Annotated in this window: 48 protein-coding genes; 24 read left to right on the plus strand and 24 right to left on the minus strand. The window is 66.0% G+C overall.

Annotation, left to right across the window (positions count from 1 at the left end):
* Positions 1 to 752 precede the first annotated feature (752 nt).
* The 8 genes from ACFUC1_RS05425 to ACFUC1_RS05460 form a co-directional block, all read right to left on the minus strand.
* Entirely contained in the window at positions 753 to 1,796 is a 1,044-nt protein-coding gene (locus ACFUC1_RS05425) for an SIS domain-containing protein (RefSeq protein ID WP_379117408.1), read from the minus strand.
* Positions 1,793 to 2,494 carry an N-acetylmannosamine-6-phosphate 2-epimerase gene (locus ACFUC1_RS05430; protein WP_379117410.1) on the minus strand — a complete coding sequence of 234 codons (702 nt, stop codon included), beginning with the start codon at positions 2,492 to 2,494 and terminating at the stop codon, positions 1,793 to 1,795. The genes ACFUC1_RS05425 and ACFUC1_RS05430 overlap by 4 nt, the downstream gene beginning before the upstream one ends.
* Complete coding sequence (locus ACFUC1_RS05435; protein ID WP_379117412.1) at positions 2,491 to 3,402, minus strand: ROK family protein; 912 nt, start codon at positions 3,400 to 3,402, stop codon at positions 2,491 to 2,493. Before ACFUC1_RS05435 ends, ACFUC1_RS05430 begins: the two co-directional genes overlap by 4 nt.
* A gap of 17 nt (positions 3,403 to 3,419) precedes the next feature.
* Complete coding sequence (locus ACFUC1_RS05440; RefSeq protein ID WP_379117414.1) at positions 3,420 to 4,358, minus strand: dihydrodipicolinate synthase family protein; 939 nt, start codon at positions 4,356 to 4,358, stop codon at positions 3,420 to 3,422.
* The gene (locus ACFUC1_RS05445) at positions 4,355 to 5,464 is read right to left on the minus strand and encodes an oligopeptide/dipeptide ABC transporter ATP-binding protein (RefSeq protein ID WP_379117416.1); all 1,110 of its coding nucleotides are present in this window, start codon (positions 5,462 to 5,464) and stop codon (positions 4,355 to 4,357) included. Before ACFUC1_RS05445 ends, ACFUC1_RS05440 begins: the two co-directional genes overlap by 4 nt.
* On the minus strand, positions 5,461 to 7,500 hold the full coding sequence (locus ACFUC1_RS05450) for a dipeptide/oligopeptide/nickel ABC transporter permease/ATP-binding protein (RefSeq protein WP_379117418.1): 2,040 nt from the start codon (positions 7,498 to 7,500) through the stop codon (positions 5,461 to 5,463). The genes ACFUC1_RS05445 and ACFUC1_RS05450 overlap by 4 nt, the downstream gene beginning before the upstream one ends.
* The gene (locus tag ACFUC1_RS05455; RefSeq protein ID WP_379117420.1) at positions 7,500 to 8,456 is read right to left on the minus strand and encodes an ABC transporter permease; all 957 of its coding nucleotides are present in this window, start codon (positions 8,454 to 8,456) and stop codon (positions 7,500 to 7,502) included. Before ACFUC1_RS05455 ends, ACFUC1_RS05450 begins: the two co-directional genes overlap by 1 nt.
* A 142-nt stretch (positions 8,457 to 8,598) precedes the next feature.
* A complete protein-coding gene (locus ACFUC1_RS05460) occupies positions 8,599 to 10,224 on the minus strand; it encodes an ABC transporter substrate-binding protein (RefSeq protein ID WP_379117422.1) in 1,626 nt (541 codons plus the stop codon).
* A 198-nt stretch (positions 10,225 to 10,422) separates the two neighbouring features.
* On the opposite strand from ACFUC1_RS05460, the gene ACFUC1_RS05465 reads away from it, so the two are divergent.
* The 6 genes from ACFUC1_RS05465 (at position 10,423) to ACFUC1_RS05490 (ending at position 18,413) form a co-directional block, all read left to right on the plus strand.
* Positions 10,423 to 11,091: a FadR/GntR family transcriptional regulator gene (locus ACFUC1_RS05465; protein WP_379117424.1), complete on the plus strand. Its 669-nt coding sequence runs from the start codon at positions 10,423 to 10,425 to the stop codon at positions 11,089 to 11,091.
* 24 nt (positions 11,092 to 11,115) lie between these two features.
* Entirely contained in the window at positions 11,116 to 12,084 is a 969-nt protein-coding gene (locus ACFUC1_RS05470) for an acetylxylan esterase (RefSeq protein WP_379117427.1), read from the plus strand.
* A gap of 851 nt (positions 12,085 to 12,935) precedes the next feature.
* Entirely contained in the window at positions 12,936 to 14,972 is a 2,037-nt protein-coding gene (locus ACFUC1_RS05475) for an exo-alpha-sialidase (protein ID WP_379117429.1), read from the plus strand.
* Positions 14,973 to 16,254: 1,282 nt separating this feature from the next.
* Positions 16,255 to 16,641 (plus strand): large conductance mechanosensitive channel protein MscL, encoded by a 387-nt coding sequence (mscL, locus tag ACFUC1_RS05480; RefSeq protein ID WP_379117431.1) that lies wholly within the window; start codon positions 16,255 to 16,257, stop codon positions 16,639 to 16,641.
* Between the two features lie 652 nt (positions 16,642 to 17,293).
* Positions 17,294 to 17,899: a hypothetical protein gene (locus ACFUC1_RS05485; RefSeq protein ID WP_379117433.1), complete on the plus strand. Its 606-nt coding sequence runs from the start codon at positions 17,294 to 17,296 to the stop codon at positions 17,897 to 17,899.
* 28 nt (positions 17,900 to 17,927) lie between these two features.
* The gene (locus ACFUC1_RS05490; protein WP_379117435.1) at positions 17,928 to 18,413 is read left to right on the plus strand and encodes a molybdopterin dinucleotide binding domain-containing protein; all 486 of its coding nucleotides are present in this window, start codon (positions 17,928 to 17,930) and stop codon (positions 18,411 to 18,413) included.
* 89 nt (positions 18,414 to 18,502) lie between these two features.
* Here ACFUC1_RS05490 and ACFUC1_RS05495 read toward each other — a convergent pair whose 3' ends face one another.
* On the minus strand, positions 18,503 to 19,819 hold the full coding sequence (locus tag ACFUC1_RS05495; protein ID WP_379117437.1) for a LuxR C-terminal-related transcriptional regulator: 1,317 nt from the start codon (positions 19,817 to 19,819) through the stop codon (positions 18,503 to 18,505).
* A 128-nt stretch (positions 19,820 to 19,947) separates the two neighbouring features.
* Here ACFUC1_RS05495 and fdhA point away from each other — a divergent pair, with 128 nt between their 5' ends.
* The 4 genes from fdhA (at position 19,948) to ACFUC1_RS05515 (ending at position 23,808) form a co-directional block, all read left to right on the plus strand.
* Positions 19,948 to 21,162 carry a formaldehyde dehydrogenase, glutathione-independent gene (fdhA, locus tag ACFUC1_RS05500; protein WP_379117439.1) on the plus strand — a complete coding sequence of 405 codons (1,215 nt, stop codon included), beginning with the start codon at positions 19,948 to 19,950 and terminating at the stop codon, positions 21,160 to 21,162.
* Positions 21,163 to 21,209: 47 nt separating this feature from the next.
* Positions 21,210 to 21,611, plus strand: a complete 402-nt coding sequence (locus ACFUC1_RS05505) for a heme-binding protein (RefSeq protein WP_379117441.1) — start codon at positions 21,210 to 21,212, stop codon at positions 21,609 to 21,611.
* A gap of 140 nt (positions 21,612 to 21,751) precedes the next feature.
* Complete coding sequence (locus ACFUC1_RS05510) at positions 21,752 to 22,618, plus strand: IS5 family transposase (RefSeq protein WP_379117443.1); 867 nt, start codon at positions 21,752 to 21,754, stop codon at positions 22,616 to 22,618.
* A gap of 38 nt (positions 22,619 to 22,656) precedes the next feature.
* On the plus strand, positions 22,657 to 23,808 hold the full coding sequence (locus ACFUC1_RS05515) for an IS30 family transposase (RefSeq protein ID WP_379117445.1): 1,152 nt from the start codon (positions 22,657 to 22,659) through the stop codon (positions 23,806 to 23,808).
* Positions 23,809 to 23,896: 88 nt separating this feature from the next.
* Here ACFUC1_RS05515 and ACFUC1_RS05520 read toward each other — a convergent pair whose 3' ends face one another.
* From ACFUC1_RS05520 to ACFUC1_RS05530, 3 genes are all read right to left on the minus strand, one after another.
* Complete coding sequence (locus ACFUC1_RS05520; RefSeq protein WP_379117447.1) at positions 23,897 to 24,211, minus strand: hypothetical protein; 315 nt, start codon at positions 24,209 to 24,211, stop codon at positions 23,897 to 23,899.
* Positions 24,165 to 25,265, minus strand: coding sequence for a hypothetical protein (locus ACFUC1_RS05525; RefSeq protein WP_379117449.1), 1,101 nt, complete (start codon positions 25,263 to 25,265; stop codon positions 24,165 to 24,167). Before ACFUC1_RS05525 ends, ACFUC1_RS05520 begins: the two co-directional genes overlap by 47 nt.
* Before the next feature lie 64 nt (positions 25,266 to 25,329).
* A complete protein-coding gene (locus tag ACFUC1_RS05530) occupies positions 25,330 to 26,484 on the minus strand; it encodes an XdhC family protein (RefSeq protein ID WP_379117451.1) in 1,155 nt (384 codons plus the stop codon).
* A gap of 135 nt (positions 26,485 to 26,619) precedes the next feature.
* Between ACFUC1_RS05530 and ACFUC1_RS05535 the strand changes: the two genes are divergently transcribed.
* Entirely contained in the window at positions 26,620 to 26,805 is a 186-nt protein-coding gene (locus ACFUC1_RS05535) for a hypothetical protein (protein WP_379117453.1), read from the plus strand.
* A 582-nt stretch (positions 26,806 to 27,387) separates the two neighbouring features.
* Here the strand turns inward: ACFUC1_RS05535 and ACFUC1_RS05540 are convergent.
* The 12 genes from ACFUC1_RS05540 to ACFUC1_RS05595 all read right to left on the minus strand — a co-directional run bounded on the left by ACFUC1_RS05540 (position 27,388) and on the right by ACFUC1_RS05595 (position 39,128).
* Positions 27,388 to 27,582 carry a hypothetical protein gene (locus ACFUC1_RS05540; RefSeq protein ID WP_379117455.1) on the minus strand — a complete coding sequence of 65 codons (195 nt, stop codon included), beginning with the start codon at positions 27,580 to 27,582 and terminating at the stop codon, positions 27,388 to 27,390.
* A gap of 76 nt (positions 27,583 to 27,658) precedes the next feature.
* On the minus strand, positions 27,659 to 28,693 hold the full coding sequence (locus ACFUC1_RS05545; RefSeq protein WP_379117457.1) for a BMP family protein: 1,035 nt from the start codon (positions 28,691 to 28,693) through the stop codon (positions 27,659 to 27,661).
* A gap of 105 nt (positions 28,694 to 28,798) precedes the next feature.
* Positions 28,799 to 29,491: a cysteine hydrolase family protein gene (locus ACFUC1_RS05550; protein WP_379117459.1), complete on the minus strand. Its 693-nt coding sequence runs from the start codon at positions 29,489 to 29,491 to the stop codon at positions 28,799 to 28,801.
* A 9-nt stretch (positions 29,492 to 29,500) separates the two neighbouring features.
* Positions 29,501 to 30,391, minus strand: a complete 891-nt coding sequence (locus ACFUC1_RS05555; RefSeq protein WP_379117461.1) for an ABC transporter permease — start codon at positions 30,389 to 30,391, stop codon at positions 29,501 to 29,503.
* Positions 30,367 to 31,386, minus strand: a complete 1,020-nt coding sequence (locus ACFUC1_RS05560; RefSeq protein ID WP_379117463.1) for an ABC transporter permease — start codon at positions 31,384 to 31,386, stop codon at positions 30,367 to 30,369. Before ACFUC1_RS05560 ends, ACFUC1_RS05555 begins: the two co-directional genes overlap by 25 nt.
* A gap of 86 nt (positions 31,387 to 31,472) precedes the next feature.
* On the minus strand, positions 31,473 to 32,990 hold the full coding sequence (locus tag ACFUC1_RS05565) for an ABC transporter ATP-binding protein (RefSeq protein ID WP_379117465.1): 1,518 nt from the start codon (positions 32,988 to 32,990) through the stop codon (positions 31,473 to 31,475).
* A gap of 320 nt (positions 32,991 to 33,310) precedes the next feature.
* A complete protein-coding gene (locus ACFUC1_RS05570) occupies positions 33,311 to 33,853 on the minus strand; it encodes a helix-turn-helix domain-containing protein (RefSeq protein ID WP_379117467.1) in 543 nt (180 codons plus the stop codon).
* A 787-nt stretch (positions 33,854 to 34,640) separates the two neighbouring features.
* Complete coding sequence (locus tag ACFUC1_RS05575; protein ID WP_379117469.1) at positions 34,641 to 35,285, minus strand: MFS transporter; 645 nt, start codon at positions 35,283 to 35,285, stop codon at positions 34,641 to 34,643.
* Between the two features lie 29 nt (positions 35,286 to 35,314).
* Positions 35,315 to 36,283 (minus strand): PDR/VanB family oxidoreductase, encoded by a 969-nt coding sequence (locus tag ACFUC1_RS05580; RefSeq protein WP_379117471.1) that lies wholly within the window; start codon positions 36,281 to 36,283, stop codon positions 35,315 to 35,317.
* Positions 36,284 to 36,291: 8 nt separating this feature from the next.
* The gene (locus tag ACFUC1_RS05585) at positions 36,292 to 37,284 is read right to left on the minus strand and encodes a Rieske 2Fe-2S domain-containing protein (RefSeq protein WP_379117473.1); all 993 of its coding nucleotides are present in this window, start codon (positions 37,282 to 37,284) and stop codon (positions 36,292 to 36,294) included.
* A 409-nt stretch (positions 37,285 to 37,693) separates the two neighbouring features.
* Positions 37,694 to 38,332, minus strand: a complete 639-nt coding sequence (locus tag ACFUC1_RS05590; protein ID WP_379117503.1) for a 3-oxoacid CoA-transferase subunit B — start codon at positions 38,330 to 38,332, stop codon at positions 37,694 to 37,696.
* A 1-nt stretch (position 38,333) separates the two neighbouring features.
* Positions 38,334 to 39,128 (minus strand): CoA transferase subunit A, encoded by a 795-nt coding sequence (locus ACFUC1_RS05595; RefSeq protein WP_379117475.1) that lies wholly within the window; start codon positions 39,126 to 39,128, stop codon positions 38,334 to 38,336.
* A 206-nt stretch (positions 39,129 to 39,334) separates the two neighbouring features.
* Here ACFUC1_RS05595 and ACFUC1_RS05600 point away from each other — a divergent pair, with 206 nt between their 5' ends.
* From ACFUC1_RS05600 to ACFUC1_RS05660, 13 genes are all read left to right on the plus strand, one after another.
* A complete protein-coding gene (locus ACFUC1_RS05600; protein ID WP_379117477.1) occupies positions 39,335 to 40,039 on the plus strand; it encodes a helix-turn-helix domain-containing protein in 705 nt (234 codons plus the stop codon).
* 76 nt (positions 40,040 to 40,115) lie between these two features.
* A complete protein-coding gene (locus ACFUC1_RS05605; RefSeq protein ID WP_379117479.1) occupies positions 40,116 to 40,940 on the plus strand; it encodes a cupin domain-containing protein in 825 nt (274 codons plus the stop codon).
* A gap of 15 nt (positions 40,941 to 40,955) precedes the next feature.
* A complete protein-coding gene (locus ACFUC1_RS05610) occupies positions 40,956 to 41,801 on the plus strand; it encodes a carbon-nitrogen hydrolase family protein (protein ID WP_379117481.1) in 846 nt (281 codons plus the stop codon).
* A complete protein-coding gene (locus ACFUC1_RS05615; protein ID WP_379117483.1) occupies positions 41,798 to 42,649 on the plus strand; it encodes an FAD binding domain-containing protein in 852 nt (283 codons plus the stop codon). The genes ACFUC1_RS05610 and ACFUC1_RS05615 overlap by 4 nt, the downstream gene beginning before the upstream one ends.
* The gene (locus ACFUC1_RS05620; protein WP_379117485.1) at positions 42,646 to 45,093 is read left to right on the plus strand and encodes a xanthine dehydrogenase family protein molybdopterin-binding subunit; all 2,448 of its coding nucleotides are present in this window, start codon (positions 42,646 to 42,648) and stop codon (positions 45,091 to 45,093) included. The genes ACFUC1_RS05615 and ACFUC1_RS05620 overlap by 4 nt, the downstream gene beginning before the upstream one ends.
* A complete protein-coding gene (locus tag ACFUC1_RS05625) occupies positions 45,090 to 45,605 on the plus strand; it encodes a (2Fe-2S)-binding protein (RefSeq protein ID WP_379117487.1) in 516 nt (171 codons plus the stop codon). Before ACFUC1_RS05620 ends, ACFUC1_RS05625 begins: the two co-directional genes overlap by 4 nt.
* 32 nt (positions 45,606 to 45,637) lie before the next feature.
* Positions 45,638 to 47,950: a xanthine dehydrogenase family protein molybdopterin-binding subunit gene (locus ACFUC1_RS05630; RefSeq protein WP_379117489.1), complete on the plus strand. Its 2,313-nt coding sequence runs from the start codon at positions 45,638 to 45,640 to the stop codon at positions 47,948 to 47,950.
* 91 nt (positions 47,951 to 48,041) lie between these two features.
* Positions 48,042 to 48,866 (plus strand): cyclase family protein, encoded by an 825-nt coding sequence (locus ACFUC1_RS05635; RefSeq protein WP_379117491.1) that lies wholly within the window; start codon positions 48,042 to 48,044, stop codon positions 48,864 to 48,866.
* A 1-nt stretch (position 48,867) separates the two neighbouring features.
* Positions 48,868 to 49,563 carry an SRPBCC family protein gene (locus ACFUC1_RS05640; protein ID WP_379117493.1) on the plus strand — a complete coding sequence of 232 codons (696 nt, stop codon included), beginning with the start codon at positions 48,868 to 48,870 and terminating at the stop codon, positions 49,561 to 49,563.
* The gene (locus ACFUC1_RS05645; RefSeq protein ID WP_379117495.1) at positions 49,560 to 50,165 is read left to right on the plus strand and encodes a carboxymuconolactone decarboxylase family protein; all 606 of its coding nucleotides are present in this window, start codon (positions 49,560 to 49,562) and stop codon (positions 50,163 to 50,165) included. Before ACFUC1_RS05640 ends, ACFUC1_RS05645 begins: the two co-directional genes overlap by 4 nt.
* Positions 50,166 to 50,251: 86 nt before the next feature.
* Positions 50,252 to 51,205, plus strand: coding sequence for a zinc-binding dehydrogenase (locus ACFUC1_RS05650; RefSeq protein WP_379117497.1), 954 nt, complete (start codon positions 50,252 to 50,254; stop codon positions 51,203 to 51,205).
* Between the two features lie 1,250 nt (positions 51,206 to 52,455).
* The gene (locus ACFUC1_RS05655; protein ID WP_379117499.1) at positions 52,456 to 52,788 is read left to right on the plus strand and encodes a hypothetical protein; all 333 of its coding nucleotides are present in this window, start codon (positions 52,456 to 52,458) and stop codon (positions 52,786 to 52,788) included.
* Positions 52,785 to 53,099 (plus strand): hypothetical protein, encoded by a 315-nt coding sequence (locus tag ACFUC1_RS05660; protein ID WP_379117501.1) that lies wholly within the window; start codon positions 52,785 to 52,787, stop codon positions 53,097 to 53,099. Before ACFUC1_RS05655 ends, ACFUC1_RS05660 begins: the two co-directional genes overlap by 4 nt.
* The last annotated feature ends 393 nt before the right edge of the window (positions 53,100 to 53,492 follow it).

Raw genomic sequence — 53,492 nt, forward strand, 5'->3', positions numbered from 1 at the left:
AGAGCCCAATCCTCCACAGAGATCACCCATCCAATCTGTCTGGGTGGCCTCGTTTTCGACCGTCGTTATGGCTTCGTTTTCAACCGTCGTCGACAGTGCCACACCGGGGGCACAAGCCAATGGGTCATATAGCGAGACACCGGGTCCATCCTGCGACGTTTCCGCAGGTCAGACACGGTGTCCTTTGGTGGAGCTGAGGGGATTCGAACCCCTGACCTTCTCATTGCGAAGGCCTCCGTGGCCCACCGCATCGCCTGCCCAGTGCTCGGCAGACACTCCGCCGGGTGCATCCAATGCACGGCGTAAACCTCCGGGAGCACAAGGGGGGCACAAGCAGGCGGCTCGCCAGGCGAGTCGCCGCACCGGCCTGTGAGGCGCAGAAGGGACGGCATCACAGGCCGCCGTATGCCGGCCGTTCCCAGCGGAGACACGGCTCACGCACGACCTTCGCCGCGGACTCCGGGACACCACCGGCGTCAACCGACCTTCGCCGGACCCACCGTAGGGATGCCATACAGCACAGAGGAGACGAGTCGCCTCGGCCTTCACGGAACCGTGGACATCGCCACTGAGGATGTCGAACGGGACGTCGCAACCTGGCCTCACACGCCCGTCGGACCTGCGCATTGGTCTCTGCCTGCGGATCGGACGATCGAGGAAGCTTGTACGACTGGGTCGAGCCGCTGACGGGCGCCGTCGTGGGCCAGCTCCGCGTTCGACTGCACTCGGGGGGCGTCGCTGTCGCGACCCGCTCAGAAAGTCTGCGTGACCTTGGCCAGCCCGCGGGGTGCGTCCGGGTCGTTGTGACGGGCGACTGCCATGGCGTGGGCGAGTCGCTGGAACGGGATGATCTGCAACAGCGGAGCGAGTTCATGGTCGTCCCCGGGTACCAGGACGCAGCGGTGGGACGGGCTCGACGATGCGACACCGATCACCGCCACGTCTCCCCCGCGTTCCGTGACGCGCGTCAAGACCGGGTCCATCGCCTCGCCGCCTGCACCGGGGGACACGATGGCGAGCACCGGCTGCCCCTGGTCGACCATCGCCAGTGGGCCGTGGAGCAAGTCAGCCCCCGAGAACGCCTGAGCGCCCACGTAGGAGGTCTCCATCAGCTTGAGCGCTGCTTCGCGGGCGGTCGGGTAGGAGAAGCCTCGCCCTGTGACGACCATGCGTTCGGCGAACCTGTACCGCGGCGCAAGAGCCAGCACCGAGTCGTCCGCCAAGACCGCCTCGGCCAGCGGCGGCAGCGACCGTGCCGCCGACCCGTCGCCTCCACGCCACGCATCGACCAGCAGCCACAGCGTCAGCAAAGTTGCGGTGTACGTCTTCGTCGCGGCCACCGCACGCTCGCGCCCCGCGCGGATGTCCAACCGCAGTTCAGCCGCATCCTCGAGCGCGGACCCGGGGGCGTTGGTGACCGCGAGGGTGAGGGCACCACCGTCTCGCGCCACCCGCGTGGACTCCACAAGGTCGGGTGAGCCACCGGACTGGCTGACGGCGACCCACAGGACGTCCCGCAGTAGCGGACGGGCGCCGTAGGTCGTCATCGTGGACGGAGAGGCCAGGCCTGCAGGCAGGCCGAGAACGACCTCCACCAGGTACTTCAGGTAGAGCGCGGCGTGGTCGCTGGTGCCGCGTGCCGCGATGAGCACGAACCGGGGCGACGCCTCCCGGATTCGCGCGGCCACTTTGGTGATGTGGCCTGAGCTCTCGAGCAGGATGCGGTCGAAGACCGCTGGCTGCTCCTCGATCTCGGCGGCCATCAGCTCGCCCGGCCTGGTGGTGGAGGTGGTCATGGGTGGGGCTCCTGAGCCTGCGCGGCGTTGTGGATGGCGGCTGCGAACCAGCCGGTGATGGTGGTGGGGTGGGTGATGGCGGTTCCGACGACGACGGCCCATGCTCCGGAGGCGAGAGCGTCTGCTGCCTGGCCAGGGGTGTGGATGCGTCCTTCTGCTACAACGGGCACCTGCACGGCGGCCACCAGGCGGGCGACCAGCTCGAGGTCGGGGCCGTCGGTCTTGGTCGTGTACTCGGTGTAGCCGGCAAGGGTGGTGCCGACGACGTCCGCGCCGGCTGCTGCCGCGGCGAGACCTTCCTCGAAGGTGGAGCAGTCCGCCATCACCAACGCGTCAGTTTTGTGGTGGACGGCCGCGATGGTCTCGGCGAGGCTGCGTCCGTCCGGTCGGGGCCGGGCGGTGCCGTCGAGGGCGACCACGTGGGCGCCCGCGTGCGCGACTGCCAAGGCGTGCTCGAGGGTCGGGGTGATGAAGACGTCGTCGTGACCGTCCTTCCACAACCCGATCAGGGGAACGTCGACGGCGCCGCGGATGGCCGTAATGTCGTCCAACCCCTGGGCGCGGATCCCGGCCGCGCCTCCTTGCTCTGCGGCTTGGGCGACTCGCCGCATCGTGTCAGGGAAGCGCATCGGCTCACCCGGGTACGCCTGGCACGAAACGACCAAGCGCCCGCGAATGGCGTCCAGCACGCCGCTCACGCGACCAGCTCCCACGCGGCGTGGGCCGCGCCCACGAGTGCGGCGTCGTCGCCAAGGGTCGCGGGGACAATGCCGACCCCGTCGAGGGCGGGAAGCAGCTCGGCGCGGAAGGCGGTGACGAGCGCCTCCCACCAGGCGCCGCCTAGGTTGGCGACCCCACCACCGACGACAACCAGGTGCGGGTCGAGGACGTTGACCAGACCACCGAGGCAGGAGCCGACAGCGGAACCGCCGAGGGCGATGACGTCAGCGGCGACCCGGTCCGCACCGGTGGCCGCACGGCTCGCGACCTCGCGCAGGTCGAGCACATCGGTGGCTGCTCGGCGGCGGTACTCCCGCGCCAGGGCGGGGCCGGAGGCGATGGCCTCCAAGTGGCCACGTCCACCGCACGTACAGGGCAACTTCGCCGCGAAGGGTGATGGCTGGTGCCCGGCGTGGCCGGCGACGCCTCGCGCTCCGCGAAGGACGATGCCGTCGATGACTTGGGACGCGCCGATGCCGGTGCCGACAGCCATGACCAGCACTGTGCGATGTCCGGCGCCGGCGCCGTGAATGGCTTCTCCAAGGCCGTGCGCGTGCACGTCGTTGATGGCGACGGTCCGAAGCCCGGTGCGTCGTTGGAGCTCGCCGACCAGGTCGGTCCCGGTCCAGTCGCGCAGGACGTTGGTGGCGCCCACCACGTGCCCTGTCATCGGGTCCAGGACGCCGGCGCTGCCGACGCCCAAGGCCGTCGGGGTGGTGGCGGCCGACCTCGTGGGCAGGGACGTCACGAGGTCGGCCGCGGCTTGGAGGACCGCGTCAGGGCCGCGGGAGCCCGGCGTGGGGGTGGTAGCACGGTGAAGCACTTCACCGGTCGGCGTGACCAGAGCGGCGGCGGTCTTGGTGCCGCCGATGTCGAGGGCTGCCACCACAGGAGTGTCCATGGTCAGAGCAGGCCAGCCTCGACCAGCTCAGCGCGCACCCGGCCGGTCTCAGTCTCGTCGAGGCGGCGCATCGGCAGTGACACCGCGTTGGAGTCGATGACTCCCAGCAGCGACAGGGCCGTCTTGAACGCGCCGACGCCGCGGGTGGCGCCAGCTGTGGTGGCAGGGTCGGCCGCACCGACGATGCGGAACAGCTGGGTCAACCTGTCCTGCTCGGCTCGCGCGGTCTCCCAGTGGCCGTTCACGCATGCGTTGTGCAGCCGCACGTACCCGTGCGGGTCGACGTTGCCCAGCCCGGGCACGGACCCGTGCGCGCCGGCCAGCATCATCGCGTCCACGACCACCTCGTGGCCGGTGAGTGCGGAGAACGCCGGCGCCGCACCGGACTCGCGCACCGCCAGGAGGAGCTGGCGGAAGGCGACGTCGTCGCCGCTGGAGTCCTTCACGCCAGCCAGGACCCCGTCGGCGGCCAGGCGGGTGAGCAGGTCGACGGACAGCTTGGTGTGCACGCACACGGGGATGTCGTAGGCCAGCAGCGGCAGGTCGGCCGCGGCCGCAACAGCGCGGAAATGCCGCTCGACCTCGTGCGGGCCGACCAGGGCGTAGAACGGTGCGGTCACGACGACTGCGTCGGCGCCGAGGTGTTGGCTGGCGTGCACGCGCTCCAAGACCCGGGGTGTGGTGGGTTCGATACACCCGGCGATGACCGGTGCGACGCCACCGACGGTCTTGACGATGACCTCCAGCGCCCGGTCTCGCTGCGGGTCGGTGAGGAACACCGTCTCTCCGGAGCTGCCCAGGGCGAAGATGCCGTGCACACCACCCTCCAGGAGTCGTTCCACCAGGCGCTCCAACGAGGCGACGTCGACGTCGCCGTCGTCGGTGAGCGGGGTGATGGCAGGGGGGATGACGCCCGTGAAGGACGGTCCGGGGGTGGTCACGCTGTCTCCTCGACATTCGATCGGGTGGGGTTCTCGGGCTGAGGGGTACTGCTCGCATCTCGGGCGAGCGCGACGAGGTCGGCGTCGCTGGTCCCAGCAGGAATGGGGTGGTAGCACCGCAGCTCGTGCAGCGTGCCGTTGTCGGCCGCACCCGTGTGTGGTTCCGGCATCTGGGTGGCGCACACGTCGGTGGCCTTCCAGCAGCGGGTACGGAACGGGCACCCGCTGGGAGGGCGAGTCGCTGACGGGACCGGGCCCACCAGGGGGATGGGGTCGATGGGTGAGAGCAGGCCGGGCGTGGCGGAGAACAGGGCCCGCGTGTACGGGTGTTGGCCGCCCATGGGCAGCGCCCGGGCAGGGGTCTGCTCCACGATGCGGCCCAGGTACATGGTGACCACCCGGTCGCTGACTCTCTTGACGGTCTGGATGTCGTGGGAGACGAACACCATGGCCAGGTCGAGCCTGTCCTTGAGGTCCAACAGCAGGTTGAGGATCTGGGCACGCACCGACACGTCGAGGGCGCTGGTGGGTTCGTCGGCGATGACCAGCCCCGGCTCGAGCGCGAGGGCGCGGGCGATGGACACGCGTTGCCGCTGCCCGCCCGACAGCTGGCTCGGCAGGACGTCAGCGACGGAGCGGGGCAGACCGACGAGCTCCATCAGCTCCTCGACCCGACGTTCCCGCTGGGCGCGGTTGCCGCGGCCGTGGACGTCGAGCGGGTCGCGCAGGATGTCACGCACCGGCATGCGACGGTTCAGCGAGCTGGACGGGTCCTGGAACACCATGCCCACGCCGGCGCCGATGTGCTGGCGCCGTTCAGCTGCGCTCATCGACCACACGTCGTGGTCGGCGATGCGAACGACACCGCTGGTGGGTTTCTGCAGCCCGACGAGCACCTTGGCCAGCGTGGACTTGCCGCACCCTGACTCGCCGACGACGCCGACGGTCTCACCGGGCCGGATGGACAGGTCGGCACCGGTCAGGGCGTAGACGCGTTCCCGGTCGAACAGGCCGCCGCCGCGGGTGCGGTGGACGACGTGGACGTCCTGGAGGGTGACGATGGGTGCCCGGCCGCTGAGGACTGGCGACGTGGTGGGGGTGGTCATCGGACCAGCTCCTTGTCCTGGGCGGGGACAGCTGGGTGGTGGCAGGCGTACCGGTGCCTGGCCTGCCCTTGCAGGGTGGGCGCCTGGTCGCGGCACACCGCGGTCGCCATGGGGCACCGGTCCGCGAACCGGCAGCCGGCCGGGAAGTCGGCCGGGGAGGGGACGACGCCGCGGATCTGGGTGAGCCGCTGCGCGCCGGTCTCCAAGGACAAGACCGACCCGAGCAGGCCGCGGGCGTAGTGGTGTGCCGGGGCTTCGATGACGTCGGCGGTGACGCCGGTCTCGACGATCTGGCCCCCGTACATCACGACCACCCTGTCTGCGACGTCGCTGACCAGGGCAAGGTCGTGGCTGACCAGGATGAGGGCGAACCCGAGCTCGGCTCGAAGGCGCAGCAGCAGCTCCATCACCTGGGCTTGCACGGTGACGTCCAGGGCCGTGGTCGGCTCGTCGGCGATGATGAGCTTGGGGTCACGGGACAGGGCCATGGCGATGACGACCCGCTGCCGCTGGCCGCCGGAGAGCTCGTGCGGGTAGGACGCGAGGGTGCGGTCGGGGTCGAGCCCGACCAGGTCCATCAGCTCCGACGCGGTGCGGGTGCCGCCGCGCCTCACGAGCTGCGCGAGCTGCGCGCCGACCTTCATCGACGGGTTCAGCGCGGACAGGGCGTCCTGGTAGACCATCGCGATGTCGCGACCCATGAGCGCCCGGCGCCGAGCCGCACTCATCGTCAGCAGGTTGGTGCCGGCGAACCGGATCTCCCCGCGCACACGTGCCCCCGTGGGCAGCAGCCCCATCACGGCCAATGAGGTCAGCGACTTGCCCGACCCGGATTCTCCGACAAGGCCGAGCACCTCACCGGGGCGGACCTCGAACGAGATGTGGTCGACGATGTCGACGCCGTCGTGGCGACCGGCGAACCCGACGCAGAGCCCTTCGACCTCGAGCACGGGCTTCCCGGTTGGCAGGGGCCGGGCGCGTCCACGCAATCGTTGCGCGGCCACATCCAGGCCGGGCAGCGCGATGACCTCCCCGCGCGCGGCGTCGTCCGAATTGAGGGTGACCGTGTCGACCGGTGCGGTGTCGCCTTCGGCGTGGTTCGGGTGCGTCGCCTCCTCGGCCACGGCGTCGGCGACCGGGGAGGTGACGCCGCCAGCGACCGCGGCTCGGCGGGCGGCCGGTGCGGCCCATGCGTCGGAGATGCCCTCGGAGAGGATGTTGAGGGCGAGCACGGTGAACAGGATGAGCAGGCCGGGGAACAGGGTGGCCCACCAGCCGCCGACCTGGACCATCTCCTTGCCGAACGCGATGACCGACCCCCATGAGGACTGGGCCTCCTGTGGAGCCAGGCCGCCACCGATGAACGACAGGGACGCTTCGAAGACGATGGCGTCGGCGACCATGACGGTGACGAAGACCAGGACGGGGGCGGCGCAGTTGCGGGCGATGTGGCGCCACAGGATGTGGGGCCGGCGGGCGCCGATGATCCGTTCCGCGGCGACGTAGTCCTCGCGGTACTGCGACAGGACGTTGGCGCGCACGATGCGGGCCACGGACGGCATGAACACGAACCCGATGGCGATGACCAGGACCAGCAGGCTGTTCTTGCCGAAGGAGATGATCAGCAGGGCTGACAGGACGATGGCGGGGAACGCCATGACGACGTCGAGGCAGCGCATGATGACCTCGTCGAGGACGGTGCGGCTGGTGGCTGCGATTGCGCCGAGGATGGTGCCGGCCACGAGGGCGATGGCTGCGGCGCCGAACCCGACGAGCATTGAGCGGCGGGTGCCGGCGACCAGGCGGGAGTAGATGTCTCGGCCGAGCTTGTCCAGACCGAACCAGAAGTCGCCGTTGGGTCCGGTTATCGCCGGGCCGAGGCCGGTCTGGGTGGGGTCGTGGCGGGTCAGCAGGGGGGCGAAGATGGCGACGAGCACGATCAGGCCGATGAAGGCGAGGGATGCTCGGGCGGGCCAGCCGAGGCGGGTGAAGGACACGCCGGGGCGGGACAGTCGTTCGGTGAGCTGGCGGCGCATCAGTGGCCTCCTCGCAGTCGCGGGTTGGCAAACAGGTAGAGGACGTCGACGACGAGGTTCACGACGACGAACCCGAGTGCGATGGTGAGCACGGTGCCCTGGGCCAGCGCGGTGTCGTTCTGCTGGACGGCGCTCATGATCTGGGTGCCCATGCCGGGCAGGGAGAAGATGGCTTCGATGATGACGGTGCCGCCGATCAGGTACCCGATGCGTAGGCCGAGGACGGTCAGCGGGTTCACCAGGGCGTTGCGCAGCACGTTGCGTCCGATGACGACGCGCGGTGGCAGACCGGCTCCGGTGGCGGTGCGCACGTAGTCCTTGTCGAGCTCCTCGACCATGGAGGTGCGCACGATGCGGGCCAGGGAGCAGCCGACCGGGATGGCCAATGCCAGTGCGGGCATGGTCAGCGACTGCAGCCATTGGGTGATGGAGTCGGCCGGGTTGACGTACCCGCCGGTGGGGAAGATGTTGCGGCGCACACCGAGCTCCTGGATCAGCAGCAGCGCCAGCCAGAAGGACGGGGTGGCGATGCCGGCCATGGACACGATGCGGATGGTCTGGTCGGGCCAGCGGTCGCGGTACAGGGCTGCGGTGATGCCCAGCGCGAGGGCGATGACGAGCGCGCCGAGGACGCCGAGGATGGTCAGCTGCACGGTCAGCGGCAGCGCCGTGGCGATCTTGTCAGCGACGGGCACCGACGGAGGGAACGTCATGCCCAGGTTGCCGTGGATCAGGTCGCCGAGGAAGTGCAGGTATCGCACGGGGAGGGGGTCGTTGAGGCCGTTGGCGGCCTTGAACGCGGCGACCTGTGCCGGGGTGGCCTGGTCACCCAGCACCGACAGGGCCGGATCGATGGGTGAGAACTGCATGATGACGAACACGAACAAGGTGATGCCCAGCACCAAGGGGATGAGGGTGAGCAGTCGTCGGGCAACCAGGCTGAGGACTGTCAGCATGGGTTTCTCCTCGTCGGCGCCGGTGCCGAAGGCCCGGTACCGGGTGGTTGGTGGCTGGGGGCTGGTCCCCGTCCGGGCCGCTGGTGGCGGCCCGGACGGGAACCGGGGTGGGGAGTTGGTGGTCCCCAGTGGTGTGCTGGGGTCAGCCCTTGCGGCTGGCGCCCAGGAAGTACAGGCCGGTGGTGGAAGCGCCAGAGAACCCGTCGAGCTTCTTGGGGTCGTAGGCGGTGACGACCTTGGTCTGCAGGACCGGGTAGAGCGCTGCAGAGTCGGCGGCGAGGTCGATCGCCTGCTTCCACAGTTCGGACCGCTTCGTCTCGTCGGTGGTCTGTGCGGCCTGGTCGAGCAGGTTGGCCATCTTGGTGCGGTCCGCGGCGTCCCAGCGGTACCGCTTGGTCGGCCAGGTTTCGCCGTAGTAGAACCAGCGCAGCAGCAGGTCGGGGTCGGTGCCGTAGACGCTGGGGTCACCGGACGCGGCCAGGACGCGGAAGCTGTCCTTGGGGACGACGTCGCCGTAGATGGCGGCGGACGGCTGGGTGTTCAAGGTGGCGTTGACGCCGATCTTCTTCCACGACTCCACGAACAGCGGGGCCACGTCCTTGACGATGGCGTTGTCGGTGGTGTCGAGCTCGAAGGACAGGTTGCTGACCCCTGCCTCCTTGAGCAGGGCCTTGGCCTTCTCCGGGTCGTAGGCGTAGACGGTCGACGCCTTCTGGTAGTTCTTGTTGCCCTCGTCCAAGTAGCTGGTGGCGGGGCTGCCGTACCCGTTGAGCGCGGTCTTGATGACGGCGTCGGTGTCGATGGCGTAGTGCAGCGCCTGCCGGACCCTCTTGTCGCTGAACGGCTTGGCCGAGCTGTTGAACATCAGGAAGACCTGGTTGAACGCCTGCTTGGTGTCGATGGTGAACTTGCCCTTGAGGGCGTCGACGTTCAGGTACGGCACCTGCTCGATGGCCTGGACGCGGCCGCTCTGCAGGTCGGCGATGCGGGCCGAGGCGTCGGTGGTGGTGTTCCACGTCATCGTGTCGGCCTTGGCCGGGCGCGGACCGTTGTAGTTCGGGTTCTTCGACAGCTTCAGGCCGGTCTCCTTGGACGCGCTGTCCAGCTTGTACGGGCCCGACCCGATGGGGGCGGTGTCGAACGCCTTGGCGGCCGCGTCGTCACCGGTCTTGGCCTTCGGGACGATCTTCACGACGGAGATCCGCTGGCTGAACAGCGGGAACGGGTACTTGAGCTTGAACTCGACCGTGCTCTGGTCCTTGGCGCTGACCGAGTCGATGAAGGGGATGAAGCCCTGCATCAGCGGCGGGGCAGCCGGGTCGGACGGCTTGATGATGCGCATGAACGACCACACAACGTCCTCGGCCGTGACAGCCGACCCGTCGGAGAACCGTGCCCCGTCCCGCAGGGTGACGGTGTACGACTTGCCGTCCGGGCCGGCTTGCGGCTGGGACTTCGCCAGCGCCAGGTACGGCTCGCGGGTGACCGGGTCCAGGTCGACCAGGCCCTCGAAAATGTGCTGGTTGGCAGCTGTTGCCACCGCCGAAGAGGCGTTTGCGGGGTCGAAACCGCCGGAGAGGCTGAAGGCGAGGGTCGCCTGGATGGAGTTGGCGTCCTTGCCACCGGCGACCGCGTTGGTCGAGGAGGGGCCACCGCTGCATGCAGCCAGGGCGAGCGCCGTCACGGTGGCCGCAGCCACCAGCGCTGCTCCGGAAGGGCGTGAGCGTCGCACGCGGTGGCGCGGACGCGGGTTGTCGATGCTGCTCACTTCGCCTCCAGGGGCGTCCAGGCGTTGGCCGCTCTGCCAACGCTTCTCAAACTAGTTGTCTCGGTCCTCTGACGTCTGATGTCTGATGCCGATAGAGTGAGAGTGACAGATCCGCCGTCGAAGGGCAAGAGGCCAACCATGACCGTGACCGATTCAGCGCTCGGAGGCACCCGCCCCGCCCTCCGTGGCCAGGAGGTGGTGGGCCAGATCAAGGAGTACATCCTTCGCAACCACCTCAAGCCCGGCGACCTCCTGCCCACCGAGGCCGAGCTCTGCGAAGCGATCGGCGCGAGCCGCTCCAGCGTGCGCGAGGCCGTCAAGACCCTCAGTGCGCTCGACATCGTCGAAGTGAGGCACGGTCACGGCACGTTCGTCGGCCGGATGTCACTTGCCGCTCTAGTGGAGAGCCTCGCCTTCCGGGGGCTCCTGACCAGCGAGGAGGACCAGCGCGTGCTCGGTCAGGTCGTCGACGTGCGCGAGACCCTCGAGCAGGGGCTTGCAGCCCAACTGCTCGCCGGCCTGGACGACGAGCACCGCGAGGACCTCGCCGCCCTCGCGGCGGAGATGGTCGAACGCGCCGAACGCGAGGAGGACTTCCTCGACCTCGACCGCGAGTTCCACCTCAAGCTGATGGAGCCGTTGGGCAACGACCTGGTGCTGCAGCTGACGGAGGCGTTCTGGCAGGTTCAGGCCATCGTCGCGCCCAGCCTGCGCCCCGTTGCCTCCCAGCAGCTGCTGACCGCTGAGCTGCACGTCGCCATCGTCGAAGCCGTGGTGGCCAACGACGAAGCGAGATTCCGCGACGCCATCGCCGCCCACTACGCCCCGGTGCGCGCGAGCTTGGCCCGCGTGAACCCTTCCGCCTGACCCACCCTCACGGAGTCCTTCGCCGTGCCACTGTTCGACCTGCCACCTGACGAGCTACGCGACTACCGCCCAGCCTTGACCGCGCCGGACGATGTGGACGCCTTTTGGGAATCCACCCTCGCCCAGACCCGCACCCACCCCTTGGACGTGCGTACGCACCCGCACGCGTTGGCGCTGCCGCTGGTCCACGTCTTCGAGGTGACGTTCGCGGGGTTCGCTGGGGACCGGGTCGGCGCCCTGTTTCTGCGCCCGCGCACTACCGAGCCGGCACCGGTCGTGGTGCAGTACCTCGGCTACGGCGACGGCACCGGCAGCCCCTTGGACTGGCTGGCCTGGCCGGCCGCCGGGTTCGCCACACTCGTCATGGACACACGCGGACAAGGTGCCCGAGCGCGCCGCGCAGGACGCACCCCCGACCCCCACGGAAGCAGCACCGGGCCCCACGTGGAGGGCTTCCTCACCCACGGCGTCCTCGACCGTCAGGACTACTACTACCGGCGGGTGTTCGCCGACGCCGTCCGCGCAGTCGACGCCGCACGCGAGCTGCCTGGCGTGGACCCCACCAGAGTCGCCGTCCAGGGAACCAGCCAGGGCGGTGGTATCGCCCTGGCGGCCAGCGCCCTTGCCGAGGGCGTCACCGCAGCCCTGGTCAACGTCCCGTTCCTCTGCGACATCCGCAGGGCCATCGACATCACCGACACTGCGCCCTATTCCGAGCTCCTGGCCTTCGTGCGGACTCACCGCCACGACGCCGAACGCGCGCTGACAGTCCTAGGCAACTTCGACGGGACCACCATGGCCGCCCGCGCCACAGCGCCGGCATTGTTCTCCGTCGCGCTCATGGATGACGTCTGCCCGCCTTCGACCGTGTATGCGGCCTACAACCACTACGCCGGACCAAAAGAGCTCGCCGTCTACCCGTACAACATGCACGAAGGCGGGGGCGTTCAACACCAGGAGTTGGAGCTCTCCTGGCTGCGTGAGCGGTGTTGACCGACCGCAACGGTTCGCCTGTCCGGCAGGGATGGCATGGCCGGAGACCGCATCAGGACATCGCTGGAACCGCGCGCTCCGAGCGATAGATTCGCCGTCGTCGCGGAAGGCCGACAGCGTGGACGCCGCCCGCCGGCCATGCGGTTCACCAACCACACCGACAAGCCTGTCGACACCAGCGCCACCGTGACCCCCGACCGGACGGTGCACGCGACCGGCCCGACAACCGCGGCCGCAGCCAAGGACGGCGACGTTCACCGCCACTTTCGCCCTCACGCCTAGGCTGGGTTGCCCGAGCTCGCTGCCGCCACGCCTAGCTCACCATGGCGGCCCCGACCAGCGACCCGAGCCAGAGGTGGGTGCTCACCCTCCAGGACCGCGGCACCTAGGCGATGAGGAACACGGTCAGCGGCCGGTGCATGGACGTCTACTAAGACTCGCAGACCAGCGGCGCGCTCGTGGGCCAGTACGCCTGCGGCGGCACAGACACCCAGCGCTGGACGATCACGAGCTCCGGTGGCGTGCTGACCATCAAGGCAAGCACAGCGGCCTGTCACTCACTGCCGGGGCCGACGGCAAGCTCGTCCAGGCCACCGACACAGGCGCTCCCGGCCAGCGTTGGACAGCCCAGCCGAATTGAAGTGACGCACTGGTGGGAGCGGGTCACGCCGATGCACGGAAGTGGCCCCGACCACCGGGGCCGCCACGATTGGGAAGAGCGCGCGTTCTCCGGTCACCTCCTCCTGGCAATCCAGTCTTGAACACACGCTTGACATTCATCTGACATCTGATGTCCGATGAAGAACCATTGCTCGAGACAACGCCGTCATGAAGCAGAAACGAGGACACGCATGGCCCTCCGTTCCATAGCCACACTCACCGTCGCGCTTAGCGCCCTAGGGGCGCCCGCGATAGCGAACGCCGCCGCAGCTCTGCCTGCCCCGTTGTCGAGTACATCTGAGACTCCTGGATCGATAACCACGCAGGACCTCGCTACCGCGGGCACAGGTTCCCCCTACTACCGGATTCCGGCCCTCGCCGTGTCAACCAAGGGCACCGTGCTCGCTTCCTACGACGCGCGCCCAACCTTGGGCGACCTACCGTCCAACATCCTCATCGTCCTCCGCCGCAGCACCGACAGCGGCAGGACGTGGCAGGCGCAGACTGTGGTGCGCCAGGACCCCGCACCCCACGGGTACGGCGACCCGAGCCTGATCGTGGACAAAGTCACCGGACGAATCTTCCTGTTCTACGCGGCGGGACAGAACCAAGGGTTCCAAGGAGGCGCAACCGGCGTAGACGAAGACGACCCCAACGTGCTCCAAGCCGACTACTCCTATTCCGACGACGACGGGCTGACGTGGGCCCACCGCCGCATCACGAGCCAGATCAAGGACCCCGCCTGGGCTGGCATGTTCGCAGCCAGCGGGGAAGGGATCCAGATCAAGCACGGTCCGTACGCGGGACGGCTGGTACAGCAATACACAGTCAAGTACCAGGGTCAGAACTGGGCCATGAGCGCATACAGCGACGACCACGGGGCGACGTGGCATCACGGCGCCCTCGTAGGGCCGGGGATGGACGAGAACAAGTCCGTGGAGCTGTCCGACGGCAGGCTGATGCTGAATGTCCGGGCAACGCCCAACCGCAAGGTGGCGTTCTCCTCCGACGGCGGGCAGACCTGGTCATCGCCACAGGCCGACCCCGAGCTGATTGATCCAGCCGACAACGGATCGATCACCCGCTACAACGCGGACGCGCCGGCCGGCACCCAGCAGGCCGACTGGTTGCTGTTCAGCAACAACGAGTCGACCTCGAGCCGATCGAACCTGGTGGTCAAGCAGTCTTGCGACAACGGAAGGACATGGCCGATCCGGAGGGTCGTGGAGCCCGGCTTCGCGGCGTACTCAACCTTGACAAAGCTGCCGGACGGCAGCCTCGGGCTGCTGTGGGAACGGAACGACTACAACAACATCGCCTTCTCGAAGTTCGACAGCCACTGGCTCGGAGGCGTGTGCGCTCCCCTAACCGTGACGCCACCCGCCCACGCACAGGCGGGTCGCACCAGTCAGCTGAAGGTCACCGTGACGAGCCAGCAGCAGGGCGTGCTGGAACACGGTTCGGTGACCATCTCTGAGCTGCCTCCAGGCTGGATAGCCGGCTCGGCCACAGTGCCGGCCCTACAGAAGGGGCAATCCGCGACCGTGGTTGTGCCGGTGACGATCCCGTCGGGGGCGCCAACGAACGCGTACCCCGTTCGGCCGGTCTACACAACCGACCGCGGGCGCGCCACCACGCCGGTTCCAACGCAGATCGTCGTCCACAAGGGCAACCTTGTCTGGCAGGACAACACTGAACGCGCCTACGACGGCACCCAGATCACCGACGAGTCACCATCGTTCCCAACGGTGAAGGACTTGGCAGGTGGCTCCGTCGCCGTACGGTTCCGGACCGCCGGCTCTGGCGCCGCCGCCACGCTGCTCTCCAGCGCCGATCCCATCAGCCAGGTACGGGACCTCGTCATCTCGCTGAACTCCGGACGTCCCTACGTCGAGTACCGGACGGCGACCAGCACCTATCCGGTCCGGATCACGACCAGCGTCCATGCCAACGACGGCCAGCCGCACGAACTCGTGTTCGCGAGCAACAACGGGCTGAGCAGCCTCATCCTCGACGGCGTCGTGGTGGGGCAGGCGCGCGGCCAGGCGTTCTTCAAGCAGGTCGACGACATCACTCCGGCACACCCGCTCAACCCCTCCGGCCAGCCAAATCTGACCATCGGCGCCAATCGTGCCTACGTCACGCCGCCCGGGGCGCTGACCAATCGGTGGCGCTTCACCGGAACCATCAGCAGCGTCCAGGTCTTTGATGACCGACCGACCCCCTGAGGCCGGCTGAGGGAGCGCTGGAGAAGCCGCCTTCAACGGGGGCGCGCTGTGCGCTCTCGGCCGCGCGGCGCGACCCCGTCAGGCGCTGTAGGTCTCTCCCGACACCTTGTCTTGCGATCCTCGATCAGACAGCCGACACGGGCTCGCCCAACGGCGCCTTGCGGAATGAAGACAGCGCAACTGACATTGAGAGTAGAACTGATGCACTTCGTGCAGATGCAAAGACTCGATCTAGAGTCGCGAGGGAGAGCTAGCTCCCGCTTGTCGTCCGCCTTCCAAGTTCACGAGGTGGCCCAGGACCTACCGGCAATGTGCCGGCATCGGCGTAACGGCAGCCAGGGCCCTGCACACCCCTAGACGGCCAATCGGGCCTTCCTCCATGCGCTGCAGCCGCGCGCTACGAGCACGACCAGGGCGGCAGCCGCTCCAGGGCTCAGGTGAGCCTGCCATGCAGCGGCTCGTAAGCATCATCACTAGTTCCCGACGGACCGCGGCGGTTCGGTTCAGGCAGACACGATGCCGGTGCTGCCGCTAGCCATTGAGCTTGCCCGCCGCTCTCGTACCGTCGGGCGCCGCCAAGCAGAGTGAGACGCACATGCCGCTGCATGCAGAGGCATGGAGTGCATCCACCGGCGTGTGCCACACCGGGGGCACAAGCCAGCGGGTCACATAACAAGGCATCGTGTCCATCCTGCGACGTTTCCGCAGTTCAGACACGGTGTCCTTTGGAGGATCGACACTGGAGGGCGTTACCCAGAGTTCCGCGCCTGCGCGCCCATTCAGCGACCCAAGGAGTCCCATCTCTCGGGCCGTGTCCGGGCTTGCCCCTATCTCGCCGCCGCGGGTGGCGGGCTGTGGTCGCGCTGCTCACCTCTCGCGGATCGTGAGCAGCAGTGATAACCATTGCCTTGTTGCATGCCCAACGAGCATGCCCGAACCCCTTAGGAGTAGTTCATGGGTGACATCGCAGGAAAGTTCGACAAGGCTTACGAATCGGCCAGCATCAGCGAACTCGCAGACGCCCCCGTGGATGCCCTTCAAGGGTCAGCGCAGGCGATGCGGAGCACCTCAAGGCCGCATTTAACATCAAGACGGTCCGCGACCTCGGCACGAACAAGTACTTCCTCTGGGCCCAGGCAGTCAGCAAGATGGCCGAGTGACAGCAACGCTTGACGTCGATACTCCCGTCCTGACGTGGCTTGACCCAGCGTCAGGATAGGGCGCTCGTGCGAGGGCCCGCGGTTTGCATTCATTCCGTCTTTGCATCGTCAAAGGAGTGGTCGTGAAGGGTTTCAAAGACTTCATCATGCGGGGCAATCTCGTGGAGCTGGCTGTCGCGTTCATCGTTGGCGCTGCCTTCGCGACGGTCGTTAAGGCGTTCACGGACGTGCTCCTGTCCCTGATCGGCAAGGTCGGGGGGAATCCGGACTTCAACAGCATCAAGCCCGGTGGCGTGCCGCTGGGTGCGTTCCTCACTGCCTTGGTCGCGTTCCTGATCGTCGCGGCCGTCGTGTACTTCTTCGTCGTGCAACCTTACGAGGCGGCGAAGCGGCGGTTCGCCCACGCGGAGGCCGATGCTGCGCCCAATGAGGACGTGGTTCTGCTGACGGAGATCCGCGACCTGCTGGCCCGCGCGGCTGGCGACACAGGCCGACACGCGAACCTGTAGGTCAGTGCTGCAGGGGCGACCCGTCATTCAGGGGGAATGACTGGCGGTTGCTTGTTGCGCCTCCAGTGAACCGGAGGGGTGCAACCTGCACATCGCAGGCGAACCGCTCCTTCTCGCGCCAAGACTGGAGGATGGCGAGAGCACACAGAACAATCCGGCGGACGACCTACGGGCCCGCGCAGGCCACGCTCGCACTACGGCGCGTGCTCGAGGAGCCGGCCGTAGCGGGAACGGAACCGCTTGGGCGGACCGATGTGCGAGTTGGCCTCGACCACGAAGTTGCGCACCCGGTCCGTCACCGGCCGGGACGACCCGGTGGATCGTCGCGCGCGAAATGATGACGTAGTCGCCGCCCTCCCCCACCGCGAGGTCTCCGAACAACGTCTCGACGACCGCGGCGCCCGACTCAATGTAGAGGACTCGTCACCAATGGCGTTGCGGTACAACGGACTGGCTGTGTCGGCGACGACATAGGCAAGTCGCACGTCACCCTTGCCGAGCAGCAGCCAGCGCCGGTCACCGCGCCCACGCCCGCCGCCCCCTCGGCGAATAGCGGGTGCGTCGAGAAGTCCCGCGGCGCCAATGGGTGGTGGGGCACCAGGCTCTGGTCGGGCAGTTCCCAGACCCGCACGTTGACAACATCCGAGGGGATGTGGGGATCTGGGAGAAGCCACCGACGGACTTCCTCGAATCGTTGCAGCGCGAGTTCGGGTTCGTACCTCCGCGACGGGATGGCTACGACACGGTCGAGACGATCGAAGCCATGCGCGCGGGCCGAGTCCACGTGTTCGTGGGACTCGGCGGCAACTTCCTGCACGCGGCACCGGACACTGGGGTCACCGCGGAGGCGCTTCGTCGAACAGCGCTGACGCTGCATGGCTCGACCAAACTGAATCGGTATCACCTTATGACCGGTGAGACCGCTCTGATCCTGCCCAACTTGGGGCTCGAGGGCGGAGCTCAGTTCGTGACAGTCGAGGGCTCAATGTCTGTGGTCCACGCGTCCCGCGGGCGACTCACCCCCGCCAGCAAGCACCTGCGCTCCGAGGTTGCCATCGTGTGCGGCATGGCCGAACCAACCCTCGGCGCGCGCGCAGGCGCCGCCTCCATCGACTGGGCTGGGCTACGGAGCGACTACAGCCGAATTCGCGCACACATTGAGCAGGTCATCCCAGGCTTCGACCACCACGAGGAACGGGTCCTCACCAAGACGCGTTTCGTACTACCCCACCCGCCCCCGCGACCGACTGGGCTTTGATACGCCCTCCGGTCGCGCCCAGTTCACGGTGTCCGAGCTGGACCTGCTCGAGGCACCACCGGGGCATCTTGTACTCCAGACCATGCGGAGCCACGACCAGTTCAACACCACCATCTATGGGCTCAGCGACCGCTACCGAGGCATCGAGGGTGGCCTGCACGCAATTCTCTTGAATTACCGGGACATGGAAGCCCTCAATCTGAGCGACGGCGACCACGCAGACATCGTGGCGCACTGGCCCGGCGACAATGTTGACCGTCGAGTGCAGAACTTCCGGGTGGCCGAGTACGAAACGCCGCGAGGATCGGTAGCTGCCTACTATCCGGAGACCAAACCCCTGGTGCCGCTGGGCTCGGTAGCCAAGGACAGCAACACGCCGACCTCGAAGTCGGTGGTCGTTCGACTGGAACGTAGTGAGGGCGGCAGGACCCCTCACGAATCGCCTCCCTGGCCTATGGACCCGACCATGCGTCCGGACCTAACGGACGTCCGCCGGCGTCTTCCAATACCTTAGTGCCGGACCGTTGTGCGTGAATGCCCTCGAGTTCGTCGAGCTTCGATCTAGCCTCGAGGAAATCGCGGTAGCCGCGCACGGCGTTATGCTCACCGGGTAGCGACGAACCGATCGACTGCCGGCAGCGCGGCACGCCTCCGGGAGACGACCGTCGCGGCTTGGGCTCGCGTACTGACGCCCAGCTTGCGATAGACGTTGGAAGCGTGGAACTTGACGGTGTTCTCGCTGATGCCCAGGTCCACAGCGATCTCCTTGTTGCGCAACCCCGTAGCGATCCGTTCTAGGACCTCCAACTCCCGCGGACCCAATCCCCACGGGGCAAACCCATCCACCCGCAGAGCGGGAGGATCCAACGGAAGCACGACCGACATCTCGGAGCCCCAGCCCTCCGTCGTCGAGATGCTCAACGAACCATTCAATGCCGCCACTCGCCGGCCAAGCGGTTGCACCTGCTCACTGTCGGCGGCGAGGCCAGATTTCCCGTCGTCCCGAACGTCAATGAGGAGGTTCTTGCCGTCGCAGTCCCACTGAACGCGGATCCTGGACACATCCGGCTGATCAATGAATGCCTGAATCGCCCCTCGGACAACTGCTCGAGCACCATGCGCCACCTCGCTCGGCAGCGCACGGCCATCTGCCGGGGGCTCGACGAACTGCACGTTCACGTCGCGGTACCGAAGGAGCGGGTTCAGATCGTTCTTGAGTCTGTTGAACGCACTGGTCACAGGCTCCTCCGCTGCCGTGCGAAGTCGATCAGTTGCAGTTCGCAACTCCACTGCAGCATTCGTGGCGAGATTGGCCGCCACCATACGAGCCGTGTGGTCATCAAGGGTGGGCGAGCGCAGGACGGCGAGGAGGGACTCCAAGACCGAGGAGTGCTGGTCCTCAAGTTCCGCAACGGCTTCAACGCGGACGCTTGCCACGGCACGGGACTCGATCAAGTAGGCAGGTGATGCTTGTCGCGCGAACTCCTGGATCCAGAAGGAAACGATCTGCCAAACCGGCACGACCATCTGGTCGAGCCCCGCATCCCCGGGGTCTGCGAGGACCAGCAGGGAACCCATGCTCGAGCGTGTGGCGAGAATCTCGCGCTGCGCGCCCAGCAGGGCGAGGGTGACCCGAACGGGCTGATTCGGTGGTAGCGCGGCACACGCGCTCTCCAGAATCTGGCCGTTCAACGCGGCTATGGTTCGGGCGTCACCGTGGGATTTGCAAGGCTGGCGGACGTCATCCTCCACCATCATAACCAGCGCGCTGTGCGGCACGTAGCGCGCAAGGAGATGCGACAGGTTCGCTGCGACATCTGGCTGCGGCAAGCCCAAGAGGCGAACGAGGCCGTCCAACTCCGGGCGCGCCAAGGCGCTCAGTAGCTCACCGGAGTCGTCGGTCCATTCGGGCAGTGGCATGGGCAGCATGCTATCCGTCGGCCACTACCCATTCGGGTAGAGAAGCCCACTCGAATCGGCAATGGTCCTTTGGGAAAGGGTGCCCGAAACTGATCGAGCCACTTCAAGCACCACGAAAGTGATACATCATGGCTGAAAACAGAGCGGTTGCCTACAGAGGACCGGGGGTAGTCGAGGTCATCGACATCGACTACCCCACGTTCGAACTAAAGGACGGCCCGGGGGTCAACCCCGCGAACGTCGGTCGCAAGGTTCCACACGGCGTCATCCTCAAGACTGTCGCCACCAACATTTGCGGGTCCGATCAGCACATGGTTCGGGGACGCACCACTGCCCCGGTTGACCTCGTGCTGGGACACGAGATCACCGGCGAGGTCGTTGAGGTAGGGCCGGACGTCGAATTCGTCAAGGTCGGCGACATCGTCTCGGTCCCCTTCAATATCGCTTGCGGGCGCTGTCGCAACTGCAAGGAAGGCAAGACCGGAATCTGCCTCAACGTCAACCCCGACCGGCCCGGAAGCGCCTACGGCTACGTTGACATGGGCGGCTGGGTCGGCGGCCAGGCCGAATACGTGCTGGTCCCCTATGCCGACTGGAACGTCCTGAAGTTCCCCGACCGCGACCAGGCGCTGGAGAAGATCCTCGACCTGACCATGCTGTCGGACATCTTCCCCACCGGCTTCCACGGCGCGGCAACCGCGGGTGTGGGTGTGGGCTCCACGGTCTACGTCGCGGGTGCAGGCCCGGTGGGGCTCGCGGCCGCAGCGAGTGCCCAGCTCCTCGGCGCGGCCGTCGTCATCGTCGGCGACCTCAACGCGGATCGTCTCGCTCAAGCTCGCAGTTTCGGCTGCGAGACCATCAACGTCGGGGAGGGCGCGATCGAAGATCAGCTGGCCCAGTTGCTCGGCCTCCCGGAGGTCGATGCAGCCGTCGACGCCGTCGGGTTCGAAGCCCGTGGCCAGGGTCATGGGGCCCAAGCAGCCGAAGCGCCTGCGACCGTGCTCAACTCCCTAATGGGCCTCACCGCTGCAGGTGGCTCCATCGGCATACCGGGCCTGTACGTCACCGGCGACCCCGGCGCCGTCGACGATGCGGCGAAGGTGGGCTCCCTGTCCATGAGCTTCGGCACGGGCTGGGCAAAGTCCCTCTCCTTCACGACCGGGCAGTGTCCGGTCATGAAGTACAACCGCCAGCTGATGATGGCGATCCTGCACGACAAGGTGCAGATCGCCAGGGCAGTCAACGCGCGCCCCATTCCCCTCACCCAGGCGCCCCAGGGTTACCAGGAGTTTGACGCTGGCGCCGCAACCAAGTTCGTCCTCAACCCCAACGGCTACCTCTGAGCCACGACAACCGCACCATCCAGCCGTTACACATAATAGGAGCACACATGTCTGCACTCACCTTGGCTAACGCCCGCACGATCATCGCAGCGGCGGAGAAGAAGGCCGACGAGATCGGCCAGCCCATGAACATCGCCGTTGTCGATGCCGGCGGCAACCTCATCGCCCACGTCCGTCAGGACGGGGCATGGATCGGCAGCGTCGACATCTCGATCAGCAAGGCTTGGACGTCGAGGGCCTTCGACATCCAGACCAAGGACCTCGGCGACAACGCGCAGCCCACCCAGCAGTTCTTCGGCATCCACACCACCAACGGTGGCAAGGTCGCCATCTTCGCTGGCGGCGTTCCGCTGTCCCGTGACGGCGTCGTTGTGGGCGGCCTGGGCGTTAGCGGCGGATCCGGCGAGCAGGACCAGGCCGTCGCCGAAGCAGGGCTTGCAGCACTCTGAGCCTTCGCCCGGCGGAGGGGCGACCGACCCTCGCGCCCTCCGCCGGGCAACCACCCGATCCTTAGCAACCCCCATTTCACTGGGTGTGTCCTATTTGAGGGTCGACTGCGCACGGCGGGTCCGCAAGCACCGTGCGTGGCATGTCGTACCCGAGTGACGTGACAAACGAGCCGTGGGCGCTGCTGGAGCCGGTGTGCAACCCTCCCGGCAAGCGCGGACCGAAGCACGGCGAGGGCATGCGCAAGGTCGTCAACGCGATGATCTACATCTCCCACACCGGGTGTCAGTGGCGGTATCTGCCCGCGACGTTCGGGCCCTGGACCCGGGTGTGGTCGCAGATCCGCCGCTGGTCGCGCAACGGCACCTGGGCGCGAGCGCTGGCGGTGCTGCACGAGGCCGCCAGAGAGGCCGACGGACGTGCCGAGGCGACTCCGTCGATGCTGGTCATCAACACCCATCTGGCCCCGGGGTCGTCCAACGGCGGGCTCACCTTCCACGACCGCGGCGGCCCCTACGGCCGCACCAAGGGCGCCAAGCGGGTGGTGGCAGTCAATGTGACCGGACCGCCGGTGGGTGCGCTTGTCGTTCCGGCCTTCACCCACGAGGACAAGACCACGCAGCTGATGCTGCAACACCTGACCGAGCAAGGTGTCAGCGGCCGGCTCGAACTGGTCCTGGTCGACCGCGGAGTCACCGCCGCCGCCGCCCGAGAGCTCGGCCGGGACCACTACCTGGAACTTCGCAGAGTGGGCTGGGATGACAAGCAGCCGGTCTTCCGCCCCATTCGACACGCCTGGCGGGTCGAGGTGGCCCACAGTCGACTCGGCCGCGCCCGCCGGCTCGCGAAGTCGTTCGAGAACACCACCGCCTCCGCAACCGGCTGGCTCCAGATCGCCTGCATCGCGACCACGCTGCGCCACCTGTCACGCCCGGGAACCCGCCGGCCCCCGCGCCTCTCGCGGCATGAGGCCCGGTCGACGTCCGCGCGGAATGCGGGTGCTTTCTAGGGGTCAGCGCAACACTTCTCTGAGTTGAGGAGGTTGCGATGGTCCGTGGCTATCAGAGGCTGTCTCCGGCGCAGATCGATGAGATCTGGGTTCGGCTGCGTGCTGGTCATGCGGCCAAGCCCACGGCACGGGCGTTGGGCCTACCAACAAGCACAGTGCGCACCTACCTGCTGCGCTGTGGTGGCATCCGCCCAGGACCACGACACCGCGCCGCGGGAAGGCTGAGGTTCGAAGAGCGGGAGGAGATCTCTCGCGGTCTGGCGGCCGGTCGGTCGCTGCGCTCGATCGCGGCAGGGCTGGGTCGGTCCGCGTCGACGGTCAGCCGGGAGGTCGCAGCCGGGGGTGGACGTCGCCGGTACCCGGCCGCGGCCGCCGACCAACGCGCCTGGGCACGAGCGACGCGACCCAAGGCGTGCAAGCTGGCAGCGAACCCGCACCTTGCCGGCGTCGTGGCCGACAAGCTTGCGCGACGATGGTCACCCCAGCAGATCGCCGGCTGGCTCAAGCTGGCCTACCCCGACAACCCGGAGATGCACGTGTCGCACGAGAGCATCTACCGCACCCTTTTCGTGCAGTCCCGCGGCGCGCTACGCCGGGAGCTGACCGCTCACCTACGCACCGGCCGGGTCATCCGTCACCCGCGTGGTGCGCGCCTACCCGACGGACGCGGTGGCCGTCCGGGAATCCTGCACATCAGTGAGCGACCAGCTGAGGCTCAGGACCGGGCGGTCCCGGGTCATTGGGAAGGAGACCTGGTCTTCGGCAAGCACATGAGCCCGGTCGCGACCTTGGTCGAACGTTCCACCCGCTATCTCTTGCTCGTGTCGCTGCCCGCTGGGAACCACAAGGCCGACGCCGTGGCCGACGCCCTCGCTGCCGCGGTCGCTCACCTCCCCGCCCAGCTGGCCAAGTCCTTGACCTGGGACCAGGGCCACGAGATGGCCGCACACGCGCGGTTCACCACCGCCACCGGCATCCAGGTCTACTTCTGCGACCCCAAATCGCCCTGGCAGCGCGGCAGCAACGAGAACACCAACGGGCTGCTGCGCCAATACCTGCCCCGCCGAATCGACTTCCGCACCCTGACCCAACAAGACCTCGACGCGATCGCTGTGGAGCTCAACGACCGCCCTCGACAGACCCTCGGATTCAAGACACCATCACAAGCACTAGCCGAAGCGTTGCGATGACCGCCTGAACCCGCAGGCATGAGCGGACCTTCTGCGCGTGGGTGTTCGCGCGCCAAGACGGGAGCTAAGAGGCGCGGGAGCTGGCTGGTCAGCCTTTGGAGACGCGCGCCTCATCGAAAGGTGGGACGTTGCCCTGGACGTCCGTGGCACGGGAGCCCGCCCCGGCGGCCTCGATGCCCCTGCCGAGCTCGAGGTTGGCGATGGTGGCGCCGTCAGCAACCTCGAATGTGACGACGTCCGGCCCCTCAGTGCGCAGGGCTCCCCCGATGGTCACTGACTGGATGGTTCCTCCCGCCTTGACGGAGAAGGCCACTGCTTTGAGCGTGACCTGGACGCCCTTGACCAGGCTGGCGCCCTCACCGCCGGTGGTGACGACGTCGTGGTGGACGGTGAGGCTGCCCATTGGCTTGCTGACCTGGATGCCGACGGAGCCGTCTCCGGTGGTCTTGATTGAGTGGAACGACGCCGACGTCAGCGACCCGTCGTACAGGTTGAACCCGCGGGCACCGCCGCCCGTGGTGACCACTGGTGCTTGCATGTCCAGGGTGTCGATGTCGCCGAAGTTGACGAACCCGATCCCTGAGGGCCCGGTCGACTTCACCTCGGCGTTGGAGACCCACTCCTTCACGGAGCCCCAGTTGTCCAGCACCATGTCGTTTCTGGCCGTGGGTGGTGACTTCGCCAGCGTTGAGCACCTTGTCCACCGTCGCTCCTGAGACGACGAACACGCCGCCGGAGATCTTGTCAGGGGTGCCGGGCGCGATCCCACCGTCGGTGACGACCTTGCCCGTCTCGATGAGGTCGGCGGTGAACGCGCCGCCGGCCAGTCGGCCTTCCCGGTCGCCGTACCCAGCGACGAAGACCCCGGAGCCGCGCACAGGAGTCTCCTCGGTGCCGACTGACACGTCCTTCAGAGTCGCGGTGAAGGAGCTGCCCGAGTCCTTCTGGCGGTTCCACAAGGTCAGACCGCCCTGAAGCACATCAACGCCGAATCCGTGCGGCTGCTCGACGCGACCTCGTACGTCGGCATCTTTGACGTGGAGCCCGTCGGCCTCAACCCGAATCCTCTTGGTGTCGCCGTCGGCAACCAAGTACACCTGGCCGACCGTGGTCACGTTCTTGAAGACGAAGGTGCCGGCGTCCGGGACGCTGGTGTCGTTGTAGACCGCGACCTCGTACGGGGTGGTCGTGATGGTCACGTCGTAAAGAGTGTTGTCCTTGGTCAGCCGGACGCCTTTGGCGAGGAAGGCCAGCTCCCCGCCGCGCAGCCTGACACCCTCGGGGAGGGTGACCGAGGGGGATCCGGTGATGCGGCCCTCGATGACGATCTCGCCCACGCCGCGCTTGAGCGCGTCGGCGAGTTCGGAGGCGGTGCGCACGGTTACAGAAGCGGTCATGCCTCGTTGTAGCACCCCAACCTGCAAGCCGCCTGCCCGCAGCCCGACGCCATAACGCACTCATCTCGGCATGTCCGGTAAACAGAGCCGGGTTCTGTTCTGATGGCAAATGGGACACACCCAGTCAGACCTGGGAGGCAACCTCTGGGCCAGTATGGTGGATAGGACCGTCCACCATGTGCAGCCGCTGACCTCCCCCACCCCATCGCAGCGCGATGATTTCGGCCGCGACGGAGACGGCCGTCTCCTCGGGCGTGCGGGCACCCAGATCGAGACCGATCGGGCTCGAGAGCCTCTCCATCTCGGCATCGGTAATGCCAGCGAGCCGGAGACGGGCGGCGCGGTCATCGTGGGTACGCCGTGACCCCATCGCGCCGACATAGGCGACCTGCGGAAGCCGCAGCGCGAGCTCGAGGACTGGGACGTCAAACTTCTGGTCGTGGGTGAGGACGCAGATGACGGTCCTTGCGTCCAGCCGCCCTGCCTCGGCCTCGGCCTCCAGGTATCGGTGAGGCCACTGAACGATGACTTCGTCGGCATCGGGGAATCGGCTGGATGTCGCAAAGACTGGCCGGGCGTCGCAGACCGTCACGCGGTACCCCAGGAACGAACCAATGTGGGCCACCGCAGCGGCGAAGTCGATCGCGCCGAATACGAGCATCCGAGGGCGCGGCGCGAGCGCCGATACGAAGACCCGCATGCCTTCACCGCGCCTCTCGCCATCTGGGCCATACGTGAGCGTCTCGGTACGACCGATGGCCAGCAGACCACGGGCGTCGTCGATCACCGCAGCGTCGGCCCGTGAGCTCCCCAGGCTGCCCCCGTCGGCAGCGACGACCCCCTCCGGACGTACGACAAGGCGACGTCCAATCCACGCCTTTTCGGGGTGGTCAATCACGGTCGCGACGGCTACCGGCCGCCCAGCGTCCACATCGTCGGCGATGTCCCCCAGCTGGGGAAAGCTCTCCGGCGACACCCGTTCAATGAAGACGTCTAAGATGCCACCGCACGTAAGCCCCACGGCGAGGGCCGTGTCGTCGGACACGCCATAACGGTGCAGCACGGGGGCCCCAGAACTCACGACCTCCTGACCGACCTCATAGACGGTGGACTCGACGCACCCTCCCGAGACCGAGCCGACGGCTTCACCACCCGGGCCCACAAGCATCGACGCGCCAGCCGGACGCGGCGCAGACCGGAAAGTGTGGACGACAGTCGCGACTGCCACCGTTTCGCCGGTGCGCCACCAGTCGATCAGCTTGGGCAGCACATCTCGCACAGCCGACCACCTCCGCAAGAATCTTGGACCATGTCTTCCCCAATCAGCATCAGTACAATGCATTCATTGTGATTGAATCTACCGGTGAGGTGAAGAATGTCCACGGCTGCTCACCACTCCTTCCGGACGGTCCGCGTGGCCGCCGTTCGGGCCGAATCCTCCTTCATCGACCTCGAGGAGTCCCTCGCCATCAGCATCGATCTGATCGAGAAGACAGCCGGCGGCTGTGCAGAGTTGAACGCGTTCCCGGAGACGTTCCTGCCCTGCTACCCCGAACTGCTGGGAGTCGCTGCCGGAGGGACCGCCCATCCGCTCCTTTGACGTCGGGCTGTTCAAGAACTCTGTGGAGATTCCTGGCCGGCACATCGACTCGCTTGCGGAGGCTTGTGGCCGCAGCAACATCTATGCGGTCATTGGCCTCAACGAGCGCCTTCCAGGTACAACGGGACCACTGGAACATCCAGGTGCACAGCACCCGCGAGGGCTCCATCGCAGGCGAGCATCAGAAGTACGTGACCGCGAGTGGGGAACGTCAGATCCAAGCGCCTGCCCGCACGGGCTACTACAACGCGGTCCAAACGGACTTCGGCACCGTGTCGCATCTCATCTGCGAAGAGAACTCAAACCCCTTGGCCCAGTAGACCGCGGCCACGCAGTACTCGGTGGACCAAACGCTTTCCAAATATCGGGTCATACTTCTGATGCAGGCATTGGACGGAGCCGTCCGCGCCGATGGGGACCTGGCTGTGTTGTACAGAGGCCCGGTCGTCCCGGGACGCCGTTCGCAGAGCCCCACAACCGCAGTCACGCTCGCAGCCTTGCAGGCATCTCGGATTGGGTCCAATGCCTTCGGGTTACCTCGACAGACTGTTGGAACAGGCGCTTGCCTGAATCCTGGCTTGTCTAGTCGAACGCCTGCATCTCCGCCCAACCCGGGTGTTCAGGCAGGAACCCCTCACGGAAGCCTATGACCTCCACCCTCAGTGAGCCGGCTTCGGCCACGAGGTCCGCGCCCCGCTCCACGCTGGCATCTCGGTCGAGGAAGATGGGTGCGGCCTGGACGGCCGCGACGCGCGCCCGGTCTGGCAACTTCGTCACGGCGGACCAGCTCCGGTCATGGGTTTGGCCCGGGCGCCCCATCAGGAGGCAGGACACCCGGGCAGGGATCGTTGGCTCAGCGGAAGCCCGGGTGGGCCTTGCTGTTCGGCAGCTTGATCTTCCCGCTCGCGAGGTCCGCCAAAACCTGCCTGTACTCCTGCTTCAGCGCGGGGCTCACCGCGGCGGACTTGTCGTAGTCCAGAGCCTCGAGGCCCCCCGACCCATAGGTCAGGTCGAAGGTCTGCGGGGCCTTAAGGCCGTTCTTGGCTTGGTTCATCAGTTCCTCGATGACACCCTTCCAGTTCAAGTTGACCGTCAGGACAGCGCCCGTCGGCGCCCACTGAGCGGCATCGCCTCCCCACGACGCGCACTGCGCCTTGGCTTCCTGGCACAGCCGGAGCCCGCCGACCCCGTCCTCGGTGCCCGAGACGAGATAGATCTGCTTGATGCCTTCGTCCAGCAGCGACTGGACCTGCTCACGGTTCGCCTGCACGTCGGTGAAGCTGTTCGAGCTGAGCTTGGTGATCTTGCCAGCCGAGTTGGCTGCCGCGGCTCCGAGGCCGCAGCCCTGCTCGATCTCCGTTTCGAAGGGTGCCCCCTGAGCGTCCACGACGCCGATACGGCCGTCGGGAGACAGCTTCGTGAGAAGCCAGCAGGTCGAGTACCCGATCTCCAGGTAGCTCGCCGTCACTGAGTTGAGGTTGGGCGCCTGCAATACGCCGAAGGAAGACACGACCATCGGGACCTTGGGATATTCCTTCGCCACAGACTTCGCGACGTCGGCCAGGACGAAGGTCGACAAGAGCATCACCTTCGCGCCACCGTCGAGCATCTGTCGGACGACCGGTTCGGCGCGCGTCGCGTCGTAGGCCTCATACGTCTCAGTGACCTCGACGTTCGAGTTGCCCTTCTTCACCGCCTCCGCAGCGTTGTGCCAGGCTGCACTCCACGGCTCGACCTCGGGGCGCGCCTCGAGAATGAGACCGATCTTGGTCTTGTCGCCGCCAGCACCTCCGCTGCTTGCGCCTTGGCTTCCGCCCCCGCAGGCCGCCAGCGACAGTGTGCCGACCAGCCCAAGGGCAAGTGCTGCAGCGACACCAGGTTTCCTCATGTTTTCCTACCTCTCAATGCGGGGACGTTCGAACGAATATTGGATGCTGTTGAAACTAGTTTACCCAATTTGAACATCGCGCGATAGCCTAGGAGAGGAAAATCTTCAACCGTGGCGAAGTTGCTTCCATGCCACCATAAGGTCGTCAGCATCCATCACGAGGCCCGTGTTGAGCGACATGATCTTGAGGGCGGCCTCCTCGAGCTCCTCATTCGTGCCGGCCACGCAGTCACGGACCGTGATAACCCGATAGCTCATGTTGGACGCGTCGAAGGCCGTGTTGAGGATGCAGCAATCGGTCATGCAACCAGTCAGGACCACGGTCGTGATTCCGGCCTGGCGCAGGAGGAAGTCGAGGTCCGTCGCATAGAAGGCGGAGAGCCGCTTCTTCGAGACAACCACCTCGTCCTCCCCCAGGACTTCAGTGGCGAACTCCGTCCAGCGACTACCCTCGAGGCCGTGAGCGGCCACGTTGGGGATGCCCCCGACATACTCCGCAAACGGCCGGCGCCAAGCGCTCGGGATGCCGTTCAGGTCGTCTGCACCGGACGGACGCAGTCCCGTACGCACGTGAATGACTCGGACTCCGAGCTCACGGCCGCGCGCGTGGACGTCGTCGACGGCCCCGATGATGGCCCGGCCCCGGGGTGCCGGGCAAGGACAGTCTTCGTCAGCCGAAAGATGGCCCTCATGCATGTCGACCGAGACGAACGCTGTGCGTTCGATGTCGAAGTAGTCCGCGTACTCACCTTCCGGCAACGGGCGCCGACGTCCGTAGAGATAGGAGTGCACCGTCATGTTCATCCTTTACTTCGTGAGGGTTCGGGGCGCGTTCGACCTCAGCCGGGTGCTAGCCAGCAGCATGAGGATCACAATGACCCAAGGCAGCGCGCCCAGTAGGTGCACGGGGATCTCCGACCCGCGAGACACACGCAAGGCCGACGCGTCGAGCACAGCGATGAGGAACGCCCCCGCAATGGCTCCCGAGACGCTCCACCGTCCGAGGATGACGATGGCGATGGCGATCAGGCCTCGACCGTCGACGATGTTGGGCTGGTATGACCCGACGGCGCCCAGGGAGAGTGAGGCGCCGGCAACGCCGGCGAGAAGGCCGCATGCGAGCAAGGCCCCCGTCTGGACCATGCGCGGCGATCGACCACGCTTGCGGATTGCCTCGGGTTCGTGGCCCGCCGCGCTCAGCACGATGCCAACCTGAGTCCTGGAGAACAGGAGGTAGACCGCGATCGCGGCGGCGATCGCCATCCAGTAGAAGACGTTGCCGGAGAAGAGCGGCGTCCCTACCACTGGAATGTCACTCAGCAACGGAACCGAGAACGAGCCCAGTTTTGGTGTGGCCGCGAGCGAGTTCTTCTGAACGTAGAGGAAGTTGGCCAGACCGGGCAGCAACACGAAGAGCGCGAAGCCGACAAGGATCATGTTGCCCCGGAGCCACACTGCGCCGGCAGCCATGATCGCGGCAACCGCCGCCGCGACGAGAGCGGCGATGAGAATTGCAGGGACGACCCCCCACCCCGCGACCGCGACCACAAAGGCTGCGAATGCCCCGGCCGTCATGTAGCCCTCGAGCCCGATGTTCATTACCCCGGCGCGTTCCGAGATCAGCTCTCCGAGCGCGGCGAGAAGCAGGGGCACCATCAGGCGGACGGCACTGCTCAGGACCGCTTCAAGAATGTCCACAGACGGCTCCTTGTCGGTGTGGTGGTGTCATGAGTCGCCGCCCAGCCGCGGAACGACGCGTAAGCCAAGAGGATCAGCCCGAGGATCACCTGGATGATCTCCGGCGAGAGGTTGGCTCCGACCTGGAGCCCGTCCCCGCCGTGCAACAGGGCTCCGAGGCCGAATGCGGCGACGACTGCACCAAACGGGTTCAGCCCGCCGAGGAGCGCCACGAAGAGTCCACCGAAGCCCACGGGCTCGGCCACAGTGGGATAGAGCCGGTGGTCGATGACGACGACCTGCATCCAACCGCTGAGGCCAGCGCCCACCCCACCCAGGGCCATGAGTCCCACTATGTAGCGGGTGCGGCTGATCGCCGCCTGGCGCGCGAGATGCGGGTTGGCGCTGAACAGCCTTAGCCGATAGCCGATCCGCGACCGATCCAGCGCCCACAGGAGGGGCACGAAGGCCAGGGCCAGCAGCAGTCCGGCGTGGGCGCGCGTGTCAGGGAGGATCACCGGCATCGTCGCGTTGTCCGGGACGGGATTGGACTGGGGCAGGTTTGCGTAGCCACCCTTGAAGGGTCCATTGAGCAGCCAGCCAAGGACCGATAGCACGATGAAGTTCACGGCGAGAGAAGTGATGATCTCGTTGACCCCGAATCGCGCCTTCAGCCAACCCGGGAGTACTGCCACCATTCCTCCGACGATTGCTGCGGCCAGGCCACAGACCGTCAGGCTCACGACTCGGGACGTCCCGTCCAAGTGGAGGGCCAGGAACGTTGCGACCAGCCCACCTGCCGCGATCTGACCAGGAGCCCCGAGGTTGTACAGGCCCGCGCGCAATGAAGGGATGAGCGTGACCGCGACCAGCAGGAGAGGCGTGGCTCGCACTAAGGTCTCGCCGAGATTCCGCTTGGTCCCGAATGTGGAACTGACCATCGAGAAGAACACCGTCGCCGGGTTCACCCCAACGGAGACGAGGACGACGACCAGAATGGCAAAGACTGCCGTCACCGCCCCAGCAAGGACCGCGAGTCGTCGCAGGGGTGGTGGACCGGTCTGAAGAGCGACAGGTGCCTCTACCGGGTCGTTTACAAGAGTCATGTCAAGCCTCCCATGAGCTGACCCAGATGCGCGGAGTCTGCCTCGTTGACGTCGACCTCGCCCACAACCCGACCGTTGAACATCACAACGATGCGATGCGCGATGAGGTGCAGCTCATCCAGGTCGGGGCTGATCAGCACCAGTCCAGCGCCACGGTGCGCTGCGTCGAGCATCGCGTCGCGCACCTCTTGTATGGCGCGCACGTCGAGGCCACGGAAAGGGTTGTGAGCCACGACGAGGTGGGGCGCGTCCTCGAGTTCACGAGCGACGACCGCCTTCTGCTGGTTGCCGCCCGACAAGGTGCGGATCGGTTGGTCCGCTCCCCCGTGGCGAACGCTCGAGCGGTCGAGGAGTTCGGTGACGTGGACGCGCACTGTGTCCTCTTTGAACCACGGACCGCGGGCGAACTGGCGTCGGCCATGGCTATGGACCAGGACGTTGTCGCTGATTGAAAGGTCGAGCGCCACCCCATCCCTGTGCCGGTTTTCCGGCACGTATGCCGCTCGTCCACCGGCGTTCGCGAAGGTGCCCGCCGTGGGCGGGATCAGGCCCGCGAGGACCTCCCCCAGCGTGGTCTGTCCACTACCGACGACGCCAGCGACACCCAGGACTTCACCACTGCGGACCTCGAGGTCGACGCCTCGCAACGGCGCCTCTCCGGGGAGCGGCGCATCCGCACAGACCCCTCGCAACGTGGCCACGATTCCCCGGCCTGTGGGCGTGTCGCCCTCGGTACGGACGCCCATGGCCAGCTCGACGAGCTCCTCGACGTGGTCACTCTGACTCTTGGAGGTCGCGACTTCGCCGACCATCTCGGCCGCCAGTCGCTCAACGGTAACCACGTCAGCTGAGTGCGTGGCGACGACGGCCCCGCGCCTCATCACGGTGATGCGATCGGCCAGCCTCACAACCTCGCCGAGCTTGTGGCTGATGTAGACGACCGAGCCGCCCTCCAATGCGAACTTGCGGATGATCTCGGCGAGCGCCGTTGACTCGTCCGTCCCCAGGGCCGCAGTTGGCTCGTCGAGAATGAGCACCTTGGCCCCGCGGGCCATGACAATGAGGATCTCAACACGCTGACGTTGGCCGACCGCAAGCTGCTGGACCGGCAAGTGCGTGTCAATCTGCCCGCCGAAGCGTTCCGCCAGCTGCGCGAGTTCGCGTCCGGCCTGTCCGCGGTGCGCAAGGAACCCGTCGGGCCGAACCAGCAAAAGGTTCTCCGCCCCGGTTAGCTCCGCAACCAGGCCACCCTCTTGCTCAACGAAGCCGACGCCATCACGGTGGCCCGTATTCTCGTGCCTGAGGTCGAGGTCTGAGTCGCCGAATCTAAGCGTTCCAGCGTCTGCCGCCATCTGCCCCGCAAGAACCCGCATGAGGGTCGACTTGCCGGCGCCGTTCTCACCGACGATCGCGTGGACCTCACCTGCAGCCAACTCGAAGTCCACGCCGCGCAAAGCGACGACTTGACCGAACGTCTTGGCGACGCCCCTCAGCTCCGCGATGTACTGCGACACAATGCCCGTCCTCGGAGTGGGTTCCTGATGCCAACGGTGGGTGGGATGCTGATGCTGATCCACCGGTGAACTTGATTCAATGATATTAAAGTCACTGAATCAAGATTGGAAGACCTACGGCTGAATTTCTCTAGTTTCGAGGTAGCCGCCGGCCACTCGATACCGAGCGATGCGCTCTCATGAGACGTCCACCAGGGCTCGCGATAAGCCAACGGGCGCAGCGCTTCTCGCCCATAACGGCCTGCGACGATCGACGCTTCATCGGTACCCACTGCCCACGCGGCGATGGTGATCTCACGACATCCCGTCGAGGTATCGAGTCACTGATCCAAGTTCACCCACACCGCAACGGCGCGCTCTTCACCCGAGTTGAGGATTCGGTGGGGCCTCGTGGACTGGTAGGCGATAACGTCGCCCGGCTCCAGGTGGTGGTTCTCCCCATCCAGCTCAACGGTCAGCCGGCCGGAGATGAGCAGTCCGAACTCCCTGCCACTGTGGTGCGTCGCCGTTGGGCCGCTTGCTCCCCCCGGTTCGTACTCATTGACCGCCATCTCCAGACCGGCGGTCGCGTCGTCATGCGCGACTCGCCGCGTCGTTCCGACACCCAGCGACACCACCGACTGGTCAGCGATCCGGGTGACGGGGGAACTGTTGCCAGAATCCGGATGATCGAACAGGTCGTACATGTGCACGTTGAGAGCCGACGCGACAGACACGAGCGTCCCGATGGACGCCGTTGCAACCCCGCGCTCCAACATGCTGAGCATGGAGACGCTGACACCGGTCCGCTCGCCGACGTCCTTAAGAGTCAGCCCTTGCCTCGCACGAAGCGCACGGATCCTGGAGCCCGCCAACGACATCATTTGGTCAGCCGTCGCGGTTCCCCGCGCCCCTCCCTGCTGCGGTTGTTCCAAGCTTTCGTCGCGTTGGGCCCCCCCATTCGTCCGCGCACCCTTAGCGCGAGTGGGCGGACGGGCGCCATCAGTGGGTGCGATGGAGCCCTGCTTTGCACGGCTGTTGGCGGCACGAGGAGGAGTCATGCGTTCCCTCCGAAAGGACGTCGGTCGTGGAGGTTTCAGCGTACGTGAATTGCGTCAATGGTGTTACCCGTGTCATGGCGTGTCGCGGAGCCGTTCACGGACGAGAGGGAACGCGCTCACGCTCCCCGGCGGCGATGGGAGTCCGCCGGGCTGCCCACAGGCTCAAGACCGTCTGTGCCATAGCCACGCTCGCAACCCCCAACGGGATAGCTCGCCATCCGAGGTCTCGCGTTAGCAATCCCGTGAGAACAGGTCCCGCCGCCGCGATGAGATACCCAACCGACTGGACCAATCCTGACAGCGCCGTGGTGTGCGAACTGGTGGTCGTCCGCTGCATGACCAGCGCGAGGGCTACCGCGAGCGAGCTGCCCGTGCGCGTCGAGCCCAGCACCACCACACGATGGCGAGCTTCGGCACGATCGCCAGACCCGCCATCGCGACAGCCACCGGGAGACTTACGGCGGCCGCAGCGATGCGGCGGTCCGGCCGATGTTCCATGAGGACTCCCACTGCGACCCCAGAAGGTAGGCAAGCTGGAAAACCAAGAGCTGTAGCCCGGCACCGGTCGTCGTTGTCCCCAAGGACCTCTCGACGGTCGGCAGCCGGGTGATCAGCGTGTAGAACGACACCGACTACGCCCGAAGAAGCCCGCGACCTGCCACGAGATCGGTGACCTCACAACTTGGAACAGTGCGGCTGGGTCGAGCGGTTCGATGGCCGTCTTTCCACGCAGACGACTTGACCGTGCCACCCAGACCGGCAGAACCAGGGCCGGGAGGACGGCCCAAACCACCAGTCCCTCACGCCACCCCCCGAACTGCTGCGACAGCGGTGCCGTAGTACCCGACGCAAGCGCCGCAGCCCCTGAGAGGCACGTGGTGAAGAGAGCCACACCCAACGCGGGCCGACCGAAGTCGCGCTTGACCAACGTCGGGCTGAGGACGTTGGCCACGGCGATTGCGGCACTGGCAACCGCCGTTCCAACGCACAGGCTCGCAGATCCGCCGAGCGATCGGATGACCGTCCCCAACGCGAGGCACACCAGCGCGACGGTCACCGCACTTTCGGGTCCACGAGCGCGCCCGAGGTGGCCAACGAACGGCGACACCGTGGCGAACATGAGGACCGGCAGCGCGCCGAGGAAACCGAGCTGGTCTTGGGTCATGCCGGTCTCTGCGCCAATCTCGGATATCAACGGCCCCACGCAGGTGATGGTTGGTCTGAGACACGCGGCGATCAGCAGGACTGAACCCACCGTGAGCACAGTCCGACCGATCGGCCGGTTCACGGAGCGTCTATGTCCAGCACCAGCGGCCCACGAAGGCATCGGGAAACGCAGATGAGCATTTGCCGGTCTGCGCGCTCCTCGTCGGTCAACAGCCCGTCGCGGTGGTCAACCTCTCCCGCGAGCACCGTCGTCTGACAGCTACCACAGGTTCCTTCTTCGCAGGAGAAGAGGACATCGGCGCCGGCATCGAGAACGGCTGCCAGGATCGACTGGTCTTTGGCGACGGGCACGAGTGGCCCTCCAACACCCAACTGCACATCGAACGCCGACTCATGGGCGGCAACCTCGCGGTCAACATGTTGGTGCACGGCCACGAATCGCTCGAAATGCAGCGGCAGGAGACCGGCAGCATCGACGGCGGCTTCCATCGCATCGATGAGCGGTGCGGGTCCGCACGTGTAAATGGCGACGCCCGGATCTCTGCTGACCGCCTCTGCGATGATGCCATGCACGTCGATCAGTCCGTCACGATCCTGCGGCACGAGGTCCACGTTCTCCTCGTACAGGGCGAGAAGATCGAGGAAAGCCATCGAGTCCAAGGACCGGCCGCCATACACCATGTGCCAGGGGATGCCGATCGCGTCAATCGCCTCGATCATGGGCAGAAGCGGCGTGATCCCGATCCCGCCTGCCACGAACAGGTAGGACGACGCTCGCTCGAGCGGAAAGCGGTTACGCGGTTCCCGGAATTTGACTTCGGTCCCGACGGGCAGGGCGTCATGAACTTCGACTGAGCCGCCCTTTCCTTCCGGCTCATATAGGACGGCGATCTCGTAGTCGCGACTGTTCAGGGGCCCGCACAGTGAGTACTGCCGACAGCGACCCGACGGAAGAACCAGGTCTATGTGTGCGCCGGGCTTCCACGGTGGGAGTTCACCATCGACGGCTTGGAGCGTCAGACCGACGACTCCTTGGGCACGGTCGACACGCCTGGCGACGCGCGCCAGGCGAAGGTCGGTGGTCACGGCCCGACCTAGGCGCCGTAGGGGCCGAAGACGTCGACCTTGGCGAGAGAAGCCAGTCGCTGTCGGTAGAGAAGACTCGCCGCGTCCGGAACCTTGATGTGCAGTTCCTCGCGGAGCGAGTCCGGCAGCTCCTCTGGGCGCTGGCTCTCAACGACGACACGATCCTGCTCCATGATGGTGTTGGTGAAGTCGCTGAACTTGCTGTCGGGTTGGTCGTGCGAGTGGTTCCGAACGATGAACACGAACACCTCGGTCGTCTTCGAGGTCCGGGGAAGCGTGAACTGGGTGATGAACGTCTCGCGGCCTGTGCCGAGCTCGATCTTCTTCAGGTGGATCGTGAAGGGCACCACCAGCGTGTACTCATAGCGAACCTTCTGCACCCCGCCAGCGCCATATAGATCGCTCGGCTCCTCCTGCTCCAGCCAGTAGTGGAGACCGTTCTCACGCTTCTCGACGGTGTAGGGCGCGATTTCAGCCTTGTCCTCCGTGCCCAGAAGACCCTCGTGCACGTACGGGAAGTGGGAGAAGTCCATGAAGTTCTCCACCGCCCTGGCAGCGGAGGTCTTCCACACCTCCCGGTAGGAGATGAAGGACTTCCAGGCAGCGTCCTCGAAGATGTCCCCCGGGAAGGGGGGGATCTCGTCTCGAGGCTCGTCGATGGCCACCCAGACCAGTCCATACTTCTCCTGGACGTTGTAGGCGAAGGCGCGCGCATTGCCGGGAATCGGGGCGTCGGCCGGGCGCGAGGGAATCTTCACGCAGGCGCCCGTGCGGTCGTACTGCCAGCCGTGATACGGACAAACCAGGTTTCCGTTGCGCACCCAGCCAAGGGAGAGCGCGGCACCGCGGTGGATGCAGAGATCGCGGAAGGCCGCGACACCGTTCTCATCCCGGAAGGCGACGACGTAGTCATCGAGAAGTTCGAAGCGTCTGGGCTGGTCGGTCACCTCGTCGGACGTCGCGAGCGGGTGCCAAAAGCCGGAAAGTGCTGTCAAGGTCATCGGTTACTCCGTTCAGGTCGTGCAGGGGTCAGGGATTGGGGATGGGGAGGGCTGCCTCGAAGGGCGCGCCCGGAACGTTGGCGATGAGCCCCCAGTCGCCACCGTCGATCAACCCACGGCGGAACCGGGGAAGCTGTGAGTCGCGTCGCTCCATGCTCGCCTCCTGACCTACACTCTCGAGTCCGTGGTGTGACGGACCTGCGACCTCATGCGTCGGAGAATTTCAGCGTCGTTGCTCTTTGGCGGGCTCCGCGCTGGGCCTCTCGCGTACGAACTTCAATGATCTTGAAGATTAGGAGAACTCCACCCGGATGGCAAGGTCCTTCCGGGGGAACTTCCGAGATTCCTTGTCTTACTTCGCCGAGGCAGGAGCCATGGGTCGGCTGGGCGATCGCGCCGGGTCCGGCTGTCAGAACTGACCAGCGTCGAGCGGGGGTTCGGTCTTCTCACGGACTTCGTCGACGCTGACACCTGGGGCCAACTCCACGAGTTTCAGCCCCTCAATCGTGATGTCGATGACCGCCAGGTCGGTGATGATCCGCTGAACGACCTTCTTCCCCGTGTAGGGGAGGTCGCACGTATTGAGGATCTTGAGGGACCCGTCCTTGGCCACGTGCTCCATCAGGACGATCACACGCTTGGCACCGTGGACCAGGTCCATCGCACCACCCATCCCCTTGACCATCTTGCCGGGGATCATCCAGTTGGCGATGTCACCGTCCTTCGAGACCTGCATGGCCCCCAGGATCGCGGCATCGATCTTTCCCCCGCGGATCATGCCGAACGACGTCGCGGAATCGAAGAACGAGGCCCCCCGTCGGACAGTCACCGTCTCCTTGCCGGCATTGACCAGGTCTGCATCCTCCTCCCCAACGTAGGGGTATGCCCCGACGCCGAGAATGCCGTTCTCACTCTGGAGCACGAGCTCGACGTCGTCCGCAACGAAGTTGGGCACAAGAGTCGGCAGACCAATGCCGAGGTTCACATAGGATCCGTTAGTCAGCTCGGAGGCAGCCCTCGCCGCCATCTGCTCGCGTGTCCAACCCATCTCAGCGACCGCCTTCACTGGTATCGGAACGGGGACGTGTGGTGACCTTCTCGATGCGCTTGTCTGCCGCCTGATCGGCTGTCAGCTCGACAACTCGCTGAACGAAGACGCCCGGCGTATGCACTTCATTGGGATCGAGCTCGCCTGGCTCGACAAGCCACTCAACCTCGGCGATGGTCACTCGCCCGCACATCGCAGCAAGCGGATTGAAGTTGCGGGCTGAGTCCCGGTACACGAGGTTGCCGTGGCGGTCGCCTTTCCATGCCCGCACCAAGCCGAAGTCTGCCTGGATCGCCTCCTCCAAGACGAAGTCACGCTCCTCGCCGTCGACGGAAAACCGACGGGTCTCCTTCGGCGGTGACGCCACGACGACGTTCCCGACGGAGTCATAACGCCAAGGGAGTCCGCCATCGGCCACCTGCGTCCCTCCGCCGGTTGCAGTGAAAAAGGCAGCGATTCCCGAACCCCCCGCGCGCATCTTCTCCGCCAGAGTCCCCTGGGGAGTCAGCTCGACTTCCAACTCTCCTGCCAGGTACTGGCGTGCGAACTCTCGGTTCTCGCCGACGTAGGAGGAGACCATGCGTCGGAGCCTCTTGGCCGCGAGCAGGCGGCCAAGCCCCCACTCGTCCACACCACAGTTGTTCGACACGGCTTCCAGGTCCGTGGTGCCGGCCGTGAGCAGCGCGTCGATCAGCACCGAGGGAATACCGCAGAGGCCGAACCCACCCACCGCCAACGTCGCTCCGTTAGGGATGTCAGCAACTGCCTCTGCAGCACTCGCCGCCACTTTGTCCATGACGCATCTCTCTCGTTCGGTGGTTCCAGGGGTGTTGCCCGCGCCGCTCGACGGCACATCGGTCACGTCTAGTCAGTGCGCGGCGCCGAAGGGACGCCGCGTGTCGGCCCCGTCTTCGAGCAGTACTTGCGCGTCGGTCGAGGGACACCAACACTGAAGCAGCGCTGAACTTCTTTTGAGTTCTGTCGAATATCGATCATGTTGAGATGTTGGTCAAGAGGTTCAACATGATTGATAATACCTGTGAGACATGTCACCGGCCGGCAGAGGAGCAGATCATGGACCCGGAGCACCTCGCGCTGTCGGATCAGGCTGAGCCCGAGGTTCATCCCGTGACGGTCGGACGTCACACGCCTTCCGACCAGACGATCGCCGAGATCGGCGCGCGTATCCGTGGGCTCCGAAATAGGCGCGGACAGACACTTAAGGACTTGGCCACCGAGACGGGCGTCAGCGTCTCTATGCTCAGCATGCTGGAGCGCGGGGTGGCGAGCGCCTCCATAGGCACCCTGGTGTCCGTGGCCTCTGCCTTGGGTGTCCATATGTATGACCTGTTCGATCGACCTGCACCGCTCGACGTCTCGCCGGTGACGCGACTTGAGGACCAAGCGGTCGGGGTCACCCGCGAGGGGGCCGCGCGACGAGTCGCTCTCTACGACGCGGTCTCTGGCGTGGAGCTGGCGATAAACACATATGCCGCGGGCAGCGCCTCGTCCCCGGCTCCAACACACCACCGCGGGCGCGAGTTCGGAGTCGTGATCGCCGGCCGCCTGGAAGTCGAGCTGGGAGGGGAAGTGCACCGGCTGGAACCTGGTGACGCAGTGGCATACCCGTCCACTAGTCCCCACCGGATCCACAACCCCAGCGTCGAGGAGAGCATCGCCGTATGGATCAATCTCGACGGAGGCTGACAGCACTGCGAGCCGCGTTCAATTTGTTCAGCGCTACTGAATGACTTTGATGCCTCTGAATGCTACGGTGCTTCTCGTGACCGAGAAACTCACTACCTCAACCGGACTGAAGGTCATCTCACCCGGCAGTTGGGGCAAAGATCTGGGCCTGGTGAAGCATGGCTCTTGGCGCGAGATCGTTGGCGCGTCGACTGGGGCTTCTCGCCGCGGCCTGTATGCCATCGACGTCCGCGAGCAGAGCCGCACAGTTCCGCTTCAGCATGTCGGCGAGGCCGTGTACTACGTGATCGAAGGCCGCGGGACAGTGCGTGAGGACCTGTCGACTGGCAGTCGGTCCCACACGCTTTCCCCCGGTTCAATGGTTCACGTCGCAGCCGGGGCCACGTATCACTTCGCTTCCCTCGAAGGGCTGAGGCTGATCGGCGGGCCGAGTCCGGTTGACCTGGACCTGGGCGTCGAGCCTCAGCCGGGCCGTTCCGAACCGGGTGTTCGCCTCTACCATCGCGACAAGCCCGGACTTCTGGTTCCGTTCATCTCTCAGGATGCCCGGCTCGTGGTGTGGCTTGGCGAGGGAGCCGTCACCGCCAACATGAACTACGTTGTGCTCGAGCCCGGCGAGCGAAACAAAGAGCACGCGCACGCTGTTTCAGAGGACACGATCCACATCCTGGAGGGACGCGGAACGGCGGAGAATGTAACCACGGGTGAGCGTTTCGACTTCGGACCAGGCGACACGATCCACATCGAGATCGGGTACTGGCATGCCGTCGCGGCTGACAAGGGGGAACGTGTCGTCAGCGTGGGCGGACCGTGCCCGGCAGATGTCGACATGTTGCGTGCTGCTGGTGTGAACGTCGATGCAATCACGCGTGACCTGCCCGACGTGCCGGGCACGGAGTGAGCCACGATGCCGAACGTGACCGTCGCACTGGAACAGATCGACGTCTCGTCGGGAGATCCTGAGGCGAATCGAGCCTTGGCCCTCTCGCGCGCCGCTACTGCTTTCGAAGCCGGCGCGGAGATCGTCGTCTTTCCGGAACTGGCCATCAGTGGCTACGTTGTGGAGCCTGCGACTGCGGCTGCGAGTTCCGAGGAGCTCCACGGCCCAAGCTTTGTGGCCTTCCGAAACCTCGCGGCCCGCCACAACGGCCTCGTCATATACGGCCTGTGCGAGCGGGCGGGCGATTCCCTTTACAACTCCGTAGTTGCAGTCAACGCCGATGGCGTCGCCCTCCATTACCGGAAGCTGCACTTGTTCGATCAGGAGCTGGGTGTCTACACACCGGGGAATTTGGGGTTGCCGGTTGTCAGCCTCGCCTGGGGCAATCTCGGGGTCTGCATCTGCTACGACCTGAGGTTTGTCGAGGTCCTGCGAACGCTGTCCTTGGGCGGCGCAGACCTGGTCGTTGCACCGGCCGCGTGGGTGGGCGGCTTCGATCGCGCCGTACCCCAAGCTGGCGCTACCCGTCATGTCGACTCCGTGTTGGCGCAGGCCAACCTCGACCAGGTCGCCGTCGTCGCGGTCTCGCAGGTCGCCGGGAGTTCGCACGGCGGACCCGCGACCCTGGGTGGATCGGTCGCTTGTGACGCGTACGGTGAACTCGTGGCCGGACCCCTGTCCCGTACCGATGCCGACTCGGCAGTGGTGTCCATCGACATCGACAAGGTGCGGGCTGCGCAACGGCGCAGCGAGAAGATTCGGCCCCGGGATGACCGACGCACCGACGTCTACTCCCTGAACTACGGAGGCGAGACCTGGTGAAGCCGAGTCCTTTCGAGTACAGCGCTCCAACTTCAATGGATGAGGCGCTGGCAGTTCTTGCCCTGGACCCGGATGAAACCAAGATTCTGGCGGGCGGACAAAGTCTCATACCCATGATGAACTTCCGTCTGGCAAGGCCGGAGCGACTCGTCGACATCAACCGGATTCCGGGAATCGACCAGCCCGAGGTGGAGGCCGACCGCTACCGCATCGCCACCCGGACACGGCACATCACGTTGCAGAACACCACGCTCGCGGGGCCACTTGGCCACCTGCTGCGCCAGGCGGCAGCGAGGGTCGGCCACCTTCCCATACGGACTCGCGGCACATTCGGCGGTTCTCTGGCCCACTGTGATGCCGCATCGGAGTGGTGTCTCGTCGCGTCTCTTCTGGACGCGGAGATCACCGCTCGAAGCGAAGCGCGCGGCGAACGAACCATCCCAGCCGCCGAGTTCTTCCAAGCCATCTTCACAACTGCCCTTGAGCCGGACGAGATCTTGACGAGCGTGTCATTGCCGCTCCTCGACGACACCTGGGTCACTGGTATCGCGGAGTTTGCCCGGCGGGCCGGCGACTTCGGAATCGTGACGGCGACAGCGGCCGTGAAGGTTGTCGAGGGTGCGGTGACCGAAGCCAGGGTCAGCATCGGCGGAGTTGACGAGGTTCCCTTCAGGAGTGCAGCCGCAGAGTCGACCATGCTTGGCGCGTCGTGGTCGGCCGAGGTCGTTACCGAGGCTGCCGAGGCGGCCGCCCGCGAGGTCCAGCCTCCGTCGGATACGCACGGCGATGCCGCATACCGGCGGGATCTCGTACGAGCGCTGCTTCCCCGGGCGCTAGGTCAGCCGTGACGAGGGTCTCGGAGGCGTCCAGCCCCAGTGAACCTGAGACCTGGTCCGGACGCGCGCTGCCGCGCCTCGAGGACCCCGCAATTCTGCGGGGTCTGGGGACCTACGTGGCCGACGTCGCTGCGCGCGACCCCGACTGCCTGCACGTGCGGTTCGTCCGTAGCGCCCATGCCTCAGGGCGGATCGTGTCAATAACCGCCCCTCACGACGTCACCGTGTTCACCGCAGCAGACCTGATCGGCGTCCGGCCGATCCGCGCGGTTCTCCACCGACCTGACTTCGTCGCCGTGGACACCCCAATTCTCGCGCACGATGTCGTGCGGTTCGTGGGCGAGCCGGTCGCCTTCGTGGTCGCGGCAACCGAGGCAGAGGCAGAAGATGCTGCCGATCGGGTCGACGTCCAGATCGAGGAGTGGCCTGCCGTGCTCTCGGCGGCTCACGCATTCTCCGCCGGCGCCCCGCTCGTTCACGACGTTGAGTATCCCGGCGACCCCAACACGGTGGTTGATGGGCGGATCGAGACGGAGGGCTTCTCGGAAGTCTTCGATGGGGCCGACCACGTTGTCCAGATCCAGGTCAGCTCGGCAAGGCAGAGTGCGATGCCCCTCGAGGCGCGGGCTGGCCACGCGGCATACGACCGCGCGACCGGCCGGAGCACCCTCCACGCCACCCTGCAGATGCCACACGTGACCCGGACCGGCATAGCCGACTGCCTCGGGATCGCCGAGGATGACCTGCGCGTCGTTGCACCCGACGTCGGCGGTGGGTTCGGCGCCAAGATGACGCTCGCGCGAGAGGACGTCGCGCTGGTGTGGGCGTCACGCCGTCTGCGTCGCAACATCGCGTGGATCGAGACTCGCGAAGAGAACTTCCTTGCCGCTTGGCACAGCCGCGAGCAGGTCTATGACATCGATGGCGCCTTCACCACATCCGGTGATCTTGTCGCGCTGCGTGGTGACCTTATCTGCGACGTTGGCGCTTACTGTTGCTACCCGGTCACGTGGGGCGTTGAACCGCTCATGGCGATGGCGGAGCTTACCGGCCCATACAAGGTGGGGCACTACTCAGTGCGCTCGCGCGGTGTCGCGACCAACAAGTGCCCCATCGCGCCGTATCGGGGGGTTTCGCGGCCGATGCAGGTTCTTGCGATGGAGCGTCTCTTTGATGTCGCGGCGTCCCAGCTCGGCGTTGACAGGGTCGAGATCCGGCACAGGAACCTCGTGTCCAAGTTCCCCCACAAGGCGCCTTCGGGCCTGGTGCTCGACCACGCCAGCCACCAGGAGACTCTGTCTGCTGCCGCGGCCCTGGCCGACGTGGATGGTTTTCGTGACCGTCAGCTCAAGGCCAGGACCGAGGGCCGCTACCTCGGCTTGGGGATCTCGTGCTTCGCCGAGCGCACGGGTTACGGGACCCCGGCGTTCGCGGCGAGGAATCGTCCGTATGGCCTCGCGAAGTCCGCCTCTCCCGAAGTCATCACGCCCGGCTACGAGCGCGTGGTACTGACCATGGACTCCTCAGGAGGAGTCCTCCTACGCATCGGCGCCTCACCCCACGGCCAGGGACTGCGGACGACCTTGGCACAGGTCGTGTGCGACGAACTCGGCCTTGGTCCCAACAACGTCCGGGTTATCCATAGCGACACCGATGCGACGCCCTACGGATGGGGTAGCTTCGCAAGCCGCGCCATGGTGATCTCTGGTGGCGCTTCGCTGATTGCGGCCCAAGAGCTGGCTGAGCGACTGCGCTCCTTGGCAGCGGAGCGACTGGGGGGACTACCCGAAGACATCGACTTGGCCGACGGCCACGCGCATCGCCGTGACACGGGAGAGTCGGTCGGCATTCCCGTCATCGCCCGCGACGTCTACCACTCGGCCCACCTGTTGCCCGACAAGGGACAGCCGGCACTTGAGTCGGTCGGGGTCTATGACCCGTCGGGGACATTCGCCAATGCGTGTCACATCGCCGAGGTCGAGGTGGACATCAACACTGGCGAAGTGGCGATCCGTCGATTCCTCGTCGCCGAAGACGCCGGGCGGCTCATCAACCCGGCGATAGTGGACGGGCAGATCCATGGCGGCATCGCGCAGGGCATCGCCAATGCACTGTATGAAGAACTCGTGTACGACGAGCGCGGTGTCCTCATCACGACCTCGCTGATGGACTATCTCCCGCCAACGGTTCAGGAGATGCCGAGCGTGGAGGTCGCGCACCTCGAGACGATTTCCGCGGCTTCGATCACCGGGGCCAAGGGCGTTGGGGAGGGTGGCACCATCGGCGCACCGGCGGCGATCGCAAACGCCATCAGCGACGCATTGGCCCCCTTCGGAGTCGGCGTTTTCCATCTGCCTGCTACGCCGCACCGCGTTCGCGAAGCCATTCGTAGCGGTCATGACCTCCATGTCATTCCGCGACCCATACCGAGCCCCGAGAGTGAGGCCATCCGATGAGCAAAGTGACCAAGGTTCCCCTGCGGCTGTATGTCAACGGCGATCGATATGAGGTCACGGTCGAACCGCGCCGCACCCTGGCGGATGCCCTCCGTGAGGACTGCGGCCTCACCGGCACCCACCTGGGTTGCGAACACGGAGTCTGCGGGGCCTGCACAGTCCTCGTTGACGGCCAGCCCATGCGTTCTTGCCTGATGTTTGCCGTGCAGGCCGGGGGATCTTCGGTCAGAACAGTCGAGGGGCTGGCACCCGATGACGAAACCCTTCACCCAGTGCAGCAGGCCTTCTGGGAGAACCACGGCCTTCAATGCGGCTTCTGCACCCCGGGCTTCCTCACCCTCACAGCCGGCTACCTCGAAGAGCACCCGGACGCGGAAGAAGAGGAGCTTCGGGACGTCCTTTCGTCGAACCTCTGCCGCTGCACGGGTTACCAGAACATCGTCAAGGCAACTCTCGCAGCTCAGCGAGTCATGCGTGGTGACGACGAGGTCAGCTCCGGGGAGTCAACGTGATTGGTGCCCGAGCCCTACGCATCGAGGACCCGGTGCTGCTGCGCGGCGCCGGTCGGTTCGCTGCTGACACGGTCCGGGCCGGCGAACTGCACATGCGCGTGGTGCGATCGCCAATCGCCCACGGCCGCATCACTTCGGTGGACGTCTCGCAGGCCCTGCTCATGGACGGCGTGGTCGGAGCGTGGACGCATGAGGACATCGCGGAACTGCCCGCGATAGGTTTTCGGCTGACACCCCGAGAAGACCTGCTTCCTTACCGGCAGCCGGTTCTTGCCCGGAAGGTCGTGCGGTACGTAGGAGAACCCATCGCCGTGGTCTTCGCACGGTCGCCCTACATCGCCGAGGACGCCGCCGAGCTCGTGCAAGTCGACATCGAGCCTTTGCAAGCCCACATCGACTGCGATGCCGAACCGGTCACCTGGGTGGACAGCGAGCAAGCCACCTGGGCAGCTGGCAGTGGTGGCGGCCTGCAGGACCAGGATTCCCAAGCCACCACGTTCACGACCCAGTACGGCGACGTCGACGAGGCGTTCCGGAAGGGCAAGCGACAGGTCGCCAGTGGGGCCTATCGCATATTCGAAATGGACGCCCGGATCGGTCGGCACTCCGGCGTACCGATGGAGTGCCGAGGACTGTGCGCCTTTTACGACGAGGCAGAACAGCTCCTTCTCATTGACGGAGCCGCTAAGGTCCCCTTTTGGAATCGGGAGGCCGTCGCAGCCATGGTCGGCCTGCCGCCGCACCGAGTGGTCATGCGAGAAACGCATGTCGGGGGCGGCTTCGGACCACGGGGTGAGCTCTACCCCGAAGACGTTCTCGTCGCCCTGGCGGCCATGCGCCTACGATCACCCGTCAAGTGGACCGAAGATCGGCAAGAACACCTGATGGCCACCAACCACTCGCGCGACCAGCATCACCGGTTGCGGGCGTTGGTCCGGGTGCGGGACGGGTGGATCGAAGCGCTTGACGCGGAGTTCATCTTGGACCAAGGCGCCTACGTGCGCACCCACGGCGCGACGGTTGCCTCGCTGACCGCGTCAATGTTGCCCGGGCCATACGTTATCCCGCACTTCCGCGTGGAAGCGAAGGTGCGCCTCACACACAAGACCCCGGCAGGCACGTATCGCTCACCGGGACGATACGAAGGAACATTCGCCCGCGAGCGGCTTGTCGACAAGATCGCGGACGGGCTGGGGCTGGACCGCGCGCACGTGCGGCGGACGAACTTCATCCCTGCCTCCGCTATGCCGTTTGAACGGCCGATTGAGGCAATGGGCACCCACTTGGTCCACGACTCGGGCGACTACGAGCTGCTCCTCGACAAGGTGAGCAATCAGTTCGACTTTGGCGGCATCCGCGCTCAAGTGGAGCAACGGCGAGAAGCCGGCGAAGTCGTCGGCTTCGGCTTCGGCTTCTTCGTCGAGAAGAGTGGGATCGGTCCATTCGAAGGCGCACGCGTCACGGTCGATGCTACTGGCCAGGTGACCGTTACCTGCGGGGCCTCGTCCGTTGGGCAGGGCGTCGACACTGTGCTGGCCCAGATTGTGGGTGAGGGATTGGACGTGCCATACGACGCGATCCGCATCGTCCGTGGTCGGACTGACCAGTTCGAATACGGGCGCGGCGCCTTCGCAACCAGGCTCGCGGTGATGGCGGGCTCTGCCGCGGCCAATGCAGCGGAAGCGCTCGTCGACAAGGCAAAACGTGTAGCGGCATACACGTTCAAGGTAAGCGTGGAGGAACTGACGTTGCGCGGCGGGAGTGTCGCTGTGACGGAGGACCCACAACGAGTCCTCACGCTCGGCGAAATCGCTGCACTGTTGGAGCCCATGGGTGCCGATTCCATGAAGGAAGCGCCCGGCCTGTCGGCGGACGGATGGTTCCGAACCGACCACATGACATATCCGTATGGGATTCACGCGGCCTTGGTGAGCATTGACAAGGGGACGGGTCAAGTGGTCATCGAGCGCTTCATCGTCGGCTACGACGTGGGCCGGGCCCTGAACCCAACGCTGGTGGAGGGTCAGATTGCCGGCGGCGTGGCCCAAGGCATTGGTGGTGCCATCTACGAAGAGTTTCTCTACTCCGCAGACGGTACGCCCCTCTGCACAACGTTCATGGACTACCTCATCCCCACACTCCTCGAGGTGCCGGACGTGGAAACGCTGGTCACTGAGGATGCCCCAAGCCCCATCAACCCCCTAGGGGTCAAGGGAGCAGGCGAGGGCGGCACGACCGCGGTCGCCGCCGCAGTGGCCTCCGCTGTCGACGACGCACTGCGGATCCCTGGCGCAATCACCAGCGTGCCCATCAGGCCCGGCCACTTGCGAAGCCTGCTGGCCTGAGGTGGTACGCAACCGGTTTTGGTAACCCTGCCTTGTCCCTACGTTTCAAACATATTAAAATCAACTCACTACTGCTGAGACGGAGAAATCAATGCGCATCGTCGACATGACTCACCCCTGGGGCATCCACACGCCCGGCTGGGTTGGCTACCCCGGTGGCAAGATGTACTACACGCAGAACCTGCAGACGAACCAGATCGTGTCGCAGAGGATCGAGAGCTCCCTTCACTCCGGAACCCACCTCGACGGCCCCATGCACGGCACCGATGGCGGTCTCGACATGGCCTCCCTGCCACTGGACAAGCTGATCCACCCGGGGGCCATCGTCGACGTGTCCGACGTCGTCAGTGACTGGGATCTGATCGAGCCCGAGCACATCACGCGCAACGTGGAGATCAAGAAGGGCGACATCTTGATCATCCACACCGGGTTCATCGACTACTACCAGGGCAGGGAGAAGCAGGATCTCGTGCGGTACTTCACCATGCACCCGGGCGGTAGCGCTCGACTCGCCGAGTGGATGGCAGACATGGAGATCCGCTGGTGGGGCATCGATGCCGGCTCTGGCGACCACCCGATGAACACGACGATCCGCAACATGCGCCCAGACCTGCTCAAGAAGTTTGAAGAGCACGCCGGGAAGAGCTACCAGGACTTCTTCGGCACGTACACCTACACGCATCACATGTCTGGCCGCGAGATCACTTCGGACATCTTCCCCATGCACCACCTCGCCTTCCAGGACGGATGTATCCACGCGGAGAACGTCGGTGGCGATCTCAAGTCGGTTCTGAACCAGCGCGCCATCATTGGCGCATTCCCGTGGAAGATCGAGGGCGGCGAGGCCTGCCCTTGCCGCATCATGGCCTTCTTCGACTGCGGTGAAGACGAAGTCATCGAGGGATTCGGAGGCTGACATGCTCTTGAACAACGAATTCGAGATCGAGGCGGACCTCGACCGCACATGGGCGCTGCTCACCGATCTCGAGCGCATCATGCCCTGCATGCCGGGCGCGGCCCTGGACGGCCGCGAAGGGGATTCCTACCTTGGCAACGTCAAGATCAAGGTCGGGCCGATCGGCGCGCACTTCAAGGGGACCGCGCACTTTTCCCATAAGGATGACGCAGCCCGCACCGCCGTCATCGCTGCGGCCGGAAAGGACCCCAAGGGGCAAGCAGCGGTCAACGCCCAGATCCACGCACGGCTGGAGCCGGTGACCGGCACCCGTACGCGGGTCATCATCGACACGGATCTCGACATCTCAGGGCGCATGGCCCAGTTCGGGCGAGGCGCCATCGCGGACGTTTCGAACCGCCTCATGGGCCAGTTCGTGTCCAACATCGGTTCACTGCTGGACGAGCCGACCAACTCCCCGGCCACCTTCGGGTCCCCCGTTGCGCCCGCGCCTGCTGGATCGCCGACGCTTAACGGTGTCGGCGCGGCTGCAACCGCGCCGGCACCCAGCCGCGTCGCCGACAACGGTCCGAGCATGGACGTCATGTCCATCGTTCTCCCCATGGTGAAGGAGCGCTACGGCCAGGCAATCTCTGGGGCCTTGGTCGGCTTCCTGCTGAGTTGGTTGGTCTTCGGCCGCAAGGTGCCCAGGTCATGAGCGATCGCCTCCCTAGGCTCACGCCGGACCAACTCGATGAGTCTCAGCGAGCCGTGTATGAAGGCATCGCCGGAGGTGACCGCGCCAAGGGCGTCCAGCATTTCCCACTGACCGCAGAGGACGGATCGCTGAACGGGCCGTTCGGCATCATGCTGCACTCACCCGGCGTCGGCGCAGCTCTTCAGGAACTGGGCTCGACCATTCGCTTCCGGACGGACCTGAGTGCTCGGATTCGCGAGATAGCGATCCTCCAGGTGGCGCAGGCCGTCGGGAGTGAATTCGAATGGTGGGCCCACGAACGAGTGGGAAGGGCCGCCGGTCTGACTGACGAGGAGCTCATGCTTCTCTCACTCGGCAGCTTCTCCAGCCAGGACCCCGTCGAAGATGAGTGCGCTGCATTCTGCGCCAACCTGCTGCGTTCCTCCGTCATCACGGACCAGGAGTACGAGGAAGCAGGAGCGGTCCTCAGCCGGGCGCAGATGATCGACCTGACCGTCTTGGTGGGCTACTACAGGACCTTGGCTCAACTCATGGCTGTCTTCGACGTCGGTGTTCCCGGCAACGAGCAGACGCCAGTTGGCGTCCCTCGCCACGCGCACTGACGCCAACATTTCCGGTCGTTTCCGCGCGCACGCGCCCTTGACCGACAACTCTGTCCATCACACGCTTCACAGAAAGAACCAACGCAATGCCCACTCGCGTCGTCGTCGACGAGCACTTCCGTCCGCAGATCGCCTACAGCTCTGATGAGCCGCTTGCAGCGGGACAGGTGCGTGTCCGGGTCACGCGCACCGGGGTGAACTTCTGGGAGATCATGCAACGTCGTGGACGGGTTCCCCACCCTGTGTCTGGAGTCCCAGGGTCCGAGGGCGCAGGGGTGGTGACCGAGGTGGCTCCAGGGGTTGAAGGACTCGTCCCGGGAAGCCGCGTCGCCTGGTCCAGGGTCCCCGGAAGTTACAGCGACTCCGTCGTGGCCCCCGCCACCGCGCTGACCACCGTGCCGGACAACGTGGATGACGACACGGCCGCCAGCCTGCTCTTCCAAGGTACGACGGCCGCCTACCTCGTCGAGGAGACCTGGCCGGTAAGTGACGGCGACCCGGTCGTCGTGACGGCTGCCTCGGGAGGAGTAGGGCTGCTCCTCACGCAGTTGCTTGTCGCACGCGGAGCTCGAGTCATTGGTGTCGTGTCCAGGCGGGCCAAGGCTGAAGCCGTTCGCGAGGCTGGTTCGGAACTGGTGTTGACCTACAGCGACACCGTCGCAAGCCAGATCCTGGATGCATTTCCTGAGGGCGTCGCGGCCGTGTTCGACGCCGTAGGCGGCGCCACGGCGGAGTCCCTGCTCAGCGCACTCCGACCGCGCGGCGCCATGGTCCTCTACGGTTCGGCGAGCGGCCGGGAGGCCGCCATCACCGCGCAGGAGCTGGCTGCGGGATCGTACTTCTTGACTCGTGCCGCCGGGCGCGACTACTTGCCCAACTCGGCTGCGGTCCAGGAGTATTCGAGGAAGTTGCTGGACCTCGCGTCTGCGGGCTCATTGGCTGCACGGATCCAGGCAGTCTTTCGCCTGCATGACGCCCAAGACGCATGGGCAGCTCTCGAGAGCCGCAGCACTGTCGGAAAGGTGCTTCTGGCACCCTGACCGACCAGCTGTCGGTCAGGTGAGCTTGCACTCAAGCGGAGGGCACAAGGTGAGGGATCAGATCAGGCTTCAGCTCGGCGAGTTGATCCCTTGCTGCGCGAAAGCACCTTGCCACGGTCGATGCTTCCATTCGTGGCAGTGCGGCCGCAGTGGGAATCGACCCCCTGCTCCTCGAGCTTGTTCGGATCCGCGCATCGCAGCTCAACGGCTGCGTCTACTGAATGGACCTTCATTCGCGTGATGCCCGCGCATCGGGTGCAACCGATCAGCTGCCCTTCTTGTTGCCGGCCTGGCGGAAGGTCGCGACGTACTCCGACACGCAACGAGCAGCTCTGGAACTGACTGAGGCGCTGACTCAGATGCCGCCAGGGGGAGTCGCACAGGGGATCTACATCCGAGTACTCAGGGTGCTCGCCCCCGAGCAGTTCGGTGGCAGAGCAGTCGACCCTGTTCGACGTCCCGCGAGTAGCAAATGCCCCCTTGCTCGGGAACCTGCCCAGCGGTGCGGGCGCCCTGCCCGTCAACGACTTCGCCCGGCCGGCGCCCGACTTGCTGTTCCGGACATAACTCGGCCCCGACTGTTTCGCGTTGCGGTGATGAACTGGCGAGATGCTGCACGAAATGTCGCACGCCGCATCGAAAATAGCCGCTGACCTGCCCCTTCATCTCTGTCTGAAAAGCGGACTGTCAAGGCACCCGCGGCACGCCCTCACAGTCCAGGAAGGGTGGCCAATCGGGCCTTCCTCCATGCGCTGCAAGCCGCGGGCTACGAGTACGACCAAGGCGCCAGCCCCTCCTGGACTCAGTTGAGCTCGCCATGCAGCGGCTCGCAATCATCATCCTTAGTTCGCCGACGGACCGCGGCTGTCCGGGTCAGGCAGAGTGAGACGCGCATGTCGCTGCATGCAGAGGCATGGAGTGCATCCAACAGCGTGTGTCACACCGGGGGCACAAGCCAATGGGTCACATAGCAAGACACCGGGTCCATTCTGCGTCGTTTCCGCAGGTCAGACACGGTGTCCTTCGGTGGAGCTGAGGGGATTCGAACCCCTGACCTTCTCATTGCGAAGGCCTCAGTGGGCCGCCGCATCGCCTGCCCCTGTGCTCGGGAGACAGTCCGCCGGGTGCATCCAATGCAGGGCGTCAACCTCCGGGGGCACAAAGGGGGCACAAGCAGCCGGCTCGCCAAGCGGGTCGCGCGGTTTCGCCGATGAGTGGTAGCCGCTTGACCGCGGAGCCACCATGGTGGTGTGGACGTTCAGTTGCTCGTCATCCCGGACTGCCCCGGTGCCGACGAGGCCGCGAGCCTGCTCCGGACGGCGTTGGATGACATCGGGCTGGCAGAGGCGCGGTTTACCGTCAGCGTGATCGACAGCGACGAGAAGGCCCGGACCCGTCGATTCGCCGGTTCGCCAGCGTTCCTCGTGGACGGTGTCGATCTGTTCGCCAGCGGTGGGGGCCACGGCTCGAGGGCCTGCCGGGTCTACCCGACACTAGACGGTCCACGTAATGTCCCCGCTCTCCCAGACCTCCGTAGGGCCCTGAAGGAACACGCAGCCCGCGCCGCAGGCGTCCGATCGTGAGCGCGCCCGTCGTCCCGGCTCAAGGCCGGCGGGTCGAGCAACCGCCAGGGCAGTGCTGGTGCTGCGGATCGATCGACGACCCCGATCGAATGGTGCAGCTTGGCAACCACCCCGAAGTTGCACTCTGCCGCCCGTGCGCGCGCTGGGCCGCCAAGGAAGCGTGGGAGATCGAGGATCGCGACAGGACCGGGTTCCTTGTCAGCATGCGCGATCGGTTTCGCCAGCTGCGCCGAGGCGTGATCCACCGCAACTGGCACCAGCATTCTGTGTTCGGGCGACCGCTGCGCTGGCTGGGCAGGCGCTTGCCCTAGCACGGCTTCGCCGCAGACAGCGATCGACTCTTGCCGCGCGGCGGACGCCGCCGGACCTCCATCAGCGCCCCGCGCAGGGCTCTCGAGCGGCGTCCGCGTGCCTGCGTTCCAGTCGAGGGGCCCATGGCGCGCGGGACGGTTCAGTAACAGCCGCTGCCCGGGGTCTCATAGATCACCTATCCGAACCCACCAGCCCGAGTCGGACTGCTCTTTTCGTAGCCATTTCTCGCTGGGCGGCCAAGTCGCATCTGCGGGCCGCGCATACGGGACATTGATGTCGCGCCACCGTACGCGTCGCGGAGTGGCGTCCGCCAGAGTGGTGTACGGATCCCGGTGAGCGTGTCGCTGCCGATGTAGGCGACGGCCACCGGGTGATCCTTCGAGCGAACCTCT

The organism is Pedococcus sp. NPDC057267 (assembly GCF_042668795.1).
Lineage (GTDB): Bacteria > Actinomycetota > Actinomycetes > Actinomycetales > Dermatophilaceae > Pedococcus.

What these genes read in the sequence shown, in the direction of transcription:
- ACFUC1_RS05425 (WP_379117408.1), bottom strand. Translation starts at nt 1,796, where the DNA reads ATGACCACCTCCACCACCAGGCCGGGCGAGCTGATGGCCGCCGAGATC.
- ACFUC1_RS05445 (WP_379117416.1), bottom strand. Translation starts at nt 5,464, where the DNA reads ATGACCACCCCCACCACGTCGCCAGTCCTCAGCGGCCGGGCACCCATC.
- ACFUC1_RS05450 (WP_379117418.1), bottom strand. Translation starts at nt 7,500, where the DNA reads ATGCGCCGCCAGCTCACCGAACGACTGTCCCGCCCCGGCGTGTCCTTC.
- ACFUC1_RS05455 (WP_379117420.1), bottom strand. Translation starts at nt 8,456, where the DNA reads ATGCTGACAGTCCTCAGCCTGGTTGCCCGACGACTGCTCACCCTCATC.
- ACFUC1_RS05475 (WP_379117429.1), top strand. Translation starts at nt 12,936, where the DNA reads ATGGCCCTCCGTTCCATAGCCACACTCACCGTCGCGCTTAGCGCCCTA.
- ACFUC1_RS05495 (WP_379117437.1), bottom strand. Translation starts at nt 19,819, where the DNA reads ATGCCACTGCCCGAATGGACCGACGACTCCGGTGAGCTACTGAGCGCC.
- fdhA (WP_379117439.1), top strand. Translation starts at nt 19,948, where the DNA reads ATGGCTGAAAACAGAGCGGTTGCCTACAGAGGACCGGGGGTAGTCGAG.
- ACFUC1_RS05505 (WP_379117441.1), top strand. Translation starts at nt 21,210, where the DNA reads ATGTCTGCACTCACCTTGGCTAACGCCCGCACGATCATCGCAGCGGCG.
- ACFUC1_RS05510 (WP_379117443.1), top strand. Translation starts at nt 21,752, where the DNA reads ATGTCGTACCCGAGTGACGTGACAAACGAGCCGTGGGCGCTGCTGGAG.
- ACFUC1_RS05515 (WP_379117445.1), top strand. Translation starts at nt 22,657, where the DNA reads ATGGTCCGTGGCTATCAGAGGCTGTCTCCGGCGCAGATCGATGAGATC.
- ACFUC1_RS05520 (WP_379117447.1), bottom strand. Translation starts at nt 24,211, where the DNA reads ATGGGCAGCCTCACCGTCCACCACGACGTCGTCACCACCGGCGGTGAG.
- ACFUC1_RS05545 (WP_379117457.1), bottom strand. Translation starts at nt 28,693, where the DNA reads ATGAGGAAACCTGGTGTCGCTGCAGCACTTGCCCTTGGGCTGGTCGGC.
- ACFUC1_RS05550 (WP_379117459.1), bottom strand. Translation starts at nt 29,491, where the DNA reads ATGACGGTGCACTCCTATCTCTACGGACGTCGGCGCCCGTTGCCGGAA.
- ACFUC1_RS05570 (WP_379117467.1), bottom strand. Translation starts at nt 33,853, where the DNA reads ATGATGTCGTTGGCGGGCTCCAGGATCCGTGCGCTTCGTGCGAGGCAA.
- ACFUC1_RS05585 (WP_379117473.1), bottom strand. Translation starts at nt 37,284, where the DNA reads ATGACCTTGACAGCACTTTCCGGCTTTTGGCACCCGCTCGCGACGTCC.
- ACFUC1_RS05590 (WP_379117503.1), bottom strand. Translation starts at nt 38,332, where the DNA reads ATGGGTTGGACACGCGAGCAGATGGCGGCGAGGGCTGCCTCCGAGCTG.
- ACFUC1_RS05595 (WP_379117475.1), bottom strand. Translation starts at nt 39,128, where the DNA reads ATGGACAAAGTGGCGGCGAGTGCTGCAGAGGCAGTTGCTGACATCCCT.
- ACFUC1_RS05600 (WP_379117477.1), top strand. Translation starts at nt 39,335, where the DNA reads ATGTTGGTCAAGAGGTTCAACATGATTGATAATACCTGTGAGACATGT.
- ACFUC1_RS05625 (WP_379117487.1), top strand. Translation starts at nt 45,090, where the DNA reads ATGAGCAAAGTGACCAAGGTTCCCCTGCGGCTGTATGTCAACGGCGAT.
- ACFUC1_RS05635 (WP_379117491.1), top strand. Translation starts at nt 48,042, where the DNA reads ATGCGCATCGTCGACATGACTCACCCCTGGGGCATCCACACGCCCGGC.
- ACFUC1_RS05640 (WP_379117493.1), top strand. Translation starts at nt 48,868, where the DNA reads ATGCTCTTGAACAACGAATTCGAGATCGAGGCGGACCTCGACCGCACA.
- ACFUC1_RS05645 (WP_379117495.1), top strand. Translation starts at nt 49,560, where the DNA reads ATGAGCGATCGCCTCCCTAGGCTCACGCCGGACCAACTCGATGAGTCT.
- ACFUC1_RS05650 (WP_379117497.1), top strand. Translation starts at nt 50,252, where the DNA reads ATGCCCACTCGCGTCGTCGTCGACGAGCACTTCCGTCCGCAGATCGCC.